Genomic DNA, 52,810 nt, shown 5'->3' on the forward strand with positions numbered 1-52,810 from the left:
ATCAGAACCGCCTCCGGCGAGCCAGATCGGCGGACCTCCGCGTTGTGCGGGTTTCGGAGCGAGGCGTACGTCGTGGAAGGCGAAGTGCGTTCCCTGGAACGACACCTCCTCCTCACTCCACAGGCGGCGCATCGCGGCGATCGACTCCTCCATGCGGCTGACCCGGCCTCTGAACCCGACGCCGACCGCCTCGAACTGGGCCTCCGTCTTCGGGTGCGGGAAACCGGCGCCCATGCCCGCCACCAGTCGCCCCCCGGACATGCGGTCCAGCGTGGCCAACTGGTGGGCCAGCAGGATCGGATGCCGCAAGGCGGGCAGCAGGACCGCCGTGCCGAGCATGACGCGTTCGGTGAGGGCCGCCGCGGCGGCCAGCACCAGCAGCGGATCGGAACGTGGACGTGTCACCGGGCTGTCACCCGCCCAGACGGAGTCGAACCCGCGATCCTCCGCGAGCCGCGCCTGACCGATCAGGGATGGGAGGTCGCGATCGCCCATGACGACCCAGTCACGGGTCGGCAGCAGGTAGCCGATCCGTAACTCGGCACCGGGGTCCTTCTCGGGTGCTGCTTCGTCCATGCGTTTCCCCTCGCTCTCATGTGGGGCGGCTCAGATCCGGAGACGACTTGATCGTAAACGATTGACTTCCTGATTTTGAAGTGTACGGTTCACGATCAGGTATAGGAAGACTTCGGACCGGAGGACTGACATGGTTGAGCCGCTCTACACCACCAAGGCCGGCGTCACCGGCGGGCGCGCCAACGGGCACGGCAGGACCAGCGACGGGATGCTGGACGTGATGCTTCGCCAGCCCAAGGAGCTGGGCGGGGACGGCGACGGGACCAATCCTGAGCAGCTGTTCGCGGTCGGGTACGCGGCCTGCTTCTCAACCGTCGTGAGCATGCTCGGACGGCGCGAGCGGGTCGAGACAGGCGACGTCGCGGTGGACTCGTCGGTGATGCTCATCCCGAACGCCGACGGCACGTTCCGGCTCGGCGTGGAGCTGGCGGTCACGCTGCCGTCCGTGACGGACCCGGCGAAGGCAGCCGAGCTCGTCAGGACGGCGCACCTGGTGTGCCCGTACTCGAGCGCGACGCGGGGGAACATCGACGTGGCACTGAGCGCCAACGGGATCGCCGTGTAAGGGGTTCCGGGCGCGGGGCGCGCTTCCGTCCTTGCCCGGGCTGTGGGGACCCTTACCCGGGCTGTGGGGACGGTGCCCGCTTGCGGTGCGGGCCGGTGCCGGTGCCGGGGTCGGGGTCGGTGTCGAGGTCGGGGCCAGTGGGAACAAACTGCAGGTCACGGACCGTTTTAGAAAGAAGCCACGTCAGGTCGGGCGTCATCAGGACCGCCCGGCTCCTCCTTCTGAGCCACTCCCTTCACGTCATGTCTGCGGGCTCGCTACTCGGAACAGATGGGTGGGAATGGCGGGAACGGCGCAGTACGTGCGCGGCACCGTCAGGCGCCGCGGGTATGCGGATGTGGGTCAGCGGGAGAGCTGACAACTGCCGGGCTGACAACTGCTCGGCTTCCGGTCAAGGCCGCCGTCACTGACTGAAAAAGTGCCACAGCTCCGCGGCAAGCCGTGACCGGTGGCTCCGTTGGCGCCCACAAGCTCAAGGCCAAGCCAGGACGCCGCTGACGAGTAATGCCGGCGGCAGCTCAATGCGGAGATTGGGCTGGAAGCGCAGCTAACGCCGCGGAATCGAATCGCGTCAGTCCCACGTACGCGCATCACCACGCGCCAACGGCGGGGAACCCGCCAGATATTGCGAAATCTTCACTCATCCCACTCCGAGCAGGAGGAGTCGGCAGACGAGACGAACGGGAAGGACACCCATGACGTACAAGCACAGGAACGGCTCCGGACACGCCACACGCCGCACGCATGAGGGCTTGCCGATCACGGTCGAACAGCAGGGTTGCACCTGCGATGCCCGCGTGAGCGCGCGGTCGCGGGGCGGCTGGGTGGATCCCGCTCGTCGGTCGGCGGCGGGCGTGCATGCAGGCGTGTCCGAGGGCTGCAAGGTGGGGGTCGTGCAGGGGCCGAAGCGGGAGAATGAGGCGGACTACACCGTCGTGCGGCTCATGCATCGGTCCCTGCGTGACGACCTGCACAGGCTTGCCGAGCTGATCGGCGGCCTGGCGGACACCGTCGACGCGTCAGCTGTTCCGCCCGTCTCCACAGCGGTGGCCGACGCCGGGGAGACGTCCTGGGGTACGTCGGAGCCCGGTCGTAGGTCGGAAGGCCCGGGAGGCAGGTCGTACCGGCTCCCTGGGAGGCGTCCGGACCCGGCGTTGATGTCCCGGCGGCGGGCCGAGGCCGTGCGGGACTACGTCACGCTGGTGTGCGACGAGATGGACCGGCACCACTACTGCGCGGCGCAGTTCCTGTGGCCGCTCATCGCCGAGTCCGCCGGAGCCGCCATCGACATGCGGCCGTACCGGGAGAACCGTGAGCTGCTCACGCCGATTCTGGCGGGGCTGCGGGCGGCGGCCGACCAGTTCACCGTCGATCCCGAGTCGGGGGCGGCTCTGCTCGCCGCTCTGCTGCGGGCGGTCAGGGACCGGGTGGACCAGCACATCGACCATCTGGACCACGACGTGCTGCCCCTGATCGCACGGTACGTCTCCGTGGAGGACTTCGCGGTGGCCGAGCGGCAGATGTGCAGGACCATCTCCTTCGACCGCGTCCCCTTGGTGCTGCCCTGGGCCGCCAGGCTGGCGACCCGGGAGGAACGACACCGGCTCCTGCGGGAGGCCGGGATCGGCAGGCGGCTCCTGCGGGTGCTGTCCGCGCGCGCGTACGTACGGCTGGAGCGACGGGTGTTCGGGCCCATCGCCAGGTGATCCGGCACGACATAGCCGTCGAAGGGGTCGGTCAGCGGGTCAGTTCCCAGCGGGCGCCGTGCGGGGTGTCCTCGACCGTGATGCCCGCCGCCGCCAGCCCGTCCCTGATGGCGTCCGCCGCCGCGTAGTCCTTGCGCGCCCGTGCCGCCGTACGCTGCTCCAGCGCCACCGCCACCAGCGCGTCCACCACCGGCTTGAGGTCGGAACCGGCCTCGCGCCACTGGGGCGAGCGCGGGTCGAGACCGAGGACGTCGAGCATGTTCTGCGTCTCGGCGAGCAGCCGGGCCACGGCCTCCTTGTCGCCGCGCGACAGCGCCACGTTGCCCTCGCGCACCACCTCGTGGACGACGGCGAGCGCCTGCGGCGTGCCCAGGTCGTCGTTGAGCGCGTCCACGAACGCCTGCGGCAGCGGCGCGTCGGCGTCCACGTCGTGGATGACCTCGGCCGCCCGCGTCACGAACCCCTCGATGCGCTGGTAGGCGGCCGCCGCCTCCTGCAGCGCCTCCTCCGAGTACTCGATCGAGGAACGGTAGTGCGGCGCCGCCAGGTAGTAGCGCAGCTCCACCGGCCGTACCTTCTGCACCATCTCCGGGATCAACAGCGAGTTGCCGAGCGACTTGCTCATCTTCTCGGCGCCGATCTTGACCAGGCCGTTGTGCATCCAGTAGCGCGCGAACCCGTCGCCCGCCGCCTGGGACTGGGCGATCTCGTTCTCGTGATGCGGGAAGGTCAGGTCGAGGCCGCCGCCGTGGATGTCGAACGTCGGCCCCAGATACTTGGTCGCCATCGCCGAGCACTCCAGGTGCCAGCCGGGACGGCCGGGCCCCCACGGCGTCGGCCACGTGGGCTCGCCGGGCTTCGCGCCCTTCCACAGGGCGAAGTCGCGGGGGTCGTGCTTGCACGTCTCATCGTCGGTGTCGGCGGCCGGCCGCATGTTCTCCAGCTTCTGGTTGGAGAGCTTGCCGTACTCGTCGGCGTACGAGACCACGTCGAAGTAGACGTCGCCGCCGGAGGCGTAGGCGTGGCCGCGCTCGATCAGCCGCTCCATGAGCGTGATCATCTCGGGCACGTGGCCGGTCGCGCGCGGCTCGACGGTCGGGGGCAGGCAGCCGAGCGTGTCGTACGCCCAGGTGAACGCCCGCTGGTTGCGCTCGGCCACCACGAACCAGGGCACGCCCTCCGCGGCCGACACCCTGATGATCTTGTCATCGATGTCGGTGACGTTGCGGCAGAACGTCACCTCGTACCCGGAGCGCAGCAGCCAGCGGCGCAGCACGTCGAAATTCACGCCTGAGCGGATATGCCCGATATGCGGCGGAGCCTGCACGGTTGCACCACACAGGTAAATCGACGCCCGGCCGGGTTCCTCAGGAACGAATTCTCGAACGGCGCGTGTGCTGGTGTCGTACAAGTGCAGGCTCACGGTGAAAGGCTAACGCCTCAGGCACGCTCACATGCCGAATAAATCACCCCCGCAGGATGACGCGTTCGGGAGTGACCCTGACGATCAGGCGCCGAACCCCCGGCTGGTCCTCCCACGGCTGTCCGGAGTACTTGTGCGAGAGCTCCTGGATCAGCTTGCCTTCAGGGTCGTCCTCCAGGGTCACCCGGCCGCGCACCTCCGCGTACCTGAAGGGGTTCGCGGGGTCGATCACGAGCAGGCTGGTGCGCGGGTCGCGCTCGAAGTTGCGGGGCTTCACACGTCCCGCGGCGGTCGAGAACAGCACGTCGTTCCCGTCCGTACGCACCCAGACCACAGTGTTCTGCGGTGATCCGTCCGCGTTGAGGCTGGTCACCGTCGCGTAGTTCGGTCCGTCGAACAACTCGCGCACGCCATCCGAAAGCTCGGCCATGGTCTCTCCTCGATCAGTCGTGAACGCCATTCTTCTGTAGGCTCGACAGCGCCATGGACGTGACTCCCCCCTCTACGCTCCGCCGCCTCGGCATCGCCCTGGCCGGTGTCGCGGTCGCCGCGCTGACCGGCGCCGCGTGCGCGCTCTCCTTCGACGACCTGCGCTCGCTGGCCCTGCGCGGCGAGGCGCGGGCCGACCTCGCCTACCTCTATCCCGCGGCGTTCGACGCGGTGCTCGCGGTCGCGCTGATCAGCCTGCTGCTGCTGCGCTCGGCGCGGCTGCTCGTGCGGATCCAGACGGCGATCGTCCTGGTCGTGCTGCTGGTGGCCGCCGCCGCGACCAACGTCGCGACCGCGCTGCGGCTGGAGCCGGACGCACGGCAGGCCGCCGTCGGCGTGGCCGTGGCGCCGTGGGTGATGCTCGCGGTGGCGCTGTGGCTGTGGCTGCTGCTGATCAAGCACGTCCAGGGTCGCCACTCCGCGCGTGACGGCGACCGGGCCGACGACGGGGAGCAGGGTGGTGACACGGATCTCGTCCCCTTCCCCCGGGGCCGCGCGGCCGACACGCCGCCGCCCCTCTCCGAGACGCCGCCGCTGACCGAGCCGGTGCAGCAGGTGCTGGAGCCGACGCCGGTCGTCGGCCCGACCCCTGCGCCCGAGACACCGCCGATCTCGGAGCGCGTCACGAGCTGGCCGACTCCCGACCCGGCGGCCTCGGACCGTCCCGGCGATGCCGGCCGTTCCGAGCGCGCCGAGGAGGAGGCGGCGGAGTCGCCGCACGAGGCCGCGGAGTCGCCGCACGAGGCGGTCGCCCCCCGGGAGTCCGCGGTCCCCAGCAGGGAAGCCGCGCCCCGCGAGGACACGGCGACCGGGGAACAGGCGGTGTCTCGTGAGGAGTCCGTGCCTCCGCAGGACCTCGCGCCCCGGGAGGAGGCCGTGGCCCACGCCGTCTCCCAGGAGGAGGACACACCACAGCAGGAGGCACCTCCGGAGGAGGCCGCGCCCGAGGAGGCCGCGCCTCTGGAGGAGGCCCCGCGGCGTCCGGTGCGCTGGGGGGATCGGGTGAGGCCCACCGACGTGCTCGTCCATCCCCGCACCCCGGCGGGCAAGGACGCCGACACCCAGCCCGTCCAGGTGTTCTCCGACGACAGCGCCCCCGCCCGCTCCCGCTCCACCGCCGCGCCCGAGACGGCCGCACCTCAGCATGCCTCCCGGGCCGCCGCTCGGAACGCCGTGCCGAACAACGCTCCGGAGGCCGATCCGGGTGACGCTCACGACCCACAGGATCTCCAGAACGCCTCCCACGGCGACCCCGACGCCCGGCGCGGGATCTCCGGGGAGCGTGACGAGTCCATGGTGGACACCGCCCCCCATCCCGTCGTCCACGAGGAGCCCGCCGCGGCGTACGACGCCCCTGCGGGCCGCATGCGCAGCACGCCGCTCCCACCGGAGGACTCCGACACGAAAGAGGCCCCGCAGAGCCCGTGAGAGGCTCACAGGCCCTCTCACGGGGCAACGCGAGGCCCCCAGGCAACACGGAGACCCGCTCGGCGAACCGAGCGGGTCTTTCCGCATATACCGTGTGCCGCGCCTCACTCAGAGGCATGGGGTCGTGGTCCTAGATGCTCCGCGAACCGCTGCCGCGGCGCAGTCCCGCCACGAGACCGACACCCACGATCGCCAGGACGACCTGCATCACGAGCTCGATCCAGTCGATGCCCGGAGTGGTCTCAACGCCCAGAACCTGCGCGATGAGGGTGCCCAGCAGGGCGGCCACGATGCCGACGACGACGGTGAGGATCCACCCGATGGCCTGCCTGCCCGGAAGCAGCAGACGGCCGACGGCGCCGACGACGGCGCCGATGACGATCGCGCCAAGGATGGACTGGATTGTCATGATACGAAACCTCCCCATGAGGGTGAGCCGTTCACTCTCTCACGGTGAGATCAGTACCCAGGCCCGCACGATTATGCGTAGAAATTACGTTGGCCCTGGTCAGACCCCGGTAGAACCCGGTCCGTGTGTTCTCCCGGTGCTCATCCGCGACACCAGCAGCACCCCGGCGATGGCGAGCACCAACTGAAGGATGTGCTCGATCCAGTCGATGCCTTTGGTGTCGGCCCAGCCGGCGAGTTGGGCGATGAGCGTGCCGAGCAGAGCGGCCACGATGCCGACGATGAGCGTCAGCCCGATGCTCATGTTCTGCTTGCCGGGAACGATGAGTCTCGCCAACGCGCCGATGATGGCACCGATGACGACGGCAGAGACGATGGCGCCGATCATGTGTACTCCCCCCGAGACGTTCACATGCCATAAGGGGACGTACCCGGCATAATCCAGCGCTACCCCCGCCGAGAGGCGACGGTCCGTACCGCGCCAGTGACGGACCGTCGCCTCGGTCGGCGCGGCGGGCGTGGGGGCGGCGCCCGCCGGGGGCGCCGCTCAGTCGGCGACCCGTCAGAAGACGCCTTCAGAGGTGGAGAGGTTGACGACGAGCGCGGTGGCGATGGCGGCGACGCCCTCGCCCCGGCCGGTGAGGCCTAGCCCGTCGGTGGTGGTGGCGCTGACGCTCACGGGCGCGCCGATGGCGGCCGACAGCGTCTTCTCCGCCTCGGCGCGGCGTGGCGCGAGCTTGGGCCGGTTGCCGATGACCTGGAGCGCGACGTTGCCGATCTCGAACCCGGCGGCGCGCACCTGACGGGCGGTCTCCTCCAGCAGGACGGTGCCCGAGGCGCCCGCCCAACGGGGGTCGGCGGTGCCGAACAGGCCGCCCAGGTCGCCGAGCCCGGCGGCGGACAGCAGCGCGTCGCAGGCCGCGTGCGCGGCGGCGTCGCCGTCGGAGTGGCCCGCGAGGCCCGTCTGACCCGGCCAGTGCAGGCCGGCGAGGTGCAGCTCGCGCCCGGATGCGAACGGGTGGACGTCGACTCCGACGCCCACCCGGGGGATGCTCGTGCTCAGGAGTTGAGGACCTCGTCGAGCAGGGCCTCAGCCTTGTCCTCGTTGGTCTTCTCGGCGAGCGCGAGCTCGCTCACCAGGATCTGGCGCGCCTTGGCGAGCATGCGCTTCTCACCGGCGGACAGGCCGCGCTCGCGGTCCCTCCGCCACAGGTCGCGGACCACCTCGGCGACCTTGTTCACGTCCCCCGACGCGAGCTTCTCGAGATTGGCCTTGTAGCGACGGGACCAGTTGGTCGGCTCCTCCGTGTGCGGCATCCGGAGGACGTCGAAAACCCGCTCGAGGCCTTCCTGGCCTACAACATCACGCACGCCGACGAGTTCGGCGTTTTCGGCTGGCACCTGGACGGTAAGGTCGCCCTTGTCGACCTTGAGCACCAGGTAGGTCTTTTCCTCACCCTTGATGGATCGCTTGGTGATTGCCTCGATCCGAGCAGCCCCATGGTGGGGGTAGACGACAGTGTCGCCGACCTGGAAAGTCATGTGACAAGTACCCCTTCCGCTGTACTCCAGGGTACCACGCGTTCACAGCCTCCCGGAACAGTGAAATCACCATAACTGCAGGTCAAAGCCGCATATTAGGGGTTGACAACCCGTCAACTGTATGAATCGCATATGCCCGCACGGCTAATGACCTGCGGGGGCGCGGGAATGACCATGGAATCGATCGATATGGTAGGCGCTGCACCATCATGCATGCGCGATACAAGGAGAACCCGCCCGTGACCAGCCGTCGCTGGATTGTCGCCACCGCCGCGCTCCTGGCAGCTCCCGTTCTTGCCGGCTGCTCGGCTGGATTCGGCGCCAACACCGCCAAACCGTACGCACCCAACGAGGCAGGCGTCCTCATCGAGCAGGGCAAGTACGGCTCGCGTGGCATCCAGATCCCCCAGGCGTTCGTCCTCGGGCCCGACTCGGGGGCCCAGCTCGCGTGGCGCGGCTCCGCCCCGATCTACCTCAACATCATCAACACCGCCGGCGCGCCCGACACCCTCACGGCGGTCTCCGCGGGGCCGCTCGGCAACGTGAAGGTGGCCACGCCGATCCAGCTCCCCAGCAACCAGCTCGTCAACACCGGCAAGCCGACGCCGCAGCTCATCCTGGAGGGCCTCTCCAAGAGCCTCAGGGGCGGCGAGACCGTCAAGCTGGACCTCACTTTCGCCAACGCCGGCCTCGTGTCCCTGAACGTGCCTGTGGTCACGCGCAGCCGCGAGTTCAAGGACTACCCGCCGGCCCCCGGCGCCACGGCGGCCCCGACGCCCACGCCGACGCCCTCCGCCACGGAGAGCGAAGCCGCCCACTGACCGTCCGCGGTCCCGGTCCGCACCGACGCTCCACAACGAGAGACCCCGGTCCGCCGCGAGGCGGGCCGGGGTTTTCCATGCGCCGGATGACGGACGCGGGTGACGGGCGCGGACTGCGGGCGCGCCGCCGGGCGTGTCGCCGTGGCCTGAGGCGGCCCGCGCCCGCTCAGGAGCCGGGGCCGTCCAGAAGCCGGGGGCTGCCCAGGAGCCGGGGGCCGCTCAGGAGTCGGTGGCGTCGAACTTGTAGCCGAGCCCCCGCACCGTCAGGATGCAGCGCGGGTTGGACGGGTCCGCCTCGATCTTCGCGCGCAGCCGCTTGACGTGCACGTCCAGGGTCTTGGTGTCGCCCACGTAGTCGGCGCCCCAGACCCGGTCGATGAGCTGTCCGCGCGTCAGCACGCGGCCGGCGTTGCGCAGCAGCACCTCCAGCAGCTCGAACTCCTTCAGCGGAAGCTGCACCTGCTCGCCCCGCACCGCGACGACGTGCCGGTCGACGTCCATGCGGACCGGGCCGACCGCGAGGACCGCGGTCTCCAGCTCCTCCACGGGGTCGCCCTGCCGACGCAGGACGGCGCGGATGCGCGCCACGAGCTCCCGCGAGGAGAACGGCTTGGTGACGTAGTCGTCGGCGCCCAGCTCCAGGCCCACGACCTTGTCGATCTCGCTGTCCTTGGCCGTCAGCATGATGACCGGCACCTTGGAGCGCTGCCGCAGCGAGCGGCACACCTCGGTGCCGGGCAGGCCGGGCAGCATGAGGTCCAGCAGCACCAGGTCGGCGCCGTTGCGGTCGAACGTCTCGAGCGCCTCGGGGCCGGTCGCCGCGATGGAGACCTCGAACCCCTCCTTGCGCAGCATGTAGGACAGCGCGTCGGAGAAGGACTCCTCGTCCTCCACCACCAGTACTCGGGTCATCGGGCCGCCTCCAGGGGGTTAGCGGTTGGTACGGGCACTGCCGTGCCGCCGAAGGCGGGCAGCCGCAGCGTGAACGTGGAGCCGGAGCCTTCCTTGCTCCAGACCGAGACCTCGCCGGCGTGCGCCGCGGCGACGTGCTTGACGATCGCCAGGCCGAGGCCGGTGCCGCCGGTCGCGCGCGACCTGGCCGCGTCGACGCGGAAGAAGCGCTCGAAGATGCGCTCCAGCGACTCCTCGGGGATGCCGATGCCCTGGTCGCTGACGCTGATCTCGACCGAGTCGCCGGCCGGTCTGACGCTGACGACCACGCGGGTGTGCTCGGGGCTGTAGGCGATGGCGTTGTCGATGAGGTTGCGCAGGGCGGTGACGAGCAGCTCGTCGTCGCCCCAGGCGCGCAGCCCCTCGGCGCCGCCGGTGACGAGGGTGATGTCCTTGGCGCTGGCGCGGGTGTTGCAGTGGTCGATGGCGTCGTGCACGGCCTCGTCGACGACCACCTGGCCGGGGGTGGGGATGGGCTCGGCGCCCTGGATGCGGCTCAGCGTGATGAGGTCCTGGACGAGGTAGGTGAGCCGGGCCGCCTCGTGCTGCATGCGGCCGGCGAACCGGGTGACCGCCACCGGGTCGTCGGCGGCGTCCTGGACGGTCTCGGCGAGCAGGCTCAGAGCCCCCACGGGGGTCTTGAGCTCGTGGCTGACGTTGGCGACGAAGTCGCGGCGCACGGCCTCGACCCGGCGCCGCTCGGTCTGGTCCTCGGCGAGCACCAGCACCTGGCCGTAGGAGCCGAGAGGCGCCACACGGACCGCGAAGCTGGTGGTCTCCTGGCCGAACTTGTGGCCGGCCACGTCGATCTCGGTCTCCCGGATCTCACCGTCCCTGCGTACCTGCCGGGCCAGGGCGAGCAGCTCGGCGGCCATCAGCCTGTCGCCCTTGACCAGCCCGAACGCGCGCGCGGCGGAGCTGGCGCGCAGCACCCGGTCGTGCGCGTCGAGGACGACGGCCGAGGAGGGCAGGACGGCCAGCACCGACGCCACGCCCTGCGGCAGCGCGCCCGGGTCGGGCGCCTCAGGCTCGGCGGCTCGACGCGGCGCCTCGATCTGGTTGCGATAGAACAAGATCGCGAAGGCCCCCACGACGAAGCCCGCCAGGGCCGCGAAGCTCATGGCCATCTCACTCATGCCTTCGATGGTAGGCGGCCGACTTCCGGCGACAGACCTTCCACCTGGGCATGAACACCGCTTTCCCGGAAAGTTCATCTGACGGTAGGGGTTCGTTCATCAACGCGCACATACGGTGACGGCATGCGCGACGCGTACCATGAGGAACTTGACTCCCTGACTGACAAGCTCGTCGAGATGACCAGGCTTGTCCGCTCGGCCATCTCCCGGGCCACGACCGCCCTGCTGGACTCCGACCTCCAGCTCGCGGAGAGCGTCATCTCCCGCGACCAGGAGGTGAACGCCATCTTCGAGGACGTCGAGGCGTCGATCTTCGAGCTGATGGCCCGCCAGCAACCGGTCGCGGTGGACCTCCGGATGGTCATCACCGCGCTGCGCATGGGCACCGACCTGGAGCGCATGGGCGACCTGGCGGTTCATGTGGCCAAGGTGGCGCGGCTGCGCCACCCCGAGTCGGCCATCCCGGCCGAGGCGCGCTCCACGATCGTGGAGATGGGGCAGATCGCCGAGAGCCTGGTCACCAAGGCCGGGAGCTGCATCGCCTCCCGCGACGTCGACGCGGCGCTGGAGCTGGACCAGGACGACGACGCCATGGACAGGCTGCACCGCAGGTTGTTCCGGACGATCCTGGCCAAGGACTGGGCGCACGGCGTGGAGCCGGCGATCGACATCACGCTCATCGGCCGTTACTACGAGAGGTACGCCGACCACGCGGTGCGCGTCGCGGGGGCCGTGGTCTACCTGGTGACGGGCTCGCGTCCGGCCTGAGCCCATCCGCTGGAGTGCCGGCCCGCCGAGCGGGCCGGCACCTTTTTTCTGCGGTGAGCCGGTCTCAGCGGCCCTGGTTTTCTACGGTGAGCCGGTGTCAGCGGCCCTGGTTGGCGACGGCCGTGATGGCCGCCGCGGCCGCGTCGGGGTCGAGGTACTCGCCGCCCCGGCGCAGCGGCCGGAACGACTCGTCCAGCTCGTAGCGCAGCGGGATGCCGGTGGGGATGTTGAGGCCGGCGATCTCCTCGTCGCCGATGCCGTCGAGGTGCTTGACCAGCGCGCGCAGGGAGTTGCCGTGCGCGGCCACGAGCACCGTGCGGCCGGCCGCCAGGTCGGGGACGATCGCGTCGTACCAGTACGGCAGCATCCGGTCCACGACGTCCTTCAGGCACTCCGTGCGGGGCATGAGCTCCGGCGGCAGCAGCGCGTAGCGGGGGTCGCCGGCCTGGGAGTACTCGTCGCCGTCGGCGATCGGGGGCGGCGGCACGTCGTAGGAGCGGCGCCACAGCATGAACTGCTCCTCGCCGAACTCCTCGCGCGTCTGCGCCTTGTTCTTGCCCTGCAGGGCGCCGTAGTGGCGCTCGTTGAGCCGCCAGGAGCGGCGCACCGGCAGCCAGAGGAGGTCGGCCTCGCCGAGCGCGAACTGGGCCGTCTGGATGGCCCTGGTCAGCAGGCTGGTGTGGACCACGTCGGGCCGCAGCCCGGCCTCCACCAGCAGCCTGCCGCCCCGGCGGGCCTCGTCCTCGCCCTTGGCCGACAGGCTGACGTCCACCCAGCCGGTGAACAGGCCCTTAGCGTTCCAGTCGCTCTCGCCGTGCCGCAGCAGCACCAAAGTCGCCATGCCGCCAATCCTAGGGGCCCCCGACAGAACCCCACCGGGTCAGGTCCGCACTCGGTCCGGGTCGGCGAATCGGGCGAACGCCTGGAGGTTGGCCAGCGACTCCCCCCGCCTGGCCCGCCACTCCCACTCGCGCCGGATCGACGAGGCGAAGCCCAGCTCCAGCGCCCGGTCGAACCAGTCGTCGGAGTAGGTCAGCACGCAGCCGAGGACGCGGTCCACCTCCTCCTCGCTGACGGCCGTGAGCGGCACCCGGCCCACGAGGTAGACGTCGCCCACGGGGTCGACGGAGAAGTGCACGCCGTACATGCCGCCGTTGCGGCCGAGGAGCCACTTGTAGAACTCGGCGTGGTTCTCGTCGGGCTGGCGGCAGAAGAACGCCTCGACGTGCAGCGCCTGCTCGCCGACGATCAGCCAGGTCATGGTGGCCAGCTTGTGCTGGCCGGGCAGCTTCACCAGGAAGGCTCCGGGCCGGGGCTCGTCGTAGGAGACGTCCGCGGCCTTGAGCGCGGCTTCGACGACATCGCGCATGCCGTACACCCTACGAGTTGACGGCCAGGGGCACCGAGTGGAGATGGCCGACGGCTTCGGCGTAGACGTCCCTGAGGCGGGAGCCGGTGGCCTGCCAGCCGAAGGCGGCGGCGTGCGTGCGCGCGCCCGCCGACAGGCCCTCGCGCCAGCGCGGCGAGGTCAGGAAGCGGCGCAGGGTGCGCGCCCACTCGTGGGAGTCGTGGCCGTCCACGAGGACGCCGGACACCCCGTCGCGTACGGCCGTGCGCAGCCCGCCGACGGCCGCCGCCGCGACGGGCGTGCCGCATGCCTGCGACTCCAGCGCGACCAGCCCGAACGACTCGCTGTAGGAGGGCACGACCGTGACGTCGGCGGCGCGGTACCAGTCGGCCAGCTCCTGCTGCGGCGCGGGCGGCACGAGCCGCACCACGTCGGCGATGCCCAGCTCGGCGGCCAGCTCGGTGAGGATCGAGGGCCTGGCCAGGCCGTTGCCGGAGGGGCCGCCCACGCAGGCGACGACGAGGCGCTCGCGCAGCGACGGGTCCTCGATGAGCATGCGGGAGGCGGCGCGCAGCAGCACGTCGGGGGCCTTCAGCGGCTGGATGCGGCCGACGAACAGCAGGATGTGGGCGTCCTGCGGCAGGCCGAGCCGGTGGCGGGAGGCGCCCTTGGAGGCGGGCTGGAAGACGGTGAGGTTGACGCCGGGGTTCACGACGGCGACCCGGTCCTCGGGGGCGCCGTACAGCTCGATGAGCTCGTGGGCCTCGTCCGCGGTGTTGGCGACGAGGCGGTCGGCGATGTCCACGACCTGCTGCTCGCCGACGACGCGGGCCTGCGGCTCCGGCTTGTCGCCGCGGGCCAGCAGGCGGTTCTTGACCTTGGCCATGGTGTGCATGGTGTGGACGAGGGGCACGCCCCAGCGCTCCTTGGCCAGCCAGCCGACCTGGCCCGACAGCCAGTAGTGGGAGTGGATGACGTCGTAGCGGCCCGGGTCGTACATGGCCTCGGTGCGCAGGACGCCGGACAGGAACGCGCAGAGCTGGGCCGGCATGTCGGCCCGGTCGAGCTCCTCGTACGGGCCCGCGGTGAGGTGGCGGACGAGGACGCCCGGGGCGAGCTCGGCCACAGGTGGCAGGTCGCCGGCGGTGGCGCGGGTGAAGATGTCCACCTCCACGCCGAGCTGGGCGAGCCGCTTGGCGGACTCGACGATGTACACGTTCATGCCGCCGGCGTCGCCCGTGCCGGGCTGCTCCAGCGGTGACGTGTGCATGCTGATCGTCGCGACCCGGTTGACCGGCCGTCGCCTCACCCGACATCACCTCCAAAAGCCAAGTAACCATCCGGGTCTTTCCGGCATTCCCGACATGTGGTCACAGCAGGGAGTCGTGAAGGGGGCTGGCAGGATGTGGCCCATGAGGAGAACGGCTGTGGTGACCGGTGCGAGCAGCGGCATCGGCGAGGCGACGGCGCGGCGGCTGGCCGCGGAGGGCTACGACGTCGTGGCGGGCGCCCGGCGGCGCGAGCGGCTGGAGCGGCTGTCCGAAGAGGTGCCCTCCATCAGGCCCGTCACACTCGACGTGACCTCGCAGGAGTCGGTGGACGAGCTGGCCGCCTCGCTGGAGCGCTGCGACGTGCTCGTCAACAACGCCGGCGGCGCCCTCGGCATGGAGAGCGTCGCCGAGGCGCGGCTCGACGACTGGCAGAGCATGTACGACACCAACGTGCTCGGCACGCTGCGCGTGACCCAGGCGCTGCTGCCCAAGCTGGTCGAGTCGGGTGACGGCGTGCTCGTGCTGCTCACCTCGACCGCCGGGCTGACGCCGTACGAGGGCGGCGGCGGGTACGTCGCGGCCAAGCACGCCCAGTCGTCCATGGCCGGCACGCTCCGGCTGGAGCTGGTCGGGCAGCCGGTACGGGTGGTGGAGATCGCTCCCGGCATGGTGCGGACCGAGGGGTTCGCGGTGACCCGGTTCCGTGGCGACGAGGCCGCCGCCTCCCGGGTGTACCAGGGCGTGCCCGACCCGCTGGGCGCGGACGACGTGGCCGACGCGATCGTCTGGTGCGTCACCCGGCCCGCCCACGTCAACATCGACCGGATCGTCATACGTCCCCGCGCGCAGGCCGCCCAGCACAAGGTCCACCGCGTCGGTGGCTAGGCCGGCCGGCTCGGCGGGCAGGCCGGTCGGCTCGATCACCCGGGGCACGACCGGGCAGAACCGGCTGCGGCGGGCCGACCGGTGGATCGCCGCGGCGCACGGCGGCCTGCTCCGCGCCGCCGAGCGGCCCCTGGTCGTGGACCTGGGCTACGGCGCGTCCCACGTGACGACGCTGGAGCTGTTCACGCGGCTGCGCCGGGTGCGGCCCGACGTCGAGGTCACGGGCATCGAGATCGACCCGGCGCGGGTCGCGCTGGCCAAGCCGTACGAGCGGCCGGGGCTGAGCTTCGCGCTCGGCGGGTTCGAGCTGCCCGTGGCGCGCCCGCCGATCCTGGTGCGCGCCTTCAACGTGCTGCGCCAGTACGACGAGACGGAGGCGTGGCACTACTGGGACCTGCTGCGCGGCCGGCTCGCCCCCGGCGGGATCCTGGTGGAGGGCACCTCGTCCGAGGTCGGCCACCGCGCGGTCTGGGCCGGGCTGAGCGCCGAGGGCCCGCGCACGCTGACGCTGTCGGCCCGGTTCGACGCCTTCGAGCGGCCCTCCGACCTGGCCGACCGGCTGCCCAAGACGCTCATCCACCGCAACGTCCCGGGTGAGCGCATCCATGCCTTCCTGCGCGACTTCGACCACGCCTGGGCGGTCTGCGCGCCGTACGGGGTGCACGGGCTGCGGCAGCGGTGGCTGGCGGCGGTGGGCATGCTGAGCCGGACGTGGCCCATCCCGCGCGGTGCGCCGCTGGGCGGGGCGGCGCGGTGGCGGCTGGGCGAGGTCACCCTGCCGTGGCAGGCCGTCGCGCCCGTGACGGGGCCCCGCTGACCGCCTCCGCATGATCCTTGCCGGCGGGTGAGGAGATCGTCGACCGGTGTGCCGGAGGTCTCACGACATCGGATGCGTGCTCGACAGGTCGTAGTACTACGCTGGAGAGTGTGAAGGGTCTCGGCGAGCTGGAACGCAGCATCATGGACATCCTCTGGGCGCAGAGCGGGGCGCTGACCGCCCGCGAGGTGGGCCGGCTCATCGCCGACCGCGACCTCGCCCCCACCACGGTCATGACCGTTCTCGACCGTCTCACCCGCAAGGGGTTCCTTCAGCGCACCCGTGACGGCAGGGCTTGGCGCTACGAACCGGCGGCGACCCGCGACGCGTACGTCGCGGAGCTTATGCTGGAAGCGCTCGACATGACGGGCGACCGCTCGGCCGCCCTCGCCCGCTTCGCCCAGGCCGTGTCCGGCCCGGAGGCGGAGATCCTGCGAAGAGCCCTCACGGAGCTGGAGGACGAGTGACCACGGCAGCGGTGCTGGCAGCGCTCGCCACGGCGTGCGCGCTCGGCTCCTGGCGTTTCACCACGGCCCGCTGGACCTCGCGGGCCCCGAGGACGGCGATCCTCCTCTGGCAGGCCCTGGGCGTGTCCTGGGGCATGGCCACCACCGGCTCGATGCTGGCCTTCGCCGTCCAGCCGTACGGCGAGGGCGTGCTGCACGGGCTGGTCTCCTTCGCCGCCGGCCGGTCCCCGCGCGAGGCGTGGGACCCGCTGCACGTGGTGGCGATGATCGCCGGCCTCACCGCGCTGGCCGTGCTGGTCGCGGTCCTGCTCACCGCGGGCGTGCAGGCGCTGCGGGCCCGCCGCCGGCACCGCACGCTGCTGGCCCTGATCTCCCACGACGACCCGGTGCTGCCCGGCGTCCGCGTGCTCGACCACCCCAGCGCCGCCGCCTACTGCGTGCCGGGCCTGCGCTCGCAGGTGGTCGTCAGCCAGGGCGCGCTGAGCCTGCTGTCGAAGGACGAGATGGCCGCGGTGCTCGCCCACGAGGCGGCCCACGTGCGCGAGCGGCACGACCTGGTGCTGCTGCCGTTCGGTGCGCTGCGCAGGGCGCTGCCCTGGTCGAAGGTCGTCTGCGACGCGCAGGCCCAGGTGGAGCTGCTCATCGAGATGGCCGCCGACGACCGCGCCCGGCGCTACTGCTCGCCGCGCCGGCTCGCGACCGCGCTGCTCAGGTTCGGTACGGCCGGGGCGATGCCGACGCCGAGCGGCATGCTGGGCGTCGGCGCCCAGAACCTCATGGCCCGGGTTGACCGGCTGCTCAAGCCGGTGCCGGAGCTGCCGGCGAGCCTCCGCTACGGCGCCGTCGCGCTGTCCGTGACGTTGGTCACGTCCGCTCCGCTCCTGTGGATCTACCAGCTCTAGTGCTTGCTGGTGTTAGCCACTTCGTTTGCAATTGCAAGCAGGGTGACGCACAATAGAGGCATGGCACTACCGAAGGTCGGTTCGATCGGCGAGTACATCCGCGAGCAGAGGACGCAGGCGAAGATCTCGATGCGTCAGCTCGCCGCGGCGGCGGGGGTCTCCAACCCCTACCTCAGCCAGATCGAGCGCGGCCTGCGCAAGCCGAGCGCGGAGATCCTCAACCAGATCGCCAAGGGCCTGCACATCTCCGCCCAGGCGCTCTACGTGCAGGCCGGCCTCATCGAGGACCGTGAGACCCCGAGCGACGTCGTCACCGCCATCAGGGCCGACACGCATCTCACCGAGCGGCAACGCCAGGTGCTGATTGATATCTATGAGTCGTTCCGCAAGGAGAAGCGCGCCGGAGATGAGCAGACCTCCCAGAAAGCTCATCCCCGGAGCGGCTCCGTCACGGACGACGAGCAGCCGCTGCCGGAGGAGCTTCTCGCCGCTCTTGAGCCCTACGCGGCATCCACCGACAACGGCACCGTCAACCAGGAAACCAAGGAAGGTTAACCCATGACGCTCGCCACCGAGGTCAAGAAGCTCACCGAGTCCAAGCCGTTCTACGCCGTCGCGGGCGTCGGCGACTACGCCGTCGAGAAGCTGCGCGAGCTCCCCGAGCAGCTCCAGAAGCTGCAGGCGCGCCGGCCCGAGCTCGGCAAGGACCTGCCCGAGCTGGCCCGCACCTACGCCGACAAGGCGGAGGGCTTCGCCAAGGAGCTGCCGGAGAAGGCCCGCGGCTACGCCGACCAGCTCACCCAGCGCGCCACCGTGGCCTACGAGGACTTCGCCTCCCGGGGCCGCAAGGCCGTCAGCAAGGTGAGCGGCGAGGCCGCGCTGGAGCTGGAGGAGGTGTCGGAGGCCGCCGAGCCGCCCGTCGCCACCCCGGTCACCCCGGCCCGCAAGACCCGCACCACCCCCAAGGCCAAGTCCTGACGCCTGCCGCCTGAGGCCCGTCCCCGTCACGGGGGGCGGGCCTCTCGCATGCCGTGGCGCCCCGTTCGGGGGCGATGGCCGTCGCGCGGGTGCTCGGCGGGCCGCCCCGGCTATTAGGCTGGGGCCCGATTCATCGCGAGCGTGAGGCGGAGCGCACACATGGACATCGTCAACGGCGGCCTGAACTTCCTCTTCCTGCTGCTCGCCGTCGCCATCCTCGGCATGTCGGCCTACGGGCTGCTGCACGCGCTGCGGGTGCCGCCGGCCGCGTTCGTCGCCGCGGGCAAGCTGAAGAAGAACATCTGGCTGATCATCCTCGCGCTGGCGACGCTGTTCTCGCTGGCGGGCGCGTGGTCGTTCCTCAACGCGTTCCTGCTCGTCGGCGGGCTGCAGTTCATCGGGCTCGGCGCGGTCAGCTTCTTCTCGATCATCGCGGTGATCGCCGCCGTGGTCTACATCGTGGACGTGAAGCCGGCCGTCAAGGGCATGGGCCGCGGCGGCAACAACGGCCCCTACGGACCCTGGTGACCCCGGGCCGTCCGCCTCGGCACGGCTAGCTGCGCAGCGCGCTGGCCAGCCAGCGGGCCAGCATGAGGTGTCCGGCCCGCGTCGGGTGGACGCCGTCGGGCAGCACCACGCCCGACGGGTCGCCGCCGGCCCACCGGCTCCGCAACGGGTCGAGGAACTCCACGCCCTCCTCCCGGGCGACCACGGCCAGGGTGTCGCGCACCCGCAGGGCCTTGAGCGGGACCTTCCCCAGCCAGATGGGGCCGACGACGACGATCCTCGTGGCGGGCCAGTGCTCGCGGGCGTCGCGCACGAGCGTGGTGGCCGCCCGGCCGAGCTGCCCGGTGGTCCAGCGCTGGTCGTTGTGACCGCCGGAGACGACGAGCACGTCGGGGGCCGGGCGCCAGGACAGCTCGTCCTCGTACGACTGCTGGAACGTGCGCCCGGCGCGCCCCCGGTTGAGGAAGCCGGTCCCGCCCGCGCCGGCGACGACCGGCTGCCAGCCGAGCAGGCGGGCGGCCTGGCACGCGTAGGCCCGCCACTGCGGCACCGGGCCGGAGCCGACCGTGAAGCTGTCGCCCACGACCATCATCACCGGCACCGCGCCGGGCTCACGGCGGGGCGGGGGCGCTGGTGCGGGGGCGGAAGCGTCCTCGCGGCGGGACGGGGGCGCGGGGGTGGAAGCGTCCGCGCGGCGCGTGGACGAGGCGCCTGACGACGCCCTGAGCGAGCTGGTGGCGCCCTGCGACTCCGCGGAACTCGCGCATCCCGATATCACTGGACATATCGCCAGGAGCAGCGCGGCCGATGCGGTCAGGGGGGAACGCACCCGGTCGCGCATCGCCACCTCAGGAGCTCTAGGCTGCCGCCATGACCATCGACCTCCATGGACGCACGCGAAGGCTGGAACTGTCCGACCAGAGCCTTCGCGACTTCGAGGCGGTCGTCCTCGAAGCGACGCCCGACGGAATCGTCTTGGACCGGTCGGCATTCTATCCGGGCGGGGGCGGCCAGCCCGCCGATCACGGAGTTCTGCTCTGGCAGGGCGTGGAGACGCGGATCGCCGGCGTGCGCAAGGGCGACGACCTCCAGCTCGTCCCCGCCGAGGGCGACCCGATCCCGCCGGCGGGCACGACCGTCCTGGCGGCCGTGGCCGACGAGCGCCGCTCCGCTCTCATGCGCACCCATTCGGGGCTGCACGTGCTGTGCGGGGTGGTCTTCCGCGACTACGGCTCGCTGGTGACGGGCGGCAACATGGAGCCCGCGATCGTGCCCGAGCGCGGCACGGTCGGCGTGGCCCGCATGGACTTCAACATGCCGGAGGTGCCGCCGGGGTTCCGCGACGCGGTGGAGGCCGCGTGCAACGCCGAGATCCAGGCCGACCGGCGCATCGACGTGCGGGTCCTGCCCCGGGAGGAGGCGTTCGCCATCCCCGACATCATCCGCACCGCGACCAACCTGGTGCCGGAGTCGGTGAGCGACGTCCGGATCGTGGACATCGTCGGGCTGGACACGCAGGCCGACGGCGGCACCCACGTGGCCTCCACCCGGCAGATCGGCAGGTTGCGGGTGGCCAAGATCGAGAGCAAGGGCCGCGGCTTCCGCCGCGTCCGCGTCGAGATCTGCGACTGACCTCCTCCCGCCGCCTCACCGCCCTTCGACGACCCGCGCCAGGCCGTCGAGCAGCGGGCGCAGCCCGAACTCGAAGAGCCGGTCGAGGTCCAGCTCGAAGTCGCCGCCCATGTCCTCGACCACCCGGGTGAACGTGGGATAGCCGCCCAGCGCGGTGAGCGCCGGGTAGGCGGCGTGCTGGTCCATCCACTCGTCGTCGGTCAGGCCGGTGGTGGCCTGCGCCTGCTGCTCCAGCTCCAGGTTGGCCGCGATGCCCTGGACGTAGCTGTAGAGCAGGATGTGCACCTGCATCATCGTGACCGGGTCGAGGCCGCGGCCGTCGAGGGCGGCCAGCGCCCACTCGGTGTGCCGGAGCAGCCCTGCGGAGGGCCGCGGCCGGGTGAGCGAGGTGACCCACGCCAGCCACGGGTGCCGGCGGCAGGCGGCCCACTGCAGGCGCGCGGACACCTCCAGCCGCGCCCGCCAGCCGGGCGGCGGCTCGTCGGGCAGCGGGAACTCCGCGATCACCGCGTCGGTCATCAGCCCGACGAGGTCGTCCTTGCTCCGCACGTGGCGGTAGAGCGACATGGTGGACACGCCGAGCCGCCCGGCGACGCCGCGCATGGAGACGGCGGCCAGCCCCTCGGCGTCGGCCATCTCGACGGCCACGCCGACGACGCGCTCGCGCGTCAGCTCGTGCTCCCCTCCACCGGACCGCCGGGCGGACGGCATCGGGGCCCGCTGGGCGGCTCCCGGCCGCCACGAGGTCACCAGCGTGCCGACGCGCGGCTCCGCCCTGACCACGCCTTCCTGGGCGAGCGCGGTGAGCGCCTTGGCGGCCGTGGCGAGCGCGACGCCCCAGTCCTGGGCGAGCCGCCGGGTGGAGGGCACGCGGTCGCCCTCCTTGAGCTCACCGCGGGCCACGCGGGCCTTCACGTCCTCGACGATCCGCAGGTACGGCGGAGCCGGCATCGAACCTCCAGGTCATAGCTGTACTAGTACAGAATAGCGCATCTTCCTGGTTGTATGCTGTCAAAATACGGCGTACATTGAGCGGCGTACAGCGTCCATACAGTTAAGGGGATCACATGAACACCGTCCTCGTCTCCGGCGCCGGCATCGGCGGCCCCGTCCTCGCGTACTGGCTGGGCCGGCACGGCTTCGACGTGACGATCGTGGAGCGCGCGCCCGCCCCGCGCCGGGGCGGCCAGGCCGTCGACCTCCGGGGCGCCGCCGTCACCGTCGCGGAGCGGATGGGCATCCTGGAGCAGGCTCTCGCCCTGAAGACCGACATGCGCGGCATGTCCATGGTGGACGGCGACGGCAACGAGACCATGCGCACCACCGAGCGCACCGTCAGCGCCGGCCGGCTGGACGGAGACGACATCGAGATCATGCGCGACGACCTCGTCGCCGTCGTCACCGGAGCCGCCCGCGACGCCGAGACGATCTACGGCGACTCGATCACCGCGCTGGAGCAGGACGGCGACGGTGTGGAGGTGACGTTCGAGAGCGGCGGGCGGCGGCGGTTCGGCTACGTCGTCGGGGCCGACGGGCTGCACTCCAACGTGCGCGCGCTGGCGTTCGGCGACGAGTCGCGGTTCGTCGCCCACCTCGGCATGTACGTCTCCATCTACAGCGCGCCGAACTTCCTCGACCTCGACCGCTGGCAGGTCTGGCACCGCGAGGGGGACGCCGGCTACGGCGTCTACAGCGTCCCCGGCAACGCCACGATCCGGGTCAACGCCGGCTTCGGCGCCGGGCCCATCACGTACGACCACCGCGACGTCGACGCGCAGAAGCGGCTGGTCGAGGAGCACTGCTCGGCGCTGCGCTGGGAGACGCCGCGGCTGATGAAGGCCATGTGGGAGGCGGACGACTTCTACTTCGACGCCATGGCGCAGATCCACATGGACCGCTGGTCCACGGGGCGGGTGACGCTGCTGGGCGACGCCGGCTACTGCGCCTCGCCGCTCTCGGGTCAGGGCACCAGCCTGGCCATGGTGGGGGCGTACGTGCTGGCGGAGGAGCTGGGCGCGGACCGGGACGGGGCGTTCGACCGGTACGAGGAGCGGATGCGGCCGTTCGTCCGGCTCAACCAGGAGCTGGCCACGGAGAACCCCGGCGGCCCCGCCTCCGACGAGAGCGTGCGGCGGGCGGCGACGGCCATCTCCCTCGACCGCTGACCCGGTCCCCCTGATCACCGCGAAGGCGGCGCGCCGGTTGCCGCTACGATGTCCGGCCATGACGGGATTCAGGCGTGCGCCGGCCGCCACGAGCGCCGCCGTTCTGGCATCAGCTGCCCTCGGGGCGGCGCTCCTCGCGACCACCCCGGCCCCGGCCCAGGCCGCCCGCGCGGGGATCATCGACCAGATCACGATGACCCTCCGCAAGGACGGCACCCTGCACGTCTCCGAGAAGATCTCCGGCGCCACCGGGGCGCTCCAGCGGACGTTCCTGACCAGGACCCGCCACGACGACGCCGACGACCGGCTGTACCAGATCTCGAACGTCAAGGGCGGCAAGCTGTCCGGCGACGTCCTGGCGGTCACCGCGCCCGCCACGGTGGAGTACGACGTCAAGGGCACGGTGACGCCCGCCGGCGGCGTGCGGGAGCTGCGCTGGTTCGCGGTGAACGGCTGGAACGCCCCCGTCGCCAAGGCCACGGTCAAGGTCGCCGGGCCCGGCCTGGTGCAGAGCCTGTCGTGCTTCGCCGGCGAGCTCACCTCCGCCGTCGGCTGCACCTCGGCGTCCATGAACCACACCGGCACCGAGGCCGACTTCGAGCAGGCGAACCTGGCGCCCGGCCAGGCGCTCACCGTCGTCGTCGCCTACCCCGAGGACTCCGCCGCCGGGGCGCCGATCCTCGACCGGCGCTTCTCGCTGACCTCGGCGTTCGCCCTGGACACCGTCACCGGCGGCGCGCTCGCCGCCCTCCTCGTGCTGCTGCTCGGCGGCCTGGGGCTGCTGTACTGGACGCGCGGGCGCGACGCCAGGGTGGTGGCCCACGGCAAGGACCACGACCAGGGCGCGCCCGTGCCGGTGCAGAACGGGCACTTCTCGCCGCCCGACGGGGTGCGGCCCGGCCAGATCGGCACGCTCGTGGACGAGCAGGCGGACGTGGTGGACGTGACGGCGACCATCGTGGACCTGGCCGTGCGCGGGTTCCTGCGGATCGACGAGCAGCCCCGGCAGACCTACGACGCGCCCGACTGGATGCTGGTCAGGGTGCCGTCCGGGCACCCCGCCGCGCTGCTGCCGTACGAGCGGGCGCTCTACGACGCGATCTTCGACGGGCGCGATGCGGTCCTGCTGTCACAGCTGTCCGGCTCGTTCGCCAGCCACCTCGGCGAGGTGCGCGACGCCCTGTACGCCGACGTGGTCAGGCAGGGCTGGTTCGCCCGCCGCCCCGACACCGAACGCACCCGGTGGACGCTGGCCGGCGTGGTGCTCATCGGCGTGGGCCTGCTCGCCACCGTGGCGCTCGCCTGGCTCACGACGTACGGCCTGCTGGGTCTGGCCCTGGTCATCGCGGGTGGGGCGCTGGCCGTGGGCGGGCAGTACATGCCGGCCAAGACGGCCCGCGGGTCGGCGGCGCTGGCGCACACGCTGGCGTTCCGGGAGTACCTGTTCTCGGGCGACCTGGGCGAGGTGCCGGAGCAGCACCGGGTGGAGCTGTTCTCCCGCTACCTCCCGTACGCGGTGATCTTCGACGGGGTGGAGCACTGGTCGCGGATCGTCGCCTCGGTCACGGGCAACGGGCGGGAGGCCGACAACCTGTACTGGTACCACGGGCCGGCGGAGTGGGACCTGTCGAAGTTCGCGGGCTCGATGCGCACGTTCACGACCACCACCTCGGGTGCCATCTCGGCGACCCGCCAGTTCCGCACCCTCTGACCGGTCGCCGCCGGCCTTCTCCCTCCGATTCGCCTGGTCAGCGGGGTGCGGAGGGCGTACCGGAGGGTAGGCGACCCGGTGGACGGCGGGAACGGACGGCGCGCCGACGGCTCCGGGCGGGCCTGCCGCGGCCGGCGGACGCCGGCGTGAAAGGATCAGGCGTGCGCGACGAGGAACTGCTGACAGCCGCGGCCAGTGGCGACCCCGTCGCCGTGCGCGAGGCCGTGACCGAGGGCGCCGATCTGGAGGCCCGCGACGCCCGGGGCCGCACCCCGCTGCTGCTGGCGGCCGCCGCCGACCACGTCGAGGTGGCGCAGCTCCTCGTGTCCGCGCGGGCCGACCCCGGCGCGGCCGACCTCCAGGGCGACACCCCATGGCTGGTCAGCGGGGTGACGGGCAGTGTGGCCATGCTGCGCGTGCTGCTGCGCGCCGGGCCCGACGTGAACAGCACCGACCGCAACGGAGCCACGGCGCTCATCACGGCCTGCGAGCGCGGCCACACCGGCTACGTGCGCGCGGTGCTGGAGACGGGCGCCGACGTGGACCACACCGACCACCTGGGCCGGACGGCGCTGCTGAAGGCGGTGATCGCGGGCGACGGCTCGGAGGGCTACCAGGAGATCGTCCGGCTGCTGCTCGCGGCCGGGGCGGACCCGCGCCGGACCGACCGGGACGGGGTCTCGGCGTTCGAGCACGCGGTCGCCAAGGGACACCTGGAGATCGCCACCGTCCTGCGTGACGCCACGCACCCCCGCCTGTGAGCCGGCGGAAACCCTCCGGCCGCTATCGCGGGGCCAGCCCCGACAGGAGCGCGTCGAGGGCGTAGGTGAAGCGGTCCTCGTGGTCCCGCGCGGTGCCCAGCCCGGCCGCCAGCGCCTGTCCGACGACGGGGTGGCGCGCAGGGTCGAACCGCGGCTCGGGGTCGGGCCCGTCGTGTCCCGGCGTCCGGCCGGCCTCCGCGAGCACCTGCCCGATGACGAACGTGGCCAGCGTGGTGATCACATGGAGCGCGTCGGTGGGGCTGAAACGCTCGGCGACCAGGGCCCGCGCGACCCGTTCGACGGTGTCCAGGCCGCCGGGCGTCGAGACGGGGCGGGTGGCGACGAGCGGCAGCAGGGCGGGATGGGCGAGCAGCGCCGCCCGCAGCGAGAGCGCGAACGCCCGCCCCCACTCCCGCCACGGCCCCTCCGGCCGCACGGCGACACCGGCCAGCGTGCGGTCCACGAGGCCGTCGAGGACCGCGTCCTTGTTCGGCAGGTAGTAGTAGAGGGTCATCGCCTCGACGCCCAGCTCCTTGCCCAGTCTGCGCATGGACAGCGCGGCGATGCCGTCCCGGTCCACCAGGTCGAGGGCCGCGTCCAGAATCTTCTCCCTTGACAGTCCCGCTCGTTTCATACACCGTAAGATAGAGTCTTACACCGTAAGAGAGCGAGGTCACCGTGAGAACTCTGGTCCGCGACTTCATCACCGCCGTCAACGGGCGGCGCCTGGACGACCTGCCCGCCTTCATGGCCGCCGATGTCGTCGACCACAACAAGATGATCTTCGGCGAGCCCGACGTCCCCGGCGCCGCGTTCGACGGCATCAAGATGCAGCTCGACGCGTTCGACCCCTTCCACCTCTCGGTCGAGGAGCTCGTCGAGGAGGGCGACCGGGTCGTGGCGCGGCTGCTCATGACAGGCACGCACACCGGCCACCACCCGCGCATGCCGAAGCCCACCGGCAAGAGCTTCGCCGTCGAGGCGATCTTCATCTTCACGGTGCGCGACGGGAGGATCAGCGAGATCCGCGCGGTCAGCGACCGCCTGGGCCTGTTCCTCCAGCTCGCCTGGGACTGGCCCGAGACCGACTGAGAGCCGTCCGGCGCGGAAGCGGGCCGAAGTCGTCAGGCCGGCGAGGACGCCAGGCGCAGCTCGCCGACGACCCGGCCGCCGCCCAGCACCGGCGTCGAGGAGGGCAGGCCCGGCGCGTCCAGGCCCAGCGAGCCCAGCGCCGCCACGGTCACCGGCGTGCGGGCCCGCTGCGCCCCGTCCTCCACCTTGACCGCCCCCGCCCGGCCGTCCTCGAACACGAAGACCTCGAACCCCTCCGCCCCCGACTTCAGCATCAGCCCCGGCACGGCGCGCATGAGCGAGACCTCCACCCGGCTGGTGCCCGACGTCCACTCCGGGTACGCGGTCACGGCCTCGAAGATCCGCCGCTCGTACGACCCCGCCTCCCCCAGCGGGAACGCCCGGAAGGCCCGCGTCATCCCCAGCATCGACACGAAGTACAGCGGCGCGCCGCAGCCGTCCACGCCCGAGGCCGCCATCCGCTCCCCCGTCAGCTCCTCCACCGTGGCGCGGATCGCCCGCTGGAGCGGGTGGGTGACCTCCAGGTACGTGTCGAGCGGCCAGCCGTTCGCCGCGCAGGTGGCCAGCATGGCGGCGTGCTTGCCCGAGCAGTTCATGAAGACGCGGGCCCGCTCGGACACCGTCCGGTCCTCGGGGTGATCCTCTGGGCACCGCAGCGCCGACTCGTCCAGGCCCGCCCCGGCGAGGATCTTCCGTACCCCCTCCACGTGGAACGGCTCGCCGGCGTGCGAGGCGCAGGCCAGCGCCAGCAGCTCGCCCGCCAGGTCGAGCCCGCTGCGCAGCATGCCGAGCACCTGGAGGGGCTTCATCGACGAGCGCGGCGACGCCGGCACGTGCACCGCGCCGTGCGCCTCCACCGGGCCGCCGTCCGCGCCGACGGTCAGCATCCGCGCATGATGCCTCGACTCCACGAACCCAGACCGGACAACCTCCACCACCAGCGACATTTCACGCCCCTTTCCGGCCATGAGTCTACGAAGCACCCGTCCTACGCCAGAATGGGATCCCATGCGAGCAGTGGTGCAGCGGGTGACGTCGGCTTCCGTGGCGGTGGACGGTCGGACGATCGGGGCCATCGACGAGCCCGGCCTCATGGTGCTGGTCGGCGTCACGCACACCGACACGGCCGCCGAGGCCCGCAGGCTCGCCGCCAAGCTGTGGGGACTGCGCGTCCTGCACGGCGAGAAGTCCTGCTCCGACGTGTCGGCGCCGCTCCTGGTCATCAGCCAGTTCACCCTGTACGGCGACGCGCGCAAGGGCCGGCGACCCACCTGGCAGGCCGCCGCCCCGGGACCCGTGGCCGAGCCGCTGGTGGAGGCCGTGGTGGAGGAGCTGAGGGCACTCGGAGCCCACGTGGAGACGGGCAGCTTCGGTGCCGACATGAAGGTCTCCCTGGTCAACGACGGCCCCATCACGCTGATCGTCGACGTCTGACGCCTGACGGCCGGGTCCCGGTCGTCACCCCGGCGACGGCCCGGGACGCACACGTGACGGCGTCCCGCACCACTGGCGCGGGCCGGTGCTGCATCCCGCCGTATGTCAGCGGCCGTGTCAGGACGGCGACGGCCCGGTATCAGAGCGGTCGGCGATGGTGGACATCGAAAGCACACAGCACAAGGAGCACATGATGCAGAAGTTCGACACCTCCGCCCCGATCACCGCCGTCCTCCACATCCCCGCCGGACGCGTCCAGCTCATCGCCGCCGACCGGGCCGACACCACCGTCGAGGTCCTGCCCGCCAGCACCTCCAAGGCCCGCGACGTCAAGGCCGCCGAGCACACCACGGTCGAGTACGCCGACGGCGTCCTGCGGATCGAGACCGCCGCGGCGAAGAACCAGTACCTCGGCCCCACCGGAGCCATCGAGGTGACGATCAAACTGCCCGCCGGCTCCCAGGTCGACGCGAAGACGGCCAGCGCCGAGCTCCGGACCGTCGGCCGCCTCGGCGACGTCGCCTTCGAAGGCGCCTACCACCAGATCAAGATCGACGAGGCCGCGAGCCTCCGCCTCACCGCGACCGACGGCGACGTCGAGGTCGGCCGCCTGGGCGGCCCCGCGGAGATCAGCACCGCAAGAGGCGACATCCGGATCGCCGAGGCCGCCGGCGGCAAGGTCGTGCTCCGCACCCAGTCCGGCGACATCACGATCAACGCCGCCACCGGCGTCTCGGCCGCCCTGGACGCCGGCACCTCCAACGGCCGCGTCAGCAACGCCCTCAAGAACGACGGCACCGCCGGACTCGACATCCACGCCACCACCTCCAACGGCGACATCACCGCGCGCAGCCTGTGACCCGCAGCCTCCATCGGCCGGAGACGTCGGTGAGAAGGAGCGGCACCCGGAGGCGCGGACACCTGCACTCCGCCGCGCCTCTGGGATGATCTTCACGATCTGTTCCCGCCCAGCGAAGGAGCCCTGCTTGACCACCGGACAGCCGCCTACCGCCGACCTGCGCGAGCACTACCGGCGGCTGATGAGCAGCGCGCAGTGGCTCGGCGTGGGCATGTGCTGGACGGCGGTGGTCCCCGACGACGGGCGAGCGCTCACCCTGGACCAGATCGCCACCCGGCTCGCTGGGAACACGCCCTACCGGCTGCACGCGCCGATGCCGCTGGAAGCCATCGGGCCGCCCGAACACGACGCCTACCCCGTACTCGTCGACCGGTGCGGCTCGACCACCGTTCTCTTCGAGTGGGACTACCTCGGGGCGAGCCCCGCGGCGCTCCGGCGGCTCAGCGAGGGAGCGCGCGTCTACAGCGCCTGGTGGAACGTCAACGCCAACAATCTGCTGAGCTTCGCGGCCGGAGGCGAGCACGTCCTGGCGATCGACGCGCTCTTCCCCGGGCGGCAGGAACACCATGCCGGTCTGGCCCGATGGCCCGAGCTGCAGGCGATGACGGACTTCTTCGCCGAGCCCGCGCCCGAGAACCTCGACGAGGACGAGGACGAGGACGATGACCGCGCCGACTATGACTGGCAGGCCGCCTGCCTAGCGGTGATCGACCGCACCGCCGGGGCGCGGCTGACCAGCGAGTGGCTGGAGCAGCCGCATCCCTGGGTGACGGTCCGCATGCCCGACGCGACCCGCTGACCCCTGCACCGGCCGCCTCAAGCAGGCGCGTGGACGTAGCCAAGCCATGATCGGCTGCGACGGCCCAGGACGCGCACGTGACGGCGGCCCGCCGTCATCCGGTCAGCGGCCGTTCCCCTGGAGGCCCTCAGCCCTGTGCGGCGGGTGGCGCCTTCCTTGGCTGTGCCGTAACAGATAGCCGTAACAGATAGCTGCGCCGTGACAGAAAAGGGTCTATCGAACACGACGCCTGAGCGCCGGATCGATCTGCACATTGCGGCCCGCGTCCGGGGGGACGACGACCTCCTGTGACGCGGCGACGCCGCCCGCGAGCAGCGGCGCGTCCACCGGCACCGTGCGCTTGACCACCGCCAGCGCGATCGGCCCGAGCTCGTGGTGGCGCGCGGACGAGCCGACCGTGCCCACCTCCTGGCTCTCGAAGATCACCGGCGCCCCGTGCGGCGGCAGCGTGTCGACGCTGCCGTCCAGGTGCAGGAACACCAGCCGCCGCGGCGGGTGCCCGAGGTTGTGGACCCGGGCCACCGTCTCCTGACCGCGGTAGCAGCCCTTGCCGAGCTGCACGGCGGTGCCGATGAGGCCGATCTCGTGCGGGATCGTCCTGTGGTCCGTCTCGAAGCCCAGCCGCGGCTCGAACCGCTCGATCCGCAGCGCCTCGTACGCCCACAGCCCCGCCAGCGGCCGGCCCAGGTGCTCCGGCAGCTCGCTGCGGGGCACCAGGAAGTCCTCGGTGGCCGTGGACAGCACCGCGAGGTCGTCGGCCCGTGACACCTCCACCCGCAGCATGAACCGCATCCGGTCGAGGTAGCCCACCAGGCTGTCGGCGGTGCCCGGCTCGACGTGCGCCAGCACGCTCTCGCCGTCGTCGACCAGCGTCAGGTGGTGAAGGATGTGGCCCTGCAGGTCGAGGTCGAGCGTCCGGGTCCACTGACCGGGCGCCAGGGTGTCGAGCTTCTGCGAGGTCAGGTCGTTGAGCCACTTCAGCCGGTCGGCGCCGGAGATCCGCACCACCTCGCGGTTGCTGCGGTCGACCACGGCCTCGCCCCGCACCAGCGCGCGCTGCTCGGCGAACAGGTCACCGTAGTGGGCGGCGACGTCGGCGTCCGGGGCCTCGGCGGCGACGGCTCCGTGAAGGTCCAGCAGAGGGCTACGCATGCCGTCCAGATTATCCGCTGGCCGAACCGTCAGCGGCAGCGGCGGCAGCGCCCGAACACCGTCAGGTGGTGAACGTCCGCGGCGAACCCCAGCTCCTCGTCGAGCCCCCGCACGAGCCCCTCCGCCAGCTCCGGCCGCACCTCGATCACCTCACCGCAGCCCCGGCACACCAGGTGGACGTGGTCCGCCTCGGCCGCCAGGTGGTAGGTCGGCGCGCCGTGCCCGAGATGGGTGTGCGTCACCATGCCCAGCTCCTCCAGGAGCTCAAGCGTGCGGTAGACGGTGGAGATGTTGACGCCGCGCGCCGTCTCCCGGACCTTGACGCAGATCTCCTCCGGGGTGGCGTGCTCCAGCGACTTGACCGCCTCCAGCACCAGCTGCCGCTGGGGAGTCACCCGGTAACCCTTGGCGCGGAGCTCCTCGTGCCACTGCGTCTCGGTCATGCCCCGAGTCTACGGCCGGAGCTTTAATCGCTTGCCCTCCTCGCGGAGGACCGCATAACTTCGTGAGTACGCGGAAAGGAGGTGGTCCAAACAATGGTGATTCATAGTTGGGCTAGCGAGGTGGTTGTCCGCTGACGACGCGGACGCCCCGTCTCGCGCCGTTCGGCGAATACGAGGCAACCACCGGGGCCCCCGGCGGCTGGAGGGCGGGAATCCCATCCCGTCCATGGTCCATCCAGCCCGCTCGACCTAGAGCGGAGCACGCCCGGGGGCCCTTTTTTCATGTCCCTCCCGGCCGGGTTCAGTGCTCGCCGCGCGGCTCCGCGCCCAGCTCCTCGCACGCCCGCCGGTAGAGCTCCACCACGGCCGTGCGCACCTGCGCCCGCTCGGTCAGCGGCTCGCGCCATGGCACGCGCACGCGCTCGCCGCCGTCGACCGTGAACTCGATCGCCTCGCCGTCGACACCGCTCGTCACCGCGCGGCTCGCCTCCGGCCGGCCGCCGAGCGCGCGCACGATGAGCAGCGCGTCGTCGCCGTGGTCGTCGTTCATGTGGCGCTTGATCGCCTCGACCGCCTCCGCGGTGAACGGACCGCCGCTCATGCCACCTTCTTCAGCTCGGCCGACATGTGCGACGTGAGCGGGTGCCCCATCGCCGCCATGTCGTAGGCCCACATCAGGTTGCCCTTGACCAGCCCGTACAGACGCCGCCCCGCGGTGTACTCCTTGGCCGTCACGGTGCGCGCCACCACGTCGGTCTGCAGCTCGATCTTGTGGAAGACGACCTCGCCGACGTAGATCTCCACCACCCCGGTGGGGTGGGCGAGCACCACCTCGACCTGCCGGTTCGGTTGCGGGCGCCAGTATCCGGACTCGGTGGCGAGCGGCCTGACCCGGTTGCCGTCCTGGTCGAGCAGCCAGGTCCGGCTCACGTACGACAGGAACGGCTTGCCGTTGTGGCCGAACTCGATCTCCTGGCCGAAGTTGAAGCTGTCGATCGTCGGATAGCCCCCGACACCCGCGCCTTCCCACCTGCCGATGAGAAAGGCGATCGGCTCCAGATCGGGATGCATCTCAGGTTCTTCCATGTCCCCCAACCCTAGTGGCCGCGCGTGCGGGCGCGGGCGTTAGTGTGGCGGGCATGGCACGATCACTGGTGATCAAGGTGACCGCCGGGGCCGACGCGCCGGAGCGCTGCAACCAGGCGTTCACGGTCGCGGCCGCCGCGCTGGCGAGCGGAGTTCCGGTCTCCCTGTGGCTGACCGGCGAGTCCTCCTGGTTCGCGCTCCCGGGGCGGGCCAAGGAGTTCGGCCTGCCCCACGCGGCTCCGTTGACGGACCTGCTGGACGCCGTCCTCGCGGGCGGGCGGGTCACGGTCTGCACGCAGTGCGCGGCCCGGCGCGACATCACGGCCGACGACCTCATCGAGGGTGTCCGCATCGCGGGCGCGCCCACCTTCGTGGAGGAAGCCGTCGCCGAGGGCGCCCAGGCGCTGGTGTACTAGCCCGCTTCCAGGACTCCTTCCGGCGGCCCGCGCTGGGCGGGTCAGCCGGCGGCGAGGACCGTGTTGAGCCGCTCCTGGCGGAGCTGTTCGTAGCGGGTGTCGTCGAGCGGGGCGAGCTGGCCGCCGACCCGCCAGGAGAGCAGCAGGTCGGCCAGCGCCGGGTTGCGGGCCAGTGCCGGGCCGTGCAGGTAGGTGCCGACGACGTGGCCCGCGTAGCAGCCCTCGAAGCCGTCGCCGTTGCCCACGCCCTTGACCGTGCGCGACAGCGGCTTGACGCCGGGGCCGAGCCGGGTGACGCCCATGTGGTTCTCGAAGCCCGTCAGCGTCGGCAGGCCGAGCCCGGCGTCGACCTCGGCCACCAGCTCGCCCACGGCGCGGGCCGGGCCGCGGACGCTGGCGATGTCGAGGATGCCGAGCCCGTCGACCGGCTGCCCCTCCTCGCCGCCGAACGTGCTGCCCATGATCTGGTAGCCGGCGCACACCGCCAGCAGCGTGGCGCCCCGGTTGACGGCGCGGTGCAGGCCGCCGTCGCGGCGCAGGCGCGCGGCCGCGAGGATTTGCGGGCGGTCCTCGCCGCCGCCGATGAGGTAGATGTCGCCCGTCTCCGGCACCGGGTCGGCCGAGCGCACGTGCACGGTCTCGGTCTCGATGCCGCGCCGCTGCGCGCGCTGCTCCAGGACCAGCACGTTGCCCTGGTCGCCGTACGTGCTCAGCAGGTCGGGGTAGATCCAGACGATGCGCAGGGCGCTGTCAGACGGCACGGCCGAACTCCGATCGGATCTGCTGGAAGGCGGTGTAGTTGGCGATCACGTCGACGCGGCCGGGCGGCTGCATGGCGAGCGCCTCGGAGAACGTCTCGCACACCGCGAACGGCACGTCCGCCACGTCCAGCCGGAGCGCCAGGTCGAGGCGGCGCTCACCGGTGACGAACACCGGCCGGCCGCGCAGCACGCGGTAGTCGACGTCCCACAGCCAGGACGTGTCGCGCCCGTCGGGGCCCTGCGCGTTGACCGACAGGATGATCGGCAGCTGCGGGTCGGCGACGTCGAACGCCTCCAGCCAGCCCGCCGGGTTCTTGGCCAGCAACAGCCGCGCCTGGCGGCCCTCACGCTCGACCGTGGTGTAGCGGCCGGCGACCGAGGTGACCTCGCGCAGCCGGGGCAGCGCCCGCTCGACCGGCAGGTCGAACGCCTCGGCCACCGCCAGCGCCATGACCGCGTTGGAGCGGTTGGCCAGGCCGGGAAGCTGGATGTCGAGCAGCCATCGCTGCCCGCGCGGGTCGACGACCGCGTCGTCGTCGAGGATCCACTGCGGCTCCGGCCGGTGGAAGGTGCACTCGCGGCAGGCCCAGTCGGCGTCCTTGCGGTCCAGGGGGCCGCCGCACTCGGGGCAGCACCACGAGTCCTCCTTCCACCGCTGTCCGCCCGCGACCCAGGTGACCTTGGCGGCCGTGGAGGCGCCCCAGGTGACGAGGGGGTCGTCGCAGTTGGCGATGACGTGGGTGGGCTTGCCGGACAGCGCCCGCCGCCACTTCTGGGCCAGCAGCCAGATCTCGGCCGCGCGGTCCATCTGGTCGCGGCTGAGGTTCATCAGGCACACCACGCTGGCGCCCGTGGTGTCGAGGACCTCGGGGAGGTACTTCTCGTCCACCTCCAGCACGCCGTAGGGAGCGTCCTTGTGCTGCGACAGCGCCGAGACGTGGCCGGCCGGCATGTTGGCGCCGTACACGTTGGTGGCGACCTCGCCCATCTCCAGCAGCGCGGAGGTGATCAGCCGGGTGGTGGTCGTCTTGCCGTTGGTGGCGCTGACCAGGGCGAGCTTGCGGTCGCGGGCCAGCTTGCGGAGAAGGTCGGGCTCGAGCATGAGGCCCACCCGGCCGCCGATCACCGAGCCGTCACCGCGCCCGGTCATCCTGGACAGCGTGGCGGCGCTGCGGCCCAGGGCGCTCGCGAGCTGGGCCCGCAGTGGAAGCTGGGTCATGGCACAGAATCCTAGTCCGCGTCGGCCGTTGGTCTGGATACGCACGCGAAAACGCGGCCCGGCGCGGCCGGAGCCGGACAGCCGCGGGCGCCAGGCGTGTCCGGCGAGCCACGGCTTAGACCGTGTTGCAACAGGGCGCGGCAGGAGATGAGAACGGGTGGCTCACCCCGTGATCGTGGACACTGCGGCGGCTTCGTCGCGTTCGCGCAGCATGCGCAGGACGGTGGCAGGGGAGGGGTGCGGCCGAGCCGCTTGTGCTCGTGCACCACGAGCGTGACCGCGACCCCGGCCGACCGTAGTTCGCGGGCCAGGGTGACGGCCTTGTCCAGTTCGGGGCGGGTGGTGGCGCGGGGGGAGATCTTCTCGGAGAAGACGCGGGTGACGCCCGCGGCTTGGAGCGCGTCGAGCTGGGTGTCCAAGGATTGGCGGACGGTGGAGGCGCGGACGTAGCCGATGCGTACGTGCCCAGCCGGCTCGATGCCGGTCACGGCCTGGCGGGGCATCTGGATCCGGAGCGTGCCCGGCTTGCGGACGATCGAGTTATGAAGCGGTACAGGGCGGGAGTGCGAACTTGAGCCCATTGGAGTCATCGTTCAGGCCCCAACGCGAAGCGGCAGATGAGACGGCGTCAAGAGTCGCGTGGGGGCAGGAACGAGAACGCCTATGCCACGGCGGTGGCGATCACGTCCAGCGCGGACCGCGGGGCCCGGCCGAGCAGATCGGCCAGGTCGCCGGCGGTTTCGGCCATGAAACCGGCCGCGATGACGGAGTAGGTGGAGACCACGATCGGGATCTGCCAGCCCGGGACACCGGCGGTGGTGAGCGCCTCGCGGAGCTGGGCTAGTGTGCCGGGCTCGTAGACGACGTCCTTTCCGGTGGCCTCGGCCACCGCACGGGCGATGTCGACGCCGCCGATGGCGTGCTCGCCGACTAGTTCGTAGATCTTGCCACCGTGGCTGGCGGGCTTGGCCACGATCTTGGCGGTGACGTCCGCGAGGTCCTCCCGGGCCACCGCGGCCAGCCGTCCCTCCCCCAGCGGGCCCGTGAACCTGCCGGTGGCCGCGGCCTCGGCCGCACCCGGGATGCTCATCTCGGCGTAGATGCCGTTGCGCAGGATCGTCCAGTCCGTACGGCCGGCCATCAACCGGCGCTCCGTCCAGCGATGCGGAAGCGCGAACGCGAGGTGGTCCCCGGCCGCGGACAGACTCGTGTAGACGATGTGGCCGACCCCGGCCTGCTCCGCGGCGTCGATGGCGGCTCCATGGCGGGCGATGACCACGTCGTCCTCCGCATATCCCGCCGAGATGAGCAACACCACTTCCGCGCCCTCGAACCCCTTCGTCAGACTCGCCGGGTCGTCGAAGTCGATGAGGCGTGTCGGCACGTTCACCGACAGCTGATCCGGAGTCCTGCTTCCCGCCCACACGCCCTCGTTCTCGGTCAGGCGCTCCAGCACAAGGCTTCCCAGCCCACCCGACGCACCGGTCACAAGAATCAACGCTGCCCCCTCGATATGGTTCTCTTCGGTAACCGCACCATTATCGGCCGCTGCCGGGCGGAGCGTAAGGAGGCACGTCGATGTCGGTGAGGCACACCGGGGTAACCACCGATCCCGTCATTGTCCGTGACGACGAACAGATGGCCTGCGATGTCCGGGAGGTCCTGGACCGCATCGGCGACAAATGGACAGTGCTGGTGATCAACGAGCTGGCGCACGGCGTACGCCGCTTTCGGCGACTCCAGCGGGACGTCCCGGGCATCTCCCAGCGCATGCTGACCCTGACCCTCCGCCGCCTGGAACGCGATGGCCTGGTCGTACGCACCATCTATCCGACCGTTCCGGCCCGCGTCGAGTACGCGCTGACTCCCACCGGTCACAGCCTCACATTCGTACTGAAAGCCGTCGCCGACTGGGCGGCGGAGCACCGCCACACCGTGATCGAGTCCCGCGCCCGCTGGGACAGTGGGACAGGAGCGCCTGGTCCCGGTGTGGAGAGGCCCTAGGGCGTGCCGGCGAAGGGCAGCTCGGGCACGCCTCCGTGGTCGAACGGCAGCACGAAGCGGCCCGGCCAGGACAGGACGCCTTCCAGCCACCCGGCTCCCATGGTCTGGCCCACGTGCCGCAGCCGGGCGGCGGGCTCCATGCCGATCGCGACGTTCATGATGTCGCGCTGGAAACCCTCGTTCTCGTCGTCGCCGAGGATGACCCGCCAGGCCAGGGCCCTGTTGTGCTCGATGGCCATGGACAGGGGGTGGTGGCGCAGCGCCTTGGCGCGGTGGCCCAGCAGCTCGCCGTGCGGGGCGGCGGCGCCCGGGGCGGCGGCCACCGCGCCGGCCACCGCGGTGGCCACCGCCGAGGCGCTCGCGGCGGGGTTCCCGGCGACTCCGTCGGGCTTGTCCCTGGGCGTGCCGGCAGGCGTCCCGTTGGCCGCCCCGGCAGGCGTCCCGGGGAATGTGTCACGGGACGTGCCGCCGGGCGTGTCGCCGAACAGGGCGTACTCCATGGGCGGCGCCGGGCTGCGCAGGTCCGGCGCGGGCCGGCCGTACGGGAAGAGGCGGTCCACCTCGTGCAGCCAGCGCACCTGCGGGATCACCCACGCCGTGCCGGGACGCTCGCCGCCCCGGTCCAGCGCGGCGAGCAGCCGCGTGGCGCGCTCCGCGGCCTTCTCCGTGAGCAGGGCCGGGTCGAGCCAGCTCCGCAGCGACCAGGCGCGCCGCCGCACCGACCGCTCGACCAGCGTGGCGAGCAGGCACTCGCCGCGCCGTACCGGCAGCTCCGACCAGGCGGCGGCGAGCGCGCGCGGCACGCCGGGCATCGGGCGGTTCGTCACGAACGCGAGCACGACCGTGTCGCACCACACGCGCAGCCACGCCCAGTCGGGCGCGTCGGCCAGCACGTCGGCCTCGCGCAGCTCGACGAGCGTGCACGCCTGCCCGGTACGGCACTGGCTGCCGCAGGCGGCCGATCGGCGTCCCCGTATCGGCGGGGGCGGGCTCGCGACCAGCCGCTCGCGCGACTCGCCGAGCGGCACCCGCACGCGCAGCGGCCGGTCCATGCCGTCGGCGAACACGGCCGCGGAGCCCGGCTGGAGCGAGACGACCTGGCGGGACTGCTCCTCGCTGAGGTTCATGGCGGCGCCGACGAGCTGCCTGTCGTCCTCGGCCGGGAGCCGGTGGACGACCTTGAGCGCGGTGTTCTTGACCACGTCGGCGACGAGCTTGGTGGGGATCTGCTCGGCCACGACGATGCCCTCGCCGTACGCCCTGATCTCGGCCAGCATGCCGGCCAGCAGCTCCACGGCGTGCGTGGCGGCCCGCCCGGCGCCGCGGTCGCGCAGCAGCCGGTGCGCCTCCTCGATGACGATGACGTGGCGCAGCCCGGCGGACTTCTCCTGCCGGGCGCGCATCCGCAGGTGCTCCACGATGCGGATGATGAGCGTGCCCATGAGGAACGCCTTGTCCTCGTCGTTGGCCACGTCCTCGATGGCGAGCACCACGTTGCGCCGGAGCAGGCCGCCGATGTCGGCCGGGTGGCCGCCCTCGAAGAAGCGCCCGGCCGAGCCGACGCGCAGCGAGCGCAGCCGCAGCGAGATGAAGCCCTCGACGTCGGCCTGGACCTCGCGGCCGTAGCCGATCTCCTTGATCACGTCCATCGCGTGCTGCTGGAGCAGCTCCAGGGTCGGCACGCTGGGCGGCACCTTGGAGCCGGGCACGGCGCCGCCGGTCACGACGTCCCAGCCGGTGGCCTCGTAGACGCGCTGCAACGCCAGCGACATGATCTGCGGGAACGGCTCCTCGGCGTCGAAGGCGGCCATGAACAGCGCCCTGACCATGTCGATGTGCGCCTGGACGGGGTAGCCGGGCTCGGGTTCGAGGGGGTTGATGCTGAACGGCACGCCGGCGGGCGCCGACGGGTTGATCACGGTGACGGGCCCGAACTGCTCGACGCGGCCGGCCATGGCGGCGTACTCCGACTTGGCGGGCTCGATCGCGAGCCAGGGGATGCGGGCCCCGCTGAGCTGCTCCAGCAGGTGCCGGACGGTCTGCGACTTGCCCGAGCCGGTGGCGCCGGTGACGAACGCGTGCCGGTTCAGCGTGGCCAGCGGCACCCGGAACGAGCCGACCCCCCGGTCCTGCCCGTCGAGGATCTCGCCCAGCTCCAGCTCCCCGCCGTCGGCCTCGGACGTCACGTCGAAGAAGCCCGAGTCGAGCACCCGCACGCCGGGCACCTCGCGCCTGGGCAGCCCGGCCAGCGCGGCGAGCGCCCCGGCCGTGGCGGCGAACGGCGCGGCGGCCCCGTCGGCGGGGTCCTGCATGGTGATGGCCAGCGCCTCGGCCAGCGTGTGGACGGCCCCCTGGGCGCTGCGCAGCCGGTAGGGGTGGTGGCTCATCTCGACGGAGCCGACGAGGACGGGCGCGATCTGCCGCAGCTCCTCGGCCGTCGCGCCGCCGGCCAGCACCCGGACGTTCCACAGCCCGGCCTCGCGGAACGCGTCCAGCTCCTGCATGCGCCGCTCGGCCCGCTCGGCGTCGAAGCGGGAGCGCTCGGAGGCGTCGCCGTACTGGCGCAGCACGTTGAGCTGGGTGCGCAGGTGGGCCACCTCGGCGTCGAGCAGGCCGGTCGGCTCCGCCACGACCAGCCAGGCGAACGGCCGCGACATGAGCGTGATCAGCGTCGACTCGAACAGCGTGGGCCGCTTCAGCTCGTCGGGGTCGAACTCCCGGCGTCCGCCCAGCGGCGGCGCCTGCCGGCCCGGGCACGGCGTCCACACCAGGTCGGCGAGGTCGGCCAGGTACTCCTCGCCGAGCTGGACCCCGCGCGCCCCGCCGGGGAACAGCAGCGGCTGCGGCCCTGTCGGCGCCTCCGGGGCGTCGGTGGCGCGGCGCGGCTGCCGGGGCGGCGACAGCGGACCCGCGTTCGTGATGAGCTCCAGGGGCGCGCCGGAGCCGCGGGAGAGCCATCCGATGGCGAACGGCCGGTCCCGCTGGGCGGCGGACAGCACGGCGGGAAGCACGGTGACGAAGTCCCACTCCGCCGACGAGCTTCGTGAGGGTGCGGCGATGGACTGGATCCGGTACCACGGCCCGCTCAGCGAAACACTCGGCTGCATTGCATCCCCCCACAGACGGCTCTTAGTAAAATCGGCCGACCGTCAGCCCGTCGCCTTGACATTGACCATCTCATTGCCTGCCCTTGCGCCAGTCGAGGCGTGGCGGGGGCGGACCGAGGTTCGGCGGCGGTTCGGAGGCGTCGCGTCCGGGCGTCCCCGCGTGCTCGCTCGGCCGCCCGGCGCCGCGCTGCGGCGTCCCCTGCCGGCCTTCCGGCTCGGCCTCCTGATGCCCCTCCTCGGTCCCGTGCTCGCCGTCGAGGGCCAGCACGGCGTCGCGCACGTCGTCCAGCTCGCCGAGCGTCGTCTTGGGGAAGGTCAGGATGGCCGGGTTGGCGTCGGCGAGGCGGACCCGCCGGCCCTGCGCGGTGGCGTCGGTGACGATGACGGAGGTGGTGGGGAGCTGCTGGAGCTGGTGCGGCTCGACGAGGAACTCGCGGGAGCGCTGGAGCACCCGCTCCTTCTCGCCGATCTTGCCGGTCGTGCGGCCCCACTCGGTGGACTCGGTGATGTCCTCGGCCAGGTCGGTGGCGCTGTCGCCGTGCTCCTCGTGCCGGCCCTCGACCTCGGCGATCGTGGAGGTGTAGCCGCCGTCCACCCCGGGCAGCGACTCGCTGATCGTCTCGGTGAGCTGGGCCAGCTCCAGCCGGTGCTCGGTGCCGACGTGCTCGCTCGCCACCCGGGCGTCCTCGGCGTTGCCGAGACGCATGAACGCGACCGCGGCGTGGCCGCGCCCCAGCCGCTCCCGCACGGGCGGGGTCAGCGACCGGTACGTCAGCACGAGCCCCGTACGGGAGGTCTCGCAGGCGTCCATGAGCCGGTCGAGCACGTCGCCGCGGAGCTTGTCGGCCCCCGCGACGATGATCGTGTGGTACCAGGGCCGGTCGGAGGCGGGCGACTGCCGCAGGATGTGGGTGAGCGCGGTCGCCACGTACGTGCCGAGCACCCGGTTGCCGAAAACGCCGGCCTGCCGGTCCATGCTGACCACCCGCAGCCGGGCGGGCGGCAGCCGCACGGCCTCCGTGCCCAGCGTCTCCAGCTTGCGCAGCTGTGACTCCAGCGCCCAGGCCCGCTCGATGACGACGCGGTCGCTGACGCCGCGCCCGAACAGCGTGCCGATGCGTTCGAGCTGGGTCGCGGTGATCAGCCCGTACCTGAGGTCGTCGCGCGGGTCGCCGACCTGGGCCAGGGCCCGCAGCGCGGCGGTGACCTGGCTGATCGTGGCGTTCTCGCCCAGGACCTCCAGGACGCGCTCCAGGATGGCGTTGTCGAAGCTGAGGTCGCGGGTGGTGCGGTGCTCCTCGCTGACGCTGACGACGTGGGCGAGCACGTCCGCGAACGCCTCAGGCTTGAGGGTGGCCCCCAGGTCGAGGCGGGGCAGGTCCACGGGCAGCACCCAGACCAGGGGGTCGTCGCCGCCCCGGCGGGCCAGCTCGACGAGGTCCTTGGCGATGGCGCCCTCGGACAGGTCGAGCACGGTCAGGTGGCCGCCGCTGTAGAGGCGGGTGGCGCCGAGCAGGGTGACGAGCGCCGACCAGCCGGGCAGCGTGCCACCGGCGACGTCGATGCGGTCGATCTCGTCGGGCACGGCGACGGCGTACCAGCTCAGCTGGCGGTCGTGGCGCTCCTTGAGCCGCTGCCACTCGCGGTAGCGCTGGGCGTGCTCCTCCTGGGCGCGGAACAGCTCTTTGTCACGTTCCTGTCGCCGGCGGTCATCGCGGGCCTGCTGCTCGCTGATCCGGTAGCGGACCGCCCGGTCGCCCTGGACGAGCGCGTAGCTGCAGATGATCGCCACGCCGCAGGCCGCGACCAGGCCGAGCAACGCGAACTTCCACTGGAGGAGGCCGGCCACGGCCAGCGCGAGGATGAGCAGCGTCAGCACGACCATGAACAGCCGGAAGACCCGTACCGGCCGGTTGAGCATGTCCTCCTGCATGCGCTTGCGGCGGGCCACGTCGGGGTCGGGGCGCGCGGGCGGCGGCTCCTCGGCCGGCGAGGGGCGTTTCGGTGGCGGACCGGGGTCCGGGTGCAGCAGGATGTACTGCCAGCCCAGGTAGATGCGGTCCGCCTGGAGCTGCGCATGCTCAGGATGCACGTCCACCACGTGACCCTCCGGCCGCGATATGTCGTTAGTAGTAGAGGCTTGTCCCGCCCGCTCCGTGACAGCGTATGAGCTAGAACCCCTTCTACGGCAGGGTTCTCGGCAATTGGACCGGCCCGTTGGGAGGATAGCGGCGGATGGGACAAGCGTGACCTATTACCATCCTTACCCATGACCGAACCCTCCGGCGGCAGCGGCAGGCCCAGGCGCCCGGTCGTGGTGCCAGCGGTGGCCCTGGTGCTGGTCACGGCCCTCGGCGTCACCGCCCTCGCGGGCGGCCTCAGCGAGGCTCCGGACGCCCCTCCCCAGCTCGGCAAGGGCGCCGTGCTCGACCAGGGCCGGTTCGCCACCCGCTTCGTCGAGTCGCGGGTGCGGCTGGAGAAGGCCCAGACGCAGTTCGACCAGGACAAGCGGTTCGTGGAGCTGGTCTTCGAGGTGACCAACCGCGGCGACGACACCGCCTCCGTCGGCGTGCCCCCGAGTCAGGAGAACGCCGGCTACGGCGACTCGTTCGGCAGCTCGCTGGTCAAGATCAGCCCGCCCTTCCCGGCCGACTCCGGGCCGTTCGCCTTCGCCCTGGCCAAGGGCGGCGAGACCGGGCAGCTCCACCCGGGGATCAAGACCACGGTCATCGTCCGGTACCAGCTCAAGGAGGGCCGGAAGCCGCCGGAGAAGGTCACGCTGGACGTGGGCTCGTACGAGTACGTGGCCGGGTTCAACGACCCGTCCGAGAGGTGGACGATGATCACCCAGGACGAGGGGGACAAGCTCGTCCCCGAGGTCAAGGCGCAGGTGACCCTGCCCGTCCAGGAAGACGCCACGGCATGACCGCCGTCCAGCCCCGCGCGGCGGCCTCGGACGGCCGGGGCGCCCGCCGCACCGGCTCCGGGCGGGGCGGCTCGCGGGCGCTCAACGCGCTGCTCGGCCTGCTCCTCGCCGGCGGCGCCGTGGGCCTGCAGACCCTCGCGCTGACGGAGAACGACACCGGGGCCCCGCTGACGTACACGGGCGACAAGGGGCAGGACGTGGACGCCCGGCGCTTCCACGTGCGGCTCGACTCCTTCACCGTCACCAGGGCGATCCAGACCCGCAGCACCGAGACCGTCGAGACGGACAACCTGTTCCTCGTCGTCAACGCCGCCGCCAAGTCCAGCCTCAAGCCGTACCACCTCGGCCAGCCCACGCTGCTGACCGCCGACGGCCACCGCTTCGACGCCACCGACCGGGTGGACGGCACGCTCACGATGGCCGCCACCTGGGTGCAGCCGGACATCTGGGTCACCGGGCGGTTCTTCTTCGAGGTGCCCGCCTCGGCGCTGCCGGGGGCCAAGGTGGTGTTCGGGCTGCCGCCGTCGGTCGTGGTCGAGCCGTACCAGCCGGAAGTGGAGATCGACCTGGGGCTCGACGAGAAGGCCGCCCGCGACCTCGCCGCCAAGCCCCAGGACGTCTACTCCCTCGTCAAGAAGTGATCGGGCACATGAGCGCAGACGACCGCGACTGGTTCGCGCCCCGCAACCCCCGCCCCGCCAACGGGGCGACCCGGAACGGCCAGGGACCGCCGCCCCAGGGAATGCCACCCCAGGGGATGCCGCCGCGGCCTGCCCCGCCCGGTCAGGGAGGCGGGCTGCGGCCCGCGCGGCCGAGGCCCGGATCGGGGTCGCGGATCTGGCCCGACCGGCAGGTGTGGCCGCCGGTGCCGCCGGAGCCCGTCGAGGGGGTCACCCAGCCGCTGCCGGCCGTACCGGACAGCCTGCCCCTCCCGCCTCCTCCCCCGCCTCAGCTCCCTCCGGCGCCGCCCCGGGAGGCCCCGTCCCCGGAGGGCCCGCCCCGGGAGGCCGCGCCGCGTCCCCGGAGGCGCGGCCGGCTCCTGCTGGTGGCCGCCGCCGCGCTGGTGAGCGTCGCCGTGGCCGTGGGCGCGACCACGTACGACGGCTACCTGTTCTACGAGAAGGTCGCGTCCACGGAGACGCGCCTCGTGCCGGTGGCGCCCGGGCAGGCCGGCACCGTGTACGGCATCGAGTGGAAGGCGTCGCTCGCGCCCACAGAGGCCCCGCCGGGCAGCAAGCACGGCGACAGTGTCGCCTGGCTCAAGGTGGACATCTCGGAGAAGGTCGTGGACCCCGGCAGCGCCACCATGACCGCGAAGCCGGACGAGGTGCGGCTCCAGGACCGCGCGGGCCGCACCTGGGTCGTGGAGCTCGCGGCGGGCGACCGGCCGACCGACCGGCTGGAGGTCGGCAAGGAGTACGCGCTGGAGGGGCTCGCCGTGGTGCCCGCCGGGGTGGCCGGCGAGGTGGAGCTGTCGTTCCGGCCCAGCGGCTACCGCGCCGACACGCCGACCAAGGACCTGTTCAAGCGGAGGACGTCCAAGCCGGACGTGGACGTGCTGCGGTTCCGGCGCTAGCGGCTCACTCCGTCGTGAACGCCTGTCCGCGCAGGCGGGCCCGGGTGGCGGCGAGGTCGAAGGTGGCGGCCAGCAGCGCCATGGTGACCACGGTCACCAGCAGGTCGCGGCCGAAGGAGAGCGGCGGCTCCAGGTAGGCCCACGCCCACTCCACCTCCGACCCGACGAGCGTGCGGACCGCCCGGTCGGCGTACTGCGCGCCCACCGCGACGGCCACGTAGCACAGGCACATCATGCCGAACAGCGGCGCCCCGCCCCTGATCACCAGTCGCAGGGAGTTGACCAGCGGCACCCAGCGCTCCTGGAACCCGCCGGTGACCCGCTCGAACGACCGCTTCGTCAGGTCGTGGCTGCTCTCCAGGCGGTCGATGCCGCGCTCGAACCGGGTCCCCCTGACCATGGTGCGGGTGTCGTCGGCGTACGCGCCGAACACCAGCATCGCCACGGTCAGCCAGGCCAGCGGGATGGCGATGGAGTCGAGGAGGAACGGCCACACCTCGCCGAACCAGGTCGTGACGGCCTTCAGGACGGGCACGGCGTCCTGCGCCTTCGTCCAGAGGCTCTCGGTGCCGACGACCACGGTGCGGTGGTCCACCCACTCCGACCGCGCGTCCGCGACGGCCACGGTGGCGTTGAGCCCGTAGAAGACGAACGCGAACTCGGAGAACGCGGCGGCGAAGCCGTAGAAACGCCCGCCGCCCTTCTCCACCAGCCGGGCGAACAGCGTCTTCAGCCCGAACGCGACCACCATCGTGCCGACCGACACCCGCCAGTCGAGGTCGAGGAGGCTGCGGCCGACGCTCGACTTCTCGCCGAAGAACGCGGCGTCGGTCATGTCGTAGAAGTGGTGGAACAGGTCCATCTGCTGGAGGTCGCGGGCGTCCTCCGTCTGGAAGCCCCAGGCCATGTAGAGCACGGCGAAGGCGGGGGCGACCCGGTCCAGGGCGGTGAAGAACCGCTCGTCCTCCGCGCCCTCGGCGGTCCGTGCGCGCATCTCCCACAGGGCGCCGCGCAGGGTGTGCAGCATGCCCGTGACCACGGTCAGCGCCGCCAGGACGACCAGGGTGAGCAGCGTGATCGTGGCCACCAGCCGGACCTGCCGGAAGTCGCCGTAGGCCACCTCGGTGGCGCCGTACAGCAGCGCGAAGCGGACGGCCTCCCCCGCCGCGAACCACAGCACGAGTGGCAGCACGCAGCGCCCGAGCAGGCGAAGAGCGTGCACGGGCAGCGAGAACGGCGACGGCAGCTTCCGGGCCGGTGAAGGCGCAGGTCGGGGTGGTGCCGCCACACCAGACGAACCTGACATCTGGTGAATCGTAGCGGCCTGCCCCCTTCGCCGCAGCCCCAGCCCGCGCTCAACCGCCCCCAGCCCGCCCTCAGCCCGCTCCAGCCCGCCCCGGCCGCCCCCGCCGGCGCTCAGCCGGCCAGGGCGTCCGGACGGCACGTGCGGCACGGGCGGTACCCGGCCGTGCGGGCCGCGTCGAGCGTGCGGAAGCCGTGCCGGTGCGCGGCCGTGATGCGCCGGGCGTTGTGGCAGGTCGGGAAGCACACCACGCCCGTGGTGTCACTGGCCAGGTAGAACACCCGCTCCTTGGCCAGCCCGCCGAGCCGCCCCAGGTCCACGCCCTCGGCCAGCAGCAGCCGCTCCTTGGCCGCCGCACCGAAGACGTACTCGCCCACGACCCCGTCCGAGCGCGTCACGCGGTGGCAGGGGATGAGCAGCGGCACGGGGTTGCGGGCGAGCGCCGTGCCGACCGCGCGCACCGCCGTGGGCCGGCCGGCACGGGCCGCGATCCACGCGTACGGCCTGACCTCGCCGCGCGGGATCTCCTGGACGGCCCGCAGCACGTCCCTCTGGAAGCCGCCCAGCCCCCCCAGATCGGGCGGCAGCCCCGACAGCCGCCCGGTGCGCAGCGCGGGCCCCAGCCCCGCCGGCGACCTCGCGGCGGCCACCAGCGGCCGGCCGAACCGTGACCGGAAGGCCGCGGCGAACCCGTCGCCGTGATGCACGTAGGCCACGCCCTGCCCGGTCCAGGCCACGGACAGCTCCCCGATCGGGCTCGGCAGCACCGTCCAGCGCGCCGCGATCCGGTCGAGCAGCCCCGCGGGCGCCTCCACGGCCAGACCGGCGAGTTCGTCGAGCAGGTGATCCTGGTTCATCGGGCACCTCCTAGCGCGCGCAGCCGCTTCAGCCCGCGCGACACGTGTGACTTGACCGTGCCCTGCGGGATCCGCAGCACCGTGGCGATCTCGCTGACCGGCAGGTCGGCGACGTGCCGGAGCACCACCGCGGCGCGCTGCTCGTCCGGCAGCAGCGCGAGCAGCCCCGCCAGCTCCTCGCCGGTCTCGCGGCGCACCGCCGCGTCCTCGACGCCCTCACGGGCATCGACGACGTCGACGGGCTCCTCACGGAGGTCGGGTGGCGGCTTGCGGGACTTGGCGCGGGCACAGTTGCGCCAGATGTTCATGAGGATGGTCAGGAGCCAGGGACGCGTCCGCAGTGCCGCGACACGCTCCCGGTCGTAGCCGGCCAGCGCCCGGTACGCGCGCAGGAACGTCTCGGCCGTGAGGTCCTCGGCGTCGGCCCAGCGCCCGCTCAGCCGCAGCGCCGTCGAGAAGACGACGTCGCGGTGGGCGCCGTACAGCTCGGCGAAGCCCGCGTCGAGGTCGTCGAGCAGCGCCTTCTGCACCGGGTCGAGACATTCCATATGACTCACATCTACACGAACACCGCCACGACCCGTTCGGTGGCACCCGGCGCCCGCTGTTTCGCCGGAAAGTCGAGCCGGAAAGCCGGAAGGACCCGCGCCGGTGTCGGCGCGGGTCCTTCGTTCACCGGGCTCAGCCGGCGTTCAAAGAGCTCAGACGGCTACGGCGAGCTGGGAGACCTCGCCCAGCTTGGCCTCCACCTGGACGTCGCGGGTGACGCCGCCGCCCGCGATGATGCGCACGGTCCAGTCGCCCGGCGCGGCGAAGAACCGGAAGACGCCGTCGTCGGACACGACGACCTCACCCGTGAACTCGCCGGAGTGGTCGAGCAGCCGGGCGTAGGCCGTGCCGACGCCCGTGACCACACCCTGGATCACAGCCTGGTTGGTCAGGTCGATGCCGGCGGGCAGAGCGATCGTCTGCTCCGGGGCTCCGCATCCCTGCGCGGTGGTCATCGGGCCTCCCCCAGCTCGATCGGCACGCCCACGAGCGAGCCGTACTCGGTCCACGAACCGTCGTAGTTCTTGACGTTGGCCTGGTCGAGCAGCTCGTGCAGCACGAACCACGTGTGCGCCGAGCGCTCGCCGATGCGGCAGTAGGCGATGGTGTCCTTGCCGAAGTCGACGCCGGCCTCCTGGTAGAGGGCGCGCAGGTCGTCGTCGGCCTTGAACGTGCCGTCGTCGTTGGCCGCCTTGGACCACGGGATGTTGCGGGCGGTCGGCACGTGGCCGCCGCGCTGCGCCTGCTCCTGCGGCAGGTGGGCGGGCGCGAGCAGCTTGCCGGTGAACTCGTCGGGCGAGCGGACGTCGACCAGGTTGAGCTTGCCGATGGCCGAGACGACGTCGTCGCGGAAGGCGCGGATCGCGGCGTCCTGGTCCTGGGCGACGTACTGCGTCCTGTCGCGCTGCGGGACGTCCTTGACCAGCTCGCGGGAGTCGAGCTCCCACTTCTTGCGGCCGCCGTCGAGCAGCTTGACGTTGTCGTGGCCGTAGAGCTTGAAGTACCAGTAGGCGTAGGACGCGAACCAGTTGTTGTTGCCGCCGTAGAGCACGACGGTGTCGTCGTTGGAGATGCCACGCTCTGACAGCAGCGTCTCGAACCCGGTCTTGTCGACGAAGTCACGGCGGACGGGGTCCTGGAGGTCCTGCCTCCAGTCGATCTTGACAGCGCCACGGATGTGGCCCTTGTCGTAGGCGCTGGTGTCCTCGTCGACTTCGACGAGAACGACACCTGGCGTGTCGAGGTTGGCCTCGACCCAGTCGGCATCCACCAGGACGGCGGCGCGGCTCATTGGTGAACCTCCCATGTGGCGGCGGGCGATAGACGGCGAATCAGCAGGTACGTTTCGCAGCCGAGACAGAGTCCGAAGGCTGCGTTGAGGAATGCGGCGAGGAGAGCCGCTGCCGTGGCCCCGAGGGCCAGCGGCGTGATCCCGGCGAGAAGTCCGGCCAGTCCCGCGACCGCGAAGACGAGCCCCACCCCCTGCGCGAAACGCGGCGGGCGGGCGTCCTCCGTCACCTTCGGCGCGCTCCTGACGAGCGCCCGGAAGACCATCCCGTACGGCGAGCGACCGGCCACACCCAGCGCGAACACCACCGCTTGCGCGGCGAGCAGCCAGGCGCTACCCGTCACGAGGACGAGAGCGAGGACCAGGGTGGTGACGGCCGCGCCGAAGCGCAGCGCTCTAGGGTCGGCACGCATCGAGAGATGCTCCCTGAAGGGGGTCGGATTGGGGCGGATCGGAAGTCCGCGCGAGACCGTCCTCAGGCAGCGCGACAGAGCGCGGTAGCGACGCGGCAGAAATCAACTGCCCGCCGCTTCGTCAGCAGCTCTGTCGAAAGGTTCATGCCGACGACACTACTCGTCGTCTCGCCATCTGTCACATCTCGTCCGATTCCTGAGACGACGGCGTCCCGGAGGGCGTTTCGCCCGGTGGCACGGCGATGGCGAGGGCGCTCAGCACGTCGGCCTTGCGCGGCTGGCCGGAGGCCCTTTTCACGATGTCCCCCGACGGGCCGAGGACGAGGACCGTCGGCGTGCGCAGGATGTCCAGCTCCCGCACCAGGTCCAGGCGTGACTCCGCGTCGATCTCGACGTGCGCGACCCCCGGCACGAGCGCGCTCACGTCCGCCAGGATCCGCCGCGTCGCGCGGCACGGCTGGCAGAACGCGGTGGAGAACTGCACGAGCGTCGCCCTCGGCCCCAGGGGCACTCCCAGCACGTCGGCGGTGAGCCGGTCGCCGGCCCTGTCGCGCATGCGTCCGTCGCGGCGCAGCCGTACCACCCCGATCCCCGTACCGAGCGCCAGCACGGCCAGCACCACCCACACGCCTGTCATCGCCAGGTGCAACCACGGCGGCCCCGGATTCCTTCCGCCCGCCTCAGTTCGGCACCTTGACGGTGACCAGCACCCGGTTCGAGGAGACGTCCATCACGTCGAACCGCGCGATGTCGCCCATCGGGATCCACGTCCGGCCGGCGAAGACCGGCTTGTCCTGGTAGCTCGCCCGGTTGACCGTCCAGCCGTCCGTGACGTCGCGCCGCCCGTCCCGGCCGACCACGACGAGCCGGCACGTCGTGCCGGTCGGCACCCCGGACACGCGCACGGAGATCCCCGTCCCGTGCGTGCCGGGGAACGCCGCCACGCTCGCGTAGGCGTCGGTGGACCTGTTCTGGCCGGAGAACTCCTGCTCGGCGGCGGACCGGCGGTCCGGTTCAGGCGACCCGCTCGCTTCCGGACGGGTCTCGGCCAGCACCCTCGGCTGGTCGTCCCGCGCCTTGGCCCGCGGCTCCTCGGTCGCCTTCGCGCGCGGGGCGACACTCGCCGAGGGGGCGGCGTCACGAGCTCTCGACGCGCCCTCTTCGGGCCGGGACGCCGGGGCCGACGCCGTCGTACCCGGCTGGTTCACGACGGCCGTCCACACGCCGCCGCCCGCGACGATCGCCGCCGCGGAGGCGGCCACCACCATCAGCATCCGCCCTCTGCGGCGGCGCTTGACGCGCGCGTTCAGCAGCCGGTCGAGCACCTGGCGCGGCGGGCTGGTCACCAGCTGCACGTCCCGCTCGGAGACCTTCTCCAGGAACGCCGACACGCCCTCCAGCTCCACCAGCTCGGCGCCGCACGCCTCGCAGCCCGCCAGGTGGGCGTCGACCTCCAGCGCCTCGTCCGGCTCCAGCGCGCCCAGGGCGTGGGCTCCCAGCGCGATCCGCGCCTCCTCGCACGTCATCACGGCGCCAGCCCCCGCTCCTCCAGGGCGAGCTTCAGCGCCCGCAGCGCGTAGTAGGTGCGCGACTTGACCGTGCCGGGCGGTATGCCCAGCGTGGCCGACGCCTCCTTCACCGATCGCCCCCGGTAGTAGACCTCCAACAGCACCTCGCGGTGCTCGGGCCGCAGCGCGGCCAGCGCCTCCGCCACGGCCCACGACTCGACCGCCCGCTCCAGCTCGTCGTCCGCGGGGACGACGGCCAGCGCCTCGTCGCCGGTCTCCTGCGGGCGCGACCGGCGCGCGCGGTGCTGGTCGACCACGAGGTTGCGGGCGACGGTGAACAGCCAGGCGCGGATGGGCCGGTCGGTCAGCGCGTCGGGGTGTCGCCACGCCCTCAGCAACGTCTCCTGCACCACATCCTCCGCCCGTCCGGCGTCGCCGGTCAGTCGCAGCACGTAACCGTAGAGCGGCCCGGCGTGCTCGTCGAAAAGGGTCCGCACGAGCTCCTCGTCGGCGGTGCCTGCTGGACTCACGCCCTCATCACGTACGGGCGGGCGGGCCGGTTCAACGCCGCGCGGAAGTCCGTCACGCGCCGCGTCGTCATCCCACGACGAGCCGTCCACCGGGCCCTCTCCCGGAGGCGGCTCCCCCGGCGGTCAGCCCGCCGGGCGCCGGCGCCGGGTCACAGCTTCTGGCCGCTGAGCGGCACGTCCCTCGCCTCGGCCGTGAACTCCAGCCCGTCCGCCACATTGCGCACCCCCGTCACCTTCACGTCGAACGGCAGATCGCCCTTGAACGGGATCGTGTAACTGACCAGCTTGGCGAGCGTGTCGGGCACCCCCTCGATCTTCTGCGCCCGCAGCAGGATGCCGCCGTCGGCCACCTCGACCTGCATCTCGGCGTCGAACTTGACCTTGGTCACGCCCACCGCCACCTCACCCGAGGCGACGAGCCGCGAGCCGTTCCCGCTGATCTTGACGCCCTTGGGCGCGTACTTGTCGATCGTCGCCCTGGTCAGGGTGCCCCGGACGGTCAGCCGTCCGGCCCTGACGTCGGCCCGGTTCTGGATCACGTCGGCGAGCGGCGCCGTCACGTCGTAGGCGACGCCCTGGAGGTTCTTCACCGGCACGCCGCCGTAGGTGAGCGTGCCCAGATCGAAGCGCACCTCCGGGTAGCGGCCCGAGACGGCCTGCGTGAGGAACGGGATGCCCTCGATCGACACCTCCGGCTGCCGGTCCAGGTCCGCGGAGGCCGCGATCCGGTTGGACAGGTCCCGCTCCACGCCCGCGACCGCCACCCGGTCGACGACGGCGAGGAGGACTCCCAGCACGATCAGGAAAACGAGCAGCTTGCGCATCGGGCTCCCTGTCTCAGGCCACGGATCATGAGCTTATCGACTGCAATGCCCCTTCCCCGCCGGGCCGCGTGCTCACCGCGAAGTCGTCATCCGCCCGCGAAGGGCGGCAGCACCTCGACCGTCGCCCCCTCGCTGAGGACCACGGCGTCATGCGGGCGCTTGCCGACCGGAGAGCCGTCCACGAGGAAGGAGGAACGGCTCACCACCCGGGCGAGTTCGGCGCGATCCCGTGTGATGTTCGTCATGAGTTCGCCGAGTGTCGCCGCCTCGAACGGCTCCTCGGCGACACCGGCCGCTTCCTTCGCCGCGGCCCAATACCGCACTTTTCCAGTGGCCATGGCAACCTCATACTCGTAGTTCCGCCATTGTGCGACATCCTTAACACCGTCGTCGCAGGTAAAACGCTGTTCATCTGATGGACGCCCAATGGACGCGACATTCGCGTGGGTTATCCTCCCCTACAGGACCTGGGCGATGTAGCCCCCGGGTCCTTGCGCGTTTGAGGAGGCCGAAATGAGCAACCTGCTCCTGCTGACCAACGCCCTCGAGCCGTCCTCCGAGGTGCTTCCGGCGCTGGGGCTGCTGCTCCACTCGGTCCGTGTCTCCCCCGCGGAGGCGTCCGCTCTCATCGACGCGCCACCGGTGGACGCCGTGCTCGTGGACGCCCGCAAGGAGCTCGTCCACGCCAAGAGCCTGTGCCGGCTCATCCGCACCACGGGCATCGACTGCCCGCTGCTGGTGGTCGTCACCGAGGGCGGGCTCGCCGCGATGACCGCCGAGTGGGGCGTCGACGACGTGCTGCTCGACAGCGCCGGACCGGCCGAGGTCGAGGCGCGGCTGCGCATGGCGACCGGCCGCATCTCGCAGGCCGGCGGCGAGGACGTGCCCGACGAGATCCGCAGCGGCGACCTGTCCATCGACGAGGCCACCTACACGGCCCGGCTGCGCGGGCGGGTGCTCGACCTGACGTTCAAGGAGTTCGAGCTGCTCAAGTACCTCGCCCAGCACCCCGGCCGGGTCTTCACCCGGGCGCAGCTGCTGCAGGAGGTGTGGGGGTACGACTACTTCGGCGGCACGCGGACGGTGGACGTCCACGTGCGGCGGCTGCGGGCCAAGCTCGGCACGGAGTACGAGTCGCTGATCGGCACGGTCCGCAACGTCGGGTATCGCTTCGTCCCGGACCGTACCGACCCGGCCCACGTCTGACCCTGACATGGCTGAGGCCCGCCCATTCGGTGGGCGGGCCTCAGCGGTGGGTCAGCTCGTCACCGTGATGCGGTCGGTGGCGGGCGGGGCGATCGGGTTGTCCTTGCCGAGGTGGTCGACGAACGCGTCGATGTCCAGCGGCCCGCTCCAGAGGTCCGTGCCGTCCTTGAAGGCGAGGAACGCGTCACCGCCGCCGACCAG

Annotated in this window: 64 protein-coding genes (2 of these 64 cut by a window edge); 26 read left to right on the top strand and 38 right to left on the bottom strand. The window is 71.9% G+C overall.

Annotated features, from left to right (window positions below):
• A protein-coding gene (locus MTP10_RS00305; protein WP_310706878.1) for a TIGR03619 family F420-dependent LLM class oxidoreductase crosses the window boundary here: on the bottom strand, window positions 1–576 show its 5' portion. The gene continues 561 nt to the left of window position 1, outside the view; the window shows 576 of its 1,137 coding nt (coding positions 1–576); the start codon lies at window positions 574–576; its stop codon lies off the left edge, out of view.
• 130 nt (window positions 577–706) lie between these two features.
• Between MTP10_RS00305 and MTP10_RS00310 the strand changes: the two genes are divergently transcribed.
• Entirely contained in the window at window positions 707–1,141 is a 435-nt protein-coding gene (locus MTP10_RS00310; RefSeq protein ID WP_310706879.1) for an organic hydroperoxide resistance protein, read from the top strand.
• An 893-nt stretch (window positions 1,142–2,034) separates the two neighbouring features.
• Complete coding sequence (locus MTP10_RS00315; protein ID WP_310706880.1) at window positions 2,035–2,847, top strand: hemerythrin domain-containing protein; 813 nt, start codon at window positions 2,035–2,037, stop codon at window positions 2,845–2,847.
• 31 nt (window positions 2,848–2,878) lie between these two features.
• On the opposite strand, the gene cysS is transcribed toward MTP10_RS00315, so the two are convergent.
• Together cysS and MTP10_RS00325 are read right to left on the bottom strand one after the other, a co-directional pair.
• Window positions 2,879–4,270, bottom strand: coding sequence for a cysteine--tRNA ligase (cysS, locus tag MTP10_RS00320; protein WP_310706881.1), 1,392 nt, complete (start codon window positions 4,268–4,270; stop codon window positions 2,879–2,881).
• Between the two features lie 43 nt (window positions 4,271–4,313).
• Complete coding sequence (locus tag MTP10_RS00325) at window positions 4,314–4,700, bottom strand: PPOX class F420-dependent oxidoreductase (protein WP_310706882.1); 387 nt, start codon at window positions 4,698–4,700, stop codon at window positions 4,314–4,316.
• Between the two features lie 53 nt (window positions 4,701–4,753).
• Here MTP10_RS00325 and MTP10_RS00330 point away from each other — a divergent pair, with 53 nt between their 5' ends.
• Window positions 4,754–6,187, top strand: coding sequence for a DUF2637 domain-containing protein (locus tag MTP10_RS00330; RefSeq protein WP_310706883.1), 1,434 nt, complete (start codon window positions 4,754–4,756; stop codon window positions 6,185–6,187).
• Window positions 6,188–6,317: 130 nt separating this feature from the next.
• Here the strand turns inward: MTP10_RS00330 and MTP10_RS00335 are convergent, their stop codons facing one another.
• The 4 genes from MTP10_RS00335 to MTP10_RS00350 all read right to left on the bottom strand — a co-directional run bounded on the left by MTP10_RS00335 (window position 6,318) and on the right by MTP10_RS00350 (window position 8,137).
• Entirely contained in the window at window positions 6,318–6,596 is a 279-nt protein-coding gene (locus MTP10_RS00335) for a GlsB/YeaQ/YmgE family stress response membrane protein (RefSeq protein WP_310706884.1), read from the bottom strand.
• 99 nt (window positions 6,597–6,695) lie between these two features.
• Window positions 6,696–6,983, bottom strand: coding sequence for a GlsB/YeaQ/YmgE family stress response membrane protein (locus tag MTP10_RS00340; RefSeq protein ID WP_310706885.1), 288 nt, complete (start codon window positions 6,981–6,983; stop codon window positions 6,696–6,698).
• 174 nt (window positions 6,984–7,157) lie between these two features.
• Entirely contained in the window at window positions 7,158–7,637 is a 480-nt protein-coding gene (gene ispF / locus MTP10_RS00345; RefSeq protein WP_310706886.1) for a 2-C-methyl-D-erythritol 2,4-cyclodiphosphate synthase, read from the bottom strand.
• A 17-nt stretch (window positions 7,638–7,654) separates the two neighbouring features.
• Complete coding sequence (locus tag MTP10_RS00350) at window positions 7,655–8,137, bottom strand: CarD family transcriptional regulator (protein ID WP_043624891.1); 483 nt, start codon at window positions 8,135–8,137, stop codon at window positions 7,655–7,657.
• A 239-nt stretch (window positions 8,138–8,376) separates the two neighbouring features.
• Between MTP10_RS00350 and MTP10_RS00355 the strand changes: the two genes are divergently transcribed.
• Window positions 8,377–8,958, top strand: a complete 582-nt coding sequence (locus MTP10_RS00355; RefSeq protein WP_310706887.1) for a copper chaperone PCu(A)C — start codon at window positions 8,377–8,379, stop codon at window positions 8,956–8,958.
• A 219-nt stretch (window positions 8,959–9,177) separates the two neighbouring features.
• On the opposite strand, the gene MTP10_RS00360 is transcribed toward MTP10_RS00355, so the two are convergent.
• Together MTP10_RS00360 and MTP10_RS00365 are read right to left on the bottom strand one after the other, a co-directional pair.
• The gene (locus MTP10_RS00360) at window positions 9,178–9,870 is read right to left on the bottom strand and encodes a response regulator transcription factor (RefSeq protein ID WP_310706888.1); all 693 of its coding nucleotides are present in this window, start codon (window positions 9,868–9,870) and stop codon (window positions 9,178–9,180) included.
• Window positions 9,867–11,036 (bottom strand): ATP-binding protein, encoded by a 1,170-nt coding sequence (locus MTP10_RS00365; protein WP_310707513.1) that lies wholly within the window; start codon window positions 11,034–11,036, stop codon window positions 9,867–9,869. Before MTP10_RS00365 ends, MTP10_RS00360 begins: the two co-directional genes overlap by 4 nt.
• Before the next feature lie 132 nt (window positions 11,037–11,168).
• On the opposite strand from MTP10_RS00365, the gene phoU reads away from it, so the two are divergent.
• Window positions 11,169–11,813: a phosphate signaling complex protein PhoU gene (phoU, locus tag MTP10_RS00370; RefSeq protein ID WP_310706889.1), complete on the top strand. Its 645-nt coding sequence runs from the start codon at window positions 11,169–11,171 to the stop codon at window positions 11,811–11,813.
• Window positions 11,814–11,910: 97 nt separating this feature from the next.
• On the opposite strand, the gene MTP10_RS00375 is transcribed toward phoU, so the two are convergent.
• From MTP10_RS00375 to mshA, 3 genes are read right to left on the bottom strand one after another with little or no spacing between them, the layout of a single operon-like run.
• Window positions 11,911–12,654, bottom strand: coding sequence for a phosphoglyceromutase (locus tag MTP10_RS00375; RefSeq protein ID WP_310706890.1), 744 nt, complete (start codon window positions 12,652–12,654; stop codon window positions 11,911–11,913).
• A 39-nt stretch (window positions 12,655–12,693) separates the two neighbouring features.
• Complete coding sequence (locus MTP10_RS00380) at window positions 12,694–13,182, bottom strand: YbjN domain-containing protein (protein ID WP_310706891.1); 489 nt, start codon at window positions 13,180–13,182, stop codon at window positions 12,694–12,696.
• A 10-nt stretch (window positions 13,183–13,192) separates the two neighbouring features.
• On the bottom strand, window positions 13,193–14,470 hold the full coding sequence (mshA, locus tag MTP10_RS00385; protein ID WP_397334405.1) for a D-inositol-3-phosphate glycosyltransferase: 1,278 nt from the start codon (window positions 14,468–14,470) through the stop codon (window positions 13,193–13,195).
• A 103-nt stretch (window positions 14,471–14,573) separates the two neighbouring features.
• Between mshA and MTP10_RS00390 the strand changes: the two genes are divergently transcribed.
• The 7 genes from MTP10_RS00390 to MTP10_RS00420 all read left to right on the top strand — a co-directional run bounded on the left by MTP10_RS00390 (window position 14,574) and on the right by MTP10_RS00420 (window position 19,009).
• Complete coding sequence (locus tag MTP10_RS00390; RefSeq protein WP_310706892.1) at window positions 14,574–15,317, top strand: SDR family NAD(P)-dependent oxidoreductase; 744 nt, start codon at window positions 14,574–14,576, stop codon at window positions 15,315–15,317.
• The gene (locus MTP10_RS00395; protein ID WP_310706893.1) at window positions 15,310–16,134 is read left to right on the top strand and encodes a class I SAM-dependent methyltransferase; all 825 of its coding nucleotides are present in this window, start codon (window positions 15,310–15,312) and stop codon (window positions 16,132–16,134) included. Before MTP10_RS00390 ends, MTP10_RS00395 begins: the two co-directional genes overlap by 8 nt.
• A gap of 110 nt (window positions 16,135–16,244) precedes the next feature.
• Window positions 16,245–16,601 (top strand): BlaI/MecI/CopY family transcriptional regulator, encoded by a 357-nt coding sequence (locus MTP10_RS00400; protein ID WP_310706894.1) that lies wholly within the window; start codon window positions 16,245–16,247, stop codon window positions 16,599–16,601.
• Window positions 16,598–17,503 (top strand): M56 family metallopeptidase, encoded by a 906-nt coding sequence (locus tag MTP10_RS00405; protein WP_310706895.1) that lies wholly within the window; start codon window positions 16,598–16,600, stop codon window positions 17,501–17,503. The genes MTP10_RS00400 and MTP10_RS00405 overlap by 4 nt, the downstream gene beginning before the upstream one ends.
• Window positions 17,504–17,563: 60 nt before the next feature.
• Window positions 17,564–18,058 (top strand): helix-turn-helix transcriptional regulator, encoded by a 495-nt coding sequence (locus tag MTP10_RS00410; protein ID WP_310706896.1) that lies wholly within the window; start codon window positions 17,564–17,566, stop codon window positions 18,056–18,058.
• 3 nt (window positions 18,059–18,061) lie between these two features.
• Window positions 18,062–18,481 carry a hypothetical protein gene (locus tag MTP10_RS00415; RefSeq protein ID WP_310706897.1) on the top strand — a complete coding sequence of 140 codons (420 nt, stop codon included), beginning with the start codon at window positions 18,062–18,064 and terminating at the stop codon, window positions 18,479–18,481.
• A gap of 159 nt (window positions 18,482–18,640) precedes the next feature.
• Window positions 18,641–19,009 carry a DUF2516 family protein gene (locus tag MTP10_RS00420; protein WP_310706898.1) on the top strand — a complete coding sequence of 123 codons (369 nt, stop codon included), beginning with the start codon at window positions 18,641–18,643 and terminating at the stop codon, window positions 19,007–19,009.
• 25 nt (window positions 19,010–19,034) lie between these two features.
• Here the strand turns inward: MTP10_RS00420 and MTP10_RS00425 are convergent, their stop codons facing one another.
• Window positions 19,035–19,580 (bottom strand): SGNH/GDSL hydrolase family protein, encoded by a 546-nt coding sequence (locus MTP10_RS00425; protein WP_310706899.1) that lies wholly within the window; start codon window positions 19,578–19,580, stop codon window positions 19,035–19,037.
• 278 nt (window positions 19,581–19,858) lie between these two features.
• Here MTP10_RS00425 and MTP10_RS00430 point away from each other — a divergent pair, with 278 nt between their 5' ends.
• The gene (locus MTP10_RS00430; RefSeq protein WP_310706900.1) at window positions 19,859–20,620 is read left to right on the top strand and encodes an alanyl-tRNA editing protein; all 762 of its coding nucleotides are present in this window, start codon (window positions 19,859–19,861) and stop codon (window positions 20,618–20,620) included.
• A gap of 15 nt (window positions 20,621–20,635) precedes the next feature.
• On the opposite strand, the gene MTP10_RS00435 is transcribed toward MTP10_RS00430, so the two are convergent.
• On the bottom strand, window positions 20,636–21,571 hold the full coding sequence (locus MTP10_RS00435; protein WP_310706901.1) for a TetR/AcrR family transcriptional regulator C-terminal domain-containing protein: 936 nt from the start codon (window positions 21,569–21,571) through the stop codon (window positions 20,636–20,638).
• Between the two features lie 116 nt (window positions 21,572–21,687).
• Here MTP10_RS00435 and MTP10_RS00440 point away from each other — a divergent pair, with 116 nt between their 5' ends.
• From MTP10_RS00440 to MTP10_RS00450, 3 genes are all read left to right on the top strand, one after another.
• On the top strand, window positions 21,688–22,785 hold the full coding sequence (locus tag MTP10_RS00440; protein WP_310706902.1) for an FAD-dependent monooxygenase: 1,098 nt from the start codon (window positions 21,688–21,690) through the stop codon (window positions 22,783–22,785).
• 58 nt (window positions 22,786–22,843) lie between these two features.
• A complete protein-coding gene (locus MTP10_RS00445) occupies window positions 22,844–24,496 on the top strand; it encodes a DUF2207 domain-containing protein (protein ID WP_310706903.1) in 1,653 nt (550 codons plus the stop codon).
• A 161-nt stretch (window positions 24,497–24,657) separates the two neighbouring features.
• Window positions 24,658–25,257, top strand: coding sequence for an ankyrin repeat domain-containing protein (locus MTP10_RS00450; protein ID WP_310706904.1), 600 nt, complete (start codon window positions 24,658–24,660; stop codon window positions 25,255–25,257).
• Window positions 25,258–25,279: 22 nt separating this feature from the next.
• Here MTP10_RS00450 and MTP10_RS00455 read toward each other — a convergent pair whose 3' ends face one another.
• Window positions 25,280–25,891, bottom strand: a complete 612-nt coding sequence (locus tag MTP10_RS00455) for a TetR/AcrR family transcriptional regulator C-terminal domain-containing protein (RefSeq protein ID WP_310706905.1) — start codon at window positions 25,889–25,891, stop codon at window positions 25,280–25,282.
• A gap of 44 nt (window positions 25,892–25,935) precedes the next feature.
• Here MTP10_RS00455 and MTP10_RS00460 point away from each other — a divergent pair, with 44 nt between their 5' ends.
• On the top strand, window positions 25,936–26,349 hold the full coding sequence (locus tag MTP10_RS00460) for an ester cyclase (protein WP_310706906.1): 414 nt from the start codon (window positions 25,936–25,938) through the stop codon (window positions 26,347–26,349).
• A 32-nt stretch (window positions 26,350–26,381) separates the two neighbouring features.
• Here the strand turns inward: MTP10_RS00460 and MTP10_RS00465 are convergent, their stop codons facing one another.
• Entirely contained in the window at window positions 26,382–27,359 is a 978-nt protein-coding gene (locus tag MTP10_RS00465; RefSeq protein WP_310706907.1) for an asparaginase, read from the bottom strand.
• On the opposite strand from MTP10_RS00465, the gene dtd reads away from it, so the two are divergent.
• The 3 genes from dtd to MTP10_RS00480 all read left to right on the top strand — a co-directional run bounded on the left by dtd (window position 27,358) and on the right by MTP10_RS00480 (window position 29,441).
• Window positions 27,358–27,783: a D-aminoacyl-tRNA deacylase gene (gene dtd, locus MTP10_RS00470; protein WP_310706908.1), complete on the top strand. Its 426-nt coding sequence runs from the start codon at window positions 27,358–27,360 to the stop codon at window positions 27,781–27,783. The genes MTP10_RS00465 and dtd overlap by 2 nt on opposite strands.
• A gap of 193 nt (window positions 27,784–27,976) precedes the next feature.
• A complete protein-coding gene (locus tag MTP10_RS00475) occupies window positions 27,977–28,642 on the top strand; it encodes a DUF4097 family beta strand repeat-containing protein (RefSeq protein WP_310707515.1) in 666 nt (221 codons plus the stop codon).
• A gap of 127 nt (window positions 28,643–28,769) precedes the next feature.
• Window positions 28,770–29,441: a DUF6461 domain-containing protein gene (locus MTP10_RS00480; RefSeq protein WP_310706909.1), complete on the top strand. Its 672-nt coding sequence runs from the start codon at window positions 28,770–28,772 to the stop codon at window positions 29,439–29,441.
• A gap of 213 nt (window positions 29,442–29,654) precedes the next feature.
• Here MTP10_RS00480 and MTP10_RS00485 read toward each other — a convergent pair whose 3' ends face one another.
• From MTP10_RS00485 to MTP10_RS00500, 4 genes are all read right to left on the bottom strand, one after another.
• Complete coding sequence (locus MTP10_RS00485) at window positions 29,655–30,593, bottom strand: glycine cleavage T C-terminal barrel domain-containing protein (protein WP_310706910.1); 939 nt, start codon at window positions 30,591–30,593, stop codon at window positions 29,655–29,657.
• 29 nt (window positions 30,594–30,622) lie between these two features.
• Window positions 30,623–31,036: a Fur family transcriptional regulator gene (locus MTP10_RS00490; RefSeq protein WP_310706911.1), complete on the bottom strand. Its 414-nt coding sequence runs from the start codon at window positions 31,034–31,036 to the stop codon at window positions 30,623–30,625.
• A 301-nt stretch (window positions 31,037–31,337) separates the two neighbouring features.
• Window positions 31,338–31,637, bottom strand: coding sequence for a DUF2470 domain-containing protein (locus MTP10_RS00495; RefSeq protein WP_310706912.1), 300 nt, complete (start codon window positions 31,635–31,637; stop codon window positions 31,338–31,340).
• Window positions 31,634–32,122, bottom strand: coding sequence for an FABP family protein (locus tag MTP10_RS00500; protein WP_310706913.1), 489 nt, complete (start codon window positions 32,120–32,122; stop codon window positions 31,634–31,636). Before MTP10_RS00500 ends, MTP10_RS00495 begins: the two co-directional genes overlap by 4 nt.
• A gap of 53 nt (window positions 32,123–32,175) precedes the next feature.
• On the opposite strand from MTP10_RS00500, the gene MTP10_RS00505 reads away from it, so the two are divergent.
• Window positions 32,176–32,538 carry a DsrE family protein gene (locus tag MTP10_RS00505; RefSeq protein ID WP_310706914.1) on the top strand — a complete coding sequence of 121 codons (363 nt, stop codon included), beginning with the start codon at window positions 32,176–32,178 and terminating at the stop codon, window positions 32,536–32,538.
• A gap of 41 nt (window positions 32,539–32,579) precedes the next feature.
• Here MTP10_RS00505 and MTP10_RS00510 read toward each other — a convergent pair whose 3' ends face one another.
• The 4 genes from MTP10_RS00510 to MTP10_RS00525 all read right to left on the bottom strand — a co-directional run bounded on the left by MTP10_RS00510 (window position 32,580) and on the right by MTP10_RS00525 (window position 36,007).
• Window positions 32,580–33,299 (bottom strand): glutamine amidotransferase, encoded by a 720-nt coding sequence (locus MTP10_RS00510; protein ID WP_310706915.1) that lies wholly within the window; start codon window positions 33,297–33,299, stop codon window positions 32,580–32,582.
• Entirely contained in the window at window positions 33,289–34,518 is a 1,230-nt protein-coding gene (locus MTP10_RS00515) for a MurT ligase domain-containing protein (RefSeq protein WP_310706916.1), read from the bottom strand. Before MTP10_RS00515 ends, MTP10_RS00510 begins: the two co-directional genes overlap by 11 nt.
• Window positions 34,519–34,529: 11 nt before the next feature.
• Window positions 34,530–35,108, bottom strand: a complete 579-nt coding sequence (locus tag MTP10_RS00520; RefSeq protein WP_310706917.1) for a recombinase family protein — start codon at window positions 35,106–35,108, stop codon at window positions 34,530–34,532.
• A gap of 71 nt (window positions 35,109–35,179) precedes the next feature.
• Complete coding sequence (locus tag MTP10_RS00525; RefSeq protein WP_310706918.1) at window positions 35,180–36,007, bottom strand: NAD(P)H-binding protein; 828 nt, start codon at window positions 36,005–36,007, stop codon at window positions 35,180–35,182.
• Window positions 36,008–36,096: 89 nt separating this feature from the next.
• On the opposite strand from MTP10_RS00525, the gene MTP10_RS00530 reads away from it, so the two are divergent.
• The gene (locus MTP10_RS00530; protein ID WP_310706919.1) at window positions 36,097–36,522 is read left to right on the top strand and encodes a helix-turn-helix domain-containing protein; all 426 of its coding nucleotides are present in this window, start codon (window positions 36,097–36,099) and stop codon (window positions 36,520–36,522) included.
• Here the strand turns inward: MTP10_RS00530 and MTP10_RS00535 are convergent.
• Together MTP10_RS00535 and MTP10_RS00540 are read right to left on the bottom strand one after the other, a co-directional pair.
• The gene (locus MTP10_RS00535) at window positions 36,519–39,629 is read right to left on the bottom strand and encodes an ATP-binding protein (RefSeq protein WP_310706920.1); all 3,111 of its coding nucleotides are present in this window, start codon (window positions 39,627–39,629) and stop codon (window positions 36,519–36,521) included. The genes MTP10_RS00530 and MTP10_RS00535 overlap by 4 nt on opposite strands.
• A 70-nt stretch (window positions 39,630–39,699) precedes the next feature.
• Window positions 39,700–41,721: a hypothetical protein gene (locus MTP10_RS00540; protein WP_310706921.1), complete on the bottom strand. Its 2,022-nt coding sequence runs from the start codon at window positions 41,719–41,721 to the stop codon at window positions 39,700–39,702.
• A 177-nt stretch (window positions 41,722–41,898) separates the two neighbouring features.
• On the opposite strand from MTP10_RS00540, the gene MTP10_RS00545 reads away from it, so the two are divergent.
• From MTP10_RS00545 to MTP10_RS00555, 3 genes are read left to right on the top strand one after another with little or no spacing between them, the layout of a single operon-like run.
• Complete coding sequence (locus tag MTP10_RS00545) at window positions 41,899–42,555, top strand: hypothetical protein (RefSeq protein ID WP_310706922.1); 657 nt, start codon at window positions 41,899–41,901, stop codon at window positions 42,553–42,555.
• Window positions 42,552–43,196 (top strand): hypothetical protein, encoded by a 645-nt coding sequence (locus tag MTP10_RS00550; protein ID WP_310706923.1) that lies wholly within the window; start codon window positions 42,552–42,554, stop codon window positions 43,194–43,196. The genes MTP10_RS00545 and MTP10_RS00550 overlap by 4 nt, the downstream gene beginning before the upstream one ends.
• 8 nt (window positions 43,197–43,204) lie before the next feature.
• Window positions 43,205–44,131, top strand: coding sequence for a hypothetical protein (locus tag MTP10_RS00555; protein ID WP_310706924.1), 927 nt, complete (start codon window positions 43,205–43,207; stop codon window positions 44,129–44,131).
• A 4-nt stretch (window positions 44,132–44,135) separates the two neighbouring features.
• Here MTP10_RS00555 and MTP10_RS00560 read toward each other — a convergent pair whose 3' ends face one another.
• The 11 genes from MTP10_RS00560 to MTP10_RS00610 all read right to left on the bottom strand — a co-directional run bounded on the left by MTP10_RS00560 (window position 44,136) and on the right by MTP10_RS00610 (window position 51,741).
• Entirely contained in the window at window positions 44,136–45,353 is a 1,218-nt protein-coding gene (locus MTP10_RS00560) for a hypothetical protein (RefSeq protein WP_310706925.1), read from the bottom strand.
• 194 nt (window positions 45,354–45,547) lie between these two features.
• The gene (locus MTP10_RS00565) at window positions 45,548–46,291 is read right to left on the bottom strand and encodes a methylated-DNA--[protein]-cysteine S-methyltransferase (RefSeq protein ID WP_310706926.1); all 744 of its coding nucleotides are present in this window, start codon (window positions 46,289–46,291) and stop codon (window positions 45,548–45,550) included.
• Window positions 46,288–46,839 carry a sigma-70 family RNA polymerase sigma factor gene (locus MTP10_RS00570; protein WP_310706927.1) on the bottom strand — a complete coding sequence of 184 codons (552 nt, stop codon included), beginning with the start codon at window positions 46,837–46,839 and terminating at the stop codon, window positions 46,288–46,290. Before MTP10_RS00570 ends, MTP10_RS00565 begins: the two co-directional genes overlap by 4 nt.
• A 153-nt stretch (window positions 46,840–46,992) precedes the next feature.
• The gene (locus MTP10_RS00575) at window positions 46,993–47,295 is read right to left on the bottom strand and encodes a DUF1416 domain-containing protein (RefSeq protein WP_310706928.1); all 303 of its coding nucleotides are present in this window, start codon (window positions 47,293–47,295) and stop codon (window positions 46,993–46,995) included.
• The gene (locus tag MTP10_RS00580) at window positions 47,292–48,131 is read right to left on the bottom strand and encodes a sulfurtransferase (RefSeq protein ID WP_310706929.1); all 840 of its coding nucleotides are present in this window, start codon (window positions 48,129–48,131) and stop codon (window positions 47,292–47,294) included. The genes MTP10_RS00575 and MTP10_RS00580 overlap by 4 nt, the downstream gene beginning before the upstream one ends.
• On the bottom strand, window positions 48,128–48,541 hold the full coding sequence (locus tag MTP10_RS00585) for a DUF4395 domain-containing protein (protein ID WP_310706930.1): 414 nt from the start codon (window positions 48,539–48,541) through the stop codon (window positions 48,128–48,130). Before MTP10_RS00585 ends, MTP10_RS00580 begins: the two co-directional genes overlap by 4 nt.
• A gap of 178 nt (window positions 48,542–48,719) precedes the next feature.
• Window positions 48,720–49,178: a thioredoxin family protein gene (locus tag MTP10_RS00590; RefSeq protein WP_310706931.1), complete on the bottom strand. Its 459-nt coding sequence runs from the start codon at window positions 49,176–49,178 to the stop codon at window positions 48,720–48,722.
• A 43-nt stretch (window positions 49,179–49,221) separates the two neighbouring features.
• A complete protein-coding gene (locus tag MTP10_RS00595; protein ID WP_310707516.1) occupies window positions 49,222–50,067 on the bottom strand; it encodes a zf-HC2 domain-containing protein in 846 nt (281 codons plus the stop codon).
• Window positions 50,067–50,579, bottom strand: a complete 513-nt coding sequence (locus MTP10_RS00600; protein WP_310706932.1) for a sigma-70 family RNA polymerase sigma factor — start codon at window positions 50,577–50,579, stop codon at window positions 50,067–50,069. Before MTP10_RS00600 ends, MTP10_RS00595 begins: the two co-directional genes overlap by 1 nt.
• Window positions 50,580–50,728: 149 nt before the next feature.
• Window positions 50,729–51,403 carry a DUF2993 domain-containing protein gene (locus MTP10_RS00605; protein WP_310706933.1) on the bottom strand — a complete coding sequence of 225 codons (675 nt, stop codon included), beginning with the start codon at window positions 51,401–51,403 and terminating at the stop codon, window positions 50,729–50,731.
• An 86-nt stretch (window positions 51,404–51,489) separates the two neighbouring features.
• On the bottom strand, window positions 51,490–51,741 hold the full coding sequence (locus MTP10_RS00610; protein ID WP_310706934.1) for a MoaD/ThiS family protein: 252 nt from the start codon (window positions 51,739–51,741) through the stop codon (window positions 51,490–51,492).
• 175 nt (window positions 51,742–51,916) lie between these two features.
• Here MTP10_RS00610 and MTP10_RS00615 point away from each other — a divergent pair, with 175 nt between their 5' ends.
• Window positions 51,917–52,609: a response regulator transcription factor gene (locus MTP10_RS00615; protein WP_310706935.1), complete on the top strand. Its 693-nt coding sequence runs from the start codon at window positions 51,917–51,919 to the stop codon at window positions 52,607–52,609.
• A gap of 51 nt (window positions 52,610–52,660) precedes the next feature.
• Here MTP10_RS00615 and MTP10_RS00620 read toward each other — a convergent pair whose 3' ends face one another.
• Window positions 52,661–52,810, bottom strand: the 3' end of a protein-coding gene (locus tag MTP10_RS00620; protein WP_310706936.1) for a bifunctional metallophosphatase/5'-nucleotidase. It continues 1,632 nt past the right edge of the window; 150 of the gene's 1,782 nt are visible here — the last part of the coding sequence; its start codon lies beyond the right edge, outside the window; it ends in the stop codon at window positions 52,661–52,663.

The sequence above is a fragment of the Nonomuraea sp. 3-1Str genome (assembly GCF_031570565.1).
Lineage (GTDB): Bacteria > Actinomycetota > Actinomycetes > Streptosporangiales > Streptosporangiaceae > Nonomuraea.

Excerpts from the sequence above, each read along its gene's own strand:
- MTP10_RS00310 (WP_310706879.1), top strand. The coding sequence starts at position 707 with ATGGTTGAGCCGCTCTACACCACCAAGGCCGGCGTCACCGGCGGGCGC.
- MTP10_RS00495 (WP_310706912.1), bottom strand. The coding sequence starts at position 31,637 with ATGAGCGGCGGTCCGTTCACCGCGGAGGCGGTCGAGGCGATCAAGCGC.
- MTP10_RS00545 (WP_310706922.1), top strand. The coding sequence starts at position 41,899 with ATGACCGAACCCTCCGGCGGCAGCGGCAGGCCCAGGCGCCCGGTCGTG.
- MTP10_RS00500 (WP_310706913.1), bottom strand. The coding sequence starts at position 32,122 with ATGGAAGAACCTGAGATGCATCCCGATCTGGAGCCGATCGCCTTTCTC.
- MTP10_RS00335 (WP_310706884.1), bottom strand. The coding sequence starts at position 6,596 with ATGACAATCCAGTCCATCCTTGGCGCGATCGTCATCGGCGCCGTCGTC.
- MTP10_RS00550 (WP_310706923.1), top strand. The coding sequence starts at position 42,552 with ATGACCGCCGTCCAGCCCCGCGCGGCGGCCTCGGACGGCCGGGGCGCC.
- MTP10_RS00610 (WP_310706934.1), bottom strand. The coding sequence starts at position 51,741 with ATGGCCACTGGAAAAGTGCGGTATTGGGCCGCGGCGAAGGAAGCGGCC.
- MTP10_RS00530 (WP_310706919.1), top strand. The coding sequence starts at position 36,097 with ATGTCGGTGAGGCACACCGGGGTAACCACCGATCCCGTCATTGTCCGT.
- MTP10_RS00360 (WP_310706888.1), bottom strand. The coding sequence starts at position 9,870 with ATGACCCGAGTACTGGTGGTGGAGGACGAGGAGTCCTTCTCCGACGCG.
- MTP10_RS00375 (WP_310706890.1), bottom strand. The coding sequence starts at position 12,654 with ATGGCGACTTTGGTGCTGCTGCGGCACGGCGAGAGCGACTGGAACGCT.
- MTP10_RS00595 (WP_310707516.1), bottom strand. The coding sequence starts at position 50,067 with ATGACGTGCGAGGAGGCGCGGATCGCGCTGGGAGCCCACGCCCTGGGC.
- MTP10_RS00340 (WP_310706885.1), bottom strand. The coding sequence starts at position 6,983 with ATGATCGGCGCCATCGTCTCTGCCGTCGTCATCGGTGCCATCATCGGC.
- MTP10_RS00490 (WP_310706911.1), bottom strand. The coding sequence starts at position 31,036 with ATGACCGAGACGCAGTGGCACGAGGAGCTCCGCGCCAAGGGTTACCGG.
- MTP10_RS00390 (WP_310706892.1), top strand. The coding sequence starts at position 14,574 with ATGAGGAGAACGGCTGTGGTGACCGGTGCGAGCAGCGGCATCGGCGAG.
- MTP10_RS00350 (WP_043624891.1), bottom strand. The coding sequence starts at position 8,137 with ATGACTTTCCAGGTCGGCGACACTGTCGTCTACCCCCACCATGGGGCT.
- MTP10_RS00420 (WP_310706898.1), top strand. The coding sequence starts at position 18,641 with ATGGACATCGTCAACGGCGGCCTGAACTTCCTCTTCCTGCTGCTCGCC.
- MTP10_RS00365 (WP_310707513.1), bottom strand. The coding sequence starts at position 11,036 with ATGGCCATGAGCTTCGCGGCCCTGGCGGGCTTCGTCGTGGGGGCCTTC.
- MTP10_RS00590 (WP_310706931.1), bottom strand. The coding sequence starts at position 49,178 with ATGACAGGCGTGTGGGTGGTGCTGGCCGTGCTGGCGCTCGGTACGGGG.
- MTP10_RS00570 (WP_310706927.1), bottom strand. The coding sequence starts at position 46,839 with ATGGAATGTCTCGACCCGGTGCAGAAGGCGCTGCTCGACGACCTCGAC.
- MTP10_RS00380 (WP_310706891.1), bottom strand. The coding sequence starts at position 13,182 with ATGCGCGATGTCGTCGAAGCCGCGCTCAAGGCCGCGGACGTCTCCTAC.
- MTP10_RS00325 (WP_310706882.1), bottom strand. The coding sequence starts at position 4,700 with ATGGCCGAGCTTTCGGATGGCGTGCGCGAGTTGTTCGACGGACCGAAC.
- MTP10_RS00605 (WP_310706933.1), bottom strand. The coding sequence starts at position 51,403 with ATGCGCAAGCTGCTCGTTTTCCTGATCGTGCTGGGAGTCCTCCTCGCC.
- MTP10_RS00475 (WP_310707515.1), top strand. The coding sequence starts at position 27,977 with ATGCAGAAGTTCGACACCTCCGCCCCGATCACCGCCGTCCTCCACATC.
- MTP10_RS00555 (WP_310706924.1), top strand. The coding sequence starts at position 43,205 with ATGAGCGCAGACGACCGCGACTGGTTCGCGCCCCGCAACCCCCGCCCC.
- MTP10_RS00575 (WP_310706928.1), bottom strand. The coding sequence starts at position 47,295 with ATGACCACCGCGCAGGGATGCGGAGCCCCGGAGCAGACGATCGCTCTG.
- MTP10_RS00585 (WP_310706930.1), bottom strand. The coding sequence starts at position 48,541 with ATGCGTGCCGACCCTAGAGCGCTGCGCTTCGGCGCGGCCGTCACCACC.
- MTP10_RS00415 (WP_310706897.1), top strand. The coding sequence starts at position 18,062 with ATGACGCTCGCCACCGAGGTCAAGAAGCTCACCGAGTCCAAGCCGTTC.
- MTP10_RS00440 (WP_310706902.1), top strand. The coding sequence starts at position 21,688 with ATGAACACCGTCCTCGTCTCCGGCGCCGGCATCGGCGGCCCCGTCCTC.
- phoU (WP_310706889.1), top strand. The coding sequence starts at position 11,169 with ATGCGCGACGCGTACCATGAGGAACTTGACTCCCTGACTGACAAGCTC.
- MTP10_RS00615 (WP_310706935.1), top strand. The coding sequence starts at position 51,917 with ATGAGCAACCTGCTCCTGCTGACCAACGCCCTCGAGCCGTCCTCCGAG.
- MTP10_RS00580 (WP_310706929.1), bottom strand. The coding sequence starts at position 48,131 with ATGAGCCGCGCCGCCGTCCTGGTGGATGCCGACTGGGTCGAGGCCAAC.
- MTP10_RS00515 (WP_310706916.1), bottom strand. The coding sequence starts at position 34,518 with ATGACCCAGCTTCCACTGCGGGCCCAGCTCGCGAGCGCCCTGGGCCGC.
- MTP10_RS00520 (WP_310706917.1), bottom strand. The coding sequence starts at position 35,108 with ATGACTCCAATGGGCTCAAGTTCGCACTCCCGCCCTGTACCGCTTCAT.
- MTP10_RS00455 (WP_310706905.1), bottom strand. The coding sequence starts at position 25,891 with ATGAAACGAGCGGGACTGTCAAGGGAGAAGATTCTGGACGCGGCCCTC.
- MTP10_RS00565 (WP_310706926.1), bottom strand. The coding sequence starts at position 46,291 with ATGAACCAGGATCACCTGCTCGACGAACTCGCCGGTCTGGCCGTGGAG.
- MTP10_RS00465 (WP_310706907.1), bottom strand. The coding sequence starts at position 27,359 with ATGGGATCCCATTCTGGCGTAGGACGGGTGCTTCGTAGACTCATGGCC.
- MTP10_RS00410 (WP_310706896.1), top strand. The coding sequence starts at position 17,564 with ATGGCACTACCGAAGGTCGGTTCGATCGGCGAGTACATCCGCGAGCAG.
- MTP10_RS00430 (WP_310706900.1), top strand. The coding sequence starts at position 19,859 with ATGACCATCGACCTCCATGGACGCACGCGAAGGCTGGAACTGTCCGAC.
- MTP10_RS00330 (WP_310706883.1), top strand. The coding sequence starts at position 4,754 with ATGGACGTGACTCCCCCCTCTACGCTCCGCCGCCTCGGCATCGCCCTG.
- MTP10_RS00425 (WP_310706899.1), bottom strand. The coding sequence starts at position 19,580 with ATGATGGTCGTGGGCGACAGCTTCACGGTCGGCTCCGGCCCGGTGCCG.
- MTP10_RS00485 (WP_310706910.1), bottom strand. The coding sequence starts at position 30,593 with ATGCGTAGCCCTCTGCTGGACCTTCACGGAGCCGTCGCCGCCGAGGCC.
- MTP10_RS00445 (WP_310706903.1), top strand. The coding sequence starts at position 22,844 with ATGACGGGATTCAGGCGTGCGCCGGCCGCCACGAGCGCCGCCGTTCTG.
- MTP10_RS00535 (WP_310706920.1), bottom strand. The coding sequence starts at position 39,629 with ATGCAGCCGAGTGTTTCGCTGAGCGGGCCGTGGTACCGGATCCAGTCC.
- dtd (WP_310706908.1), top strand. The coding sequence starts at position 27,358 with ATGCGAGCAGTGGTGCAGCGGGTGACGTCGGCTTCCGTGGCGGTGGAC.
- MTP10_RS00505 (WP_310706914.1), top strand. The coding sequence starts at position 32,176 with ATGGCACGATCACTGGTGATCAAGGTGACCGCCGGGGCCGACGCGCCG.
- MTP10_RS00435 (WP_310706901.1), bottom strand. The coding sequence starts at position 21,571 with ATGCCGGCTCCGCCGTACCTGCGGATCGTCGAGGACGTGAAGGCCCGC.